Genomic DNA, 43,956 nt, shown 5'->3' on the forward strand with positions numbered 1-43,956 from the left:
CGCCGGCTACCTCAAGTAGCACACCCCTGCTCCGCCCGCGGGTCCTCTCACCGGACCCGCGGGCGGGGCCCTCCTGATCGGACCCTCATGGCCTCCACCACGATCTCTCCCGCCCCGCCCGTCGTCCGTCCGCCCACCGTCTCCCGACGCGAGCGCTGGAATCTGCGCGGACCGCTGCTGCCGGCGCTGATCTTCACTCTCGTCATCACCCAGATCCCCTTCGTGATGACCCTGATCTACAGCTTCCAGGACTGGAACCTGCTCGGCGGCCGCCCTGCCACCTTCAATGCCGGCGCCAACTTCCTCTCCACCTTCAAGGACGAGATCTTCTGGAAGTCGATCGGCAACACCACCCTGATGACCGGCATCTCCACGATCGCCTGCATCGTCTTCGGCCTGCTCCTGGCCCTCCTGCTCAACCACTCCTTCCCCGGCCGCGGCCTGGCCCGCACCCTCGCCATCACGCCCTTCTTCGTCATGCCCGTGGCCGTCACCCTCTTCTGGCGCTCCGCGATGTTCGACCCCGGCTTCGGCCTGTTCGGCTGGATCTCCCGCAGCCTCGGCCTCCCCCCGATTTCCTGGCTCAGCGAGTACCCGCTCGCCGCGCTGATCATCCTGCTCACCTGGCGCTTCACCCCCTTCGCGCTGCTGATCCTCATCGCCGGACTCCAGTCCGCGCCTCAGGAGCAGCTCGAGGCGGCCCGAGTGGACGGCGCAGGACCCCTGCGCCAGTTCTCGGCGATCCTCGTCCCGCACCTGCGGCCCTACATCGAGCTCACCGCGCTCCTGCTGGCCATGAACCTCATCCAGACGTTCGGCGAGATCGCACTGCTGACCGCCGGCGGCCCCGCCTACGCGACCACCAACATCACGTACTACATCTATCTGAAGGGGTTCAACTCCTTCGACTTCGGAGCGGCGTCCGCCTTCGGCGTCGTCACGCTCGTCCTCACCATCGCGCTCATCCTGCCCGCACTGCGCCTGCTGTCCGGCATCTTCCAGAAGGAGGGGCGACGATGACCGCCACCCTGATCACCCCGCCCAGCACCGTCACCGAGACCGAGCGGAAGCCCCGGCCCCGCAGCGCGATCCGCGTGCACCGCACACCGTCCAAGCGCATCGCGAGCGCGCTCATCGGACTCGGCGGCTGGATCGGCAGCCTGATCCTCTTCCTCCCCATCGCCTACATGGTGCTGAAGAGCTTTCAGACGGAGCCCGACGCGGCCGCCGCGGTTCCCAAGCTGATCTTCACCCCGACGATGGAGAACTACGCGGGCGTCTTCGAAGCGGGATTCTGGCCGTACGCGATCAACTCCCTCGTCGTCGTCGGCGTCTCCACACTGCTCGTCATCGTCCTCGCGGTCCCCGCCGCCTACGCGCTCTCCGTGCGCCCCGTGGAGAAGTCGCAGGACGTCCTCTTCTTCTTCATCTCCACCAAGATGATGCCCATCGCGGCAGCGATCATCCCCGTCTACGTCGTCGCGACGGCGCTGGGCGTCCTCAACACACTCGGACTGCTCATCGTGATGCACCTCGGGATGAACCTTCCGCTGGGCATCTGGATGATCCGGTCCTTCATGCAGGAGCTCCCCGGCGAGATCATGGAGGCCGCCGCCGTCGACGGCGCCTCCCGCTGGAGGGCGCTGCGCTCGATCATCCTGCCGCTCTGCCGACCCGGCATCGTCTCCACCGCGCTCCTGTGCGCCGTGTTCTCGTGGAACGAGTACTTCTTCGCCCTGAACCTCACGAACTCGAACTCGACCCTTCCGCTGTTCCTGCAGAAGTTCTTGAGTTTCGGAGAGCTCTACACCGCCCACGTCGCCGCAGTCGCGACCCTCGTCAGCATCCCCGTCGTCATCGCCGGATGGATCGCCCAGAAGTCCCTCGTCCGCGGCCTCCTCTTCGGCGCGGTCAAGTAGATCCGGCGGAGGGGGGCGCTCGACCCCTCCGCCCGCGCATCAGGTCTCGTGATCCGGTGCGTCTGGACAGTACGTACAAGAAGAAGTAGAGTCGCCTCTGGCACTCACCACTCGCCTGATCCGGGCGGCGCGGCGAGTCCTCAGGGCCGAGGATTCTCTTCAGCCACGACCGATGAAAGGTATTCACATGCGCGCAGTGGTTCTCGACGGCAAGGGCTCGATCGACGTCACGGAGCTGCCCGACCCGGTAGCCGGCTCCGGTGAGGTCGTCATCGCCCCCGAGGTCGTCGGTATCTGCGGAACCGACATCCACCTCGCCTCCGGCGACTATCCGACCGGCACCTTCCCGGTCGTTCCGGGACACGAGTTCGCAGGGACCATCGTCCAGGTCGGACCCGACGTCGACGGCTTCTCCGTCGGCGATCGCGTCTGCGTCGACCCCAACGTCGCCTGCGGCCACTGCGACCAGTGCGTCGCCGGTGCCACCAACCTGTGCCGCAACCTCGTTCCCATCGGCGTCACCTCCAACGGCGCCGTCGCCGAACTCGTCAGCGTCCCCGTCGGAGTCGTCTTCGCCCTTCCCGAGGGCATCGACTGGACCACCGGCGCCCTGATCGAGCCCCTCGCCTGCGTCCTGCACGCCCTGGACCGGGTCGACTCCGTCTCCGGACAGCGCGTCCTCATCTACGGCGCCGGCTCGATCGGCCTGCTCGCCGCCGCCCTCGTCCGCGCCCGCGGAGCATCCACCATCGATGTCGTCGAGCCCAGCCCGGTCCGGCGCCAGGCCGCCCTGGAGTTCGGCGTCGATGCCGTCTTCGCGCCGGGCGAGCGGGCGACCGAGCGCGACATCGACCTCGTCATCGAAGCCAGCGGACATCCCACCGCCGTCTCGGACGCTCTCGTGCGCCTCGCCGAGCGGGGCACGCTTCTGCAGATGGGCGTCGTCAGCCCGACCGCCTCCATCGACCTCTTCCCCTACGACCTCTTCGACCGAGAACTGAAGATCATCGGATCGCAGTCCCTCGCGACCTCTTACCCGGCGGCGGTCGAGGACATCACGTCCCTCCCCGAGCTCGCCGAGCGCATGGTGACTCACACCTTCGGCCTCGCCGAGTACGCGGAAGCGCTCGCGGCCGCCAGCTCGGAGTCCGCGCGGAAGGTCCACATCTTCCCCCAGCGCTGACGAAAGCCTGCGTCGTCAGCGCGCGGGACACCCGCGAGAAAGGAACGGCCCGAGTCCTCACGAGGGCCGTTCCACTCACCAATTCACGTCCCTCCGTGAACTGAGCACATCGCGAGCCGCCGTGCTCGGAAACCCTGCAGGTCTCGGGTCCCCGCCGATCGCGGCGACGGCTTCGGTGATGGTGCTGCACGAGCAGTTCGCGAGCTGGGCCTGCCCTCAGCCCAGGGATGGGTCGGCCAAGCACGGCCGGCGCGAAGCGTGCGACCCTAAGGACTGCATGTCAGTAAACTGAAATGTTCTCGATTAGGAGCGGCGATGGAGGCGCCCGGGGGAGCGCGCAAGCCCTACCCCGCCCTCGACGGGCTTGCGTACCGTCGCTGACGACCCGCACCACTCCTCGAGGCACCGGACCGGTGCAGAACAGGTGACAGCACATGACTCGCGAGCAGAACATCGCCGCCCAGCAGGCCTTCGGCGAGGCGGTCAACGCCGGCGACTTCGCCGCGTTCGACGCACTCGTCGCGCCCGACTCGGTCGATCACGACCCGGCGCCCGGCCAGGCACCCGGTCCGGAGGGATACGCCGCGTTCTTCGGCGACCTGCGGACCGCGTTCCCCGACATGGCGCTCGAGGTCGAGAAGCTCGTCGCGGACGACGACAGCGTCGCGTTCGCCTACACGCTGACCGGCACGCAGACCGGTGTGTTCCAGGGCCACGCGCCGACGGGCAAGTCCATGAAGATCCGCGGCATGCAGATCAGCACCTTCGTCGACGGCAAGCTCGCCGAGCGCTGGGGAAGCAGCGACGAGCTCGGCATCCTCACGCAGCTCGGCCTCGCACCCGGCGCCTAGCAGGCGGCACTCCGACGGGTTCCGAGGCTCGTGTGCAACCCACACCTCGGAGCCCGTCGCGCGCAGGCCCTGCGAGCAAACTGACATAATCACGGTTATCGGACATCAGCGAGAGGACCGACACGGTGCATGGAGCGGGTGAGAAGACTCAGCGCTTCTGCTCGGGCGGTGGAACAGGGTTCGGCTTGGCGCTCTCCTGTACCTTCTTGAACACCTTCTCCACATTGGGTCGAGGAGGCGGGGTGGGCGGAGGCTTACTCATCTCCGTCTTTCATGAGGTGCCCGGCATCATTCCTCGACAGCGCCACCGGCTTGAAGACCATCTGCACGTCAGGACGCTCGGGGGGCTTCGGTGGTGGTGGTGCCGGGGTGCTCTCGCTCGTCATCAGTCTGCAGTCCTCCCGTAGGTAGCGCACCCAGCGCGGCAATCACGACAAGGGTTATCACACTCGCCACGAGAAATCGGAAGCCGAGCGTCATCGCTCTTGCACGTGTCTTCGTGACCTCATCACGCTTTTCGATCTCTACTGTCCGAACCTCGAGCAGAGTGTCCTCGAGCTCCTCCACGGTGAGGGCCGCATGTAGATACTCATCAACGAGGTCCCGAGCAGACGGGATCTCGAGCGTCAACGGCTTCGCAGCCTGAGCAGCACAGAAAACCGTCGCCGCTGCGAGCACAAGGGCGAAGATGACGAACGGGTTCGCCGGGAGAAGGCTGATGCTTGCACCAGCAACCAGGGCCGCGGCCGTCACGATGAAGGACGCCTTCGCCTCGACGGTCTTAGTGCGCTCGATCGACCGCGCACCCTGCACATCTAACTCGGCGCGGAGAAGGCGGACCCGTCCCGCTCTGTCGCGGACGATCTTCCGCGCTTCTCGGCGGGCCGCCAGTTGTCCTCGGTTGCTGATCATCCTTCGATGGTGCCCGACCAGATGATGTGAGCCTGGCGGTGACGAGGAGCTCCTGTTCGGGGCGCCGGAGGATGCGCTCGCCCCTCCTCCTCCAGACGACCATCGTCGTTGCCGATGAGATGGGGCACTAGATCGCCGGGCGCCGAGCGAGAACATCGAATACGCCCGTCCGGTCAGCCAACATTCGCGCAGCGCGATCGTCGATGTAGCCGGCGACGAATAGCAGATCTGCCACGTGCTGGTAGTTGGCCTGATGAAAAATTGGCTCGTGGTGCGCAACACGGTTCCGAAGCTCATGAACCCTGGCGAACGCTGTCTCGAGTTCGGCCCGGTTTCGCAAGTGTTTCGGCACGCCTTGGAAGGCGTTCTGGACGCGGGGCCAGACGGTCGTTTGGTAGCGACTGCTGAGCAGGAAGCGCCAGAACCCGAACATGAGTTCGGCGACGACCTTGCCTGGAGCTTCTGCCTGACCTCCGCGAGTTGCGCGCCCCTGAGCGGTGGCGATCTCCTTCTGCGCTCGAGATGGGAAGGAGTAGTAGCCGTCGATGTACCACTTCTGGTCTATGGAGTGAGGTGCCAGCTGCGAGTGGATCGCGTTACGCATGAGCACCTCGACGTGCCCCACGAGCTCAAGCAGCTGCGCAGACAGCTCGGCGTTCCACAGGTAGAGCTCGACCGTGTCCTCTCGAGCGGACCGGTAACGCGTCAGCCGTTCCGTGCTGATCCACTGCTCGAGCTGCGTTTCGGTCGGCGTGTAGGCCACCTGGACACCCCCCTGGGTCTCGGTTATGATCGTCTCGAAAGCCCCGGAACGATCCCTGCTCTGAGAGATTGAGCACATCGCCGGGGCTACAGCTTTTATACCGGGGTGAGTTCCGAAGGTGCGCATCCGCACCCCAACCGCCGGATCATCGGTCACGCCAGGCACCGTCTCGCGTCGCTACATCATGGTCCAGCGAGGCGCATGGTGACTCCACACCGAAGGCGGGGCTGGATCGATTGCTGCGTCGCGCCCGGTGAAGACGTGCATGCCGCTGCAGGACTCTGTGACTGGAGTCGGCTCGGCTTCGCAGCTTCCGCTTCTAGCTGGGTAAACCCTGGGAGAAATTGACTCCGCGGAGCTCGACGAGCGGATTCTGAGCCAGAGGGACAGGGATGGAAGCACTCCTGTCCGTTAGGCTCGGCTGCGCTACCGCGTACAGCCTCGCCTAGCGGCAGGAGTGCTTCCATCCTGTCCCTCTGGCCCAGGTCGAGAAATCCCTGGTCAGAAGGCTATTTGCGAGGTCGACCAAGCGGCCATCGGTGTGCCAAGGTCGTTCTCGCCACCACGAAACGCCAGACCGGCTCAAGTGGTCTCTCGACCTCACTCGAAGGCTCGCTGACATCGCGAGGCCAGAAGCCTTGTCTACTCCGGCGGGGAGCTCCGAGGCAGTGGCGGAGGGCGACACGCCGCCGAAAACCGACGACGACCAAGCCGCGCTCAGTTTCCGCATCGTTCCATCAAGATCTCAAGGGAGCCGAACTACACCGCTGTCATTATTTTCAGAGTCAAACATGGTCAAATTTGGCCTTAACTAGCTCTCTGCCGCGATCTGGGCGCCATTCAGACCGCGCCGGAGCCACGAGTCCTTCAAGCCTCTCGACGCCTCAAATCGGCGCGTGTCGGAGAGGCGGAGTAGGATTCGTCACGAAAAGAAAACCCCGATCCGCCCTGTGCGGTGAGGGCACTGGCAGATCGGGGTCAGGGTGTCTTTGGACGGACCCCTCGACTCTACGGGCTCCTACAGCCCGTCCGCGAGATTGACAGAGGTCAGGCTCGCGTGTATCTGCTCCCCTGCAAGTGAGTGGAGTATCAGGATGGCTAAGTCGTCATCGTCGAAGCCCTCGAAGGCCGCACTGTCCAAGGCTGGACGCGTTCTCGCATCCAACGCCTCGAGCAAGCCGGCCAAGTCGACCGCGGGCTCGACTCTCGGCAAGGGCTAGAACGCCCTGCTGGCCGGCGCCGATCAGGTGCCGGCCAGCCCCGCCGAGAACGACTTCATCCGGCCTCCCACTCACTTGCCCATGCCGCGAACGCGGCAGGCAGGAACAGTCATGGAAACCCTCGACGATCTTCTAAACGACGTGCGTCGTCAGATCGAACCCGAAGTCACGAACCTCAAGGAAGCACGCGACCGGCTTGCCCTTGTGCGCCGCCACGCGGGCACCTTCTACGGGGCGCTGCGTACCTACCGCAGCGGCTCTCTCACGGTGCACTCGATGAACAACCCCGTCACAGATGGTGACGGCGGCCTTGTCCTGAACCGCAACTACTATCCCGGATTGGGCCCGGAGGGCACGCAGGAAGAGCAGCCGAGCGACCTCGTCGACGAACTCTGCCTGCACCTCGGACCGCTCATCCGCGAGACCTACCCCGACGCGAAGGTCCACAAGTCCAAGCGCGGCCCGAAGGTCTACTTCCACAGCCCTCTCCCTGACGGCTCTGACCCCACCGTCGACATGGTCCTCGCTCTCACCCGCAAGGAGGGCGAAGGCATCTGGATCCCCAACCTCGAGAAGGACCGCTGGGACGCTTCCCACCCGGAGAAGCACGCCGATCTCTTCAACGGGGACGCCCCGGCGTTCCGTTCCACCCGCCGCAAGATCACCCGCCTCGCGAAGGCGTGGAACAAGCAGTACACGGTGCAAGGCGCTTCTTCGTTCGAGGTTTCCGTGTGGGCGTGGGAGTTCGTCGATCCCGGCATGGGCATGGCGAAGGGACTGTGGTCCCTCTTTGACCAGGCTGCAAGCCGCCTCGAGGAGGGCGAAGCAACGCCAGACCCCGCTGGCGTATCGGATGACCTGCACCTCCTCGTCACCGCAGCGAACATGGCGATCCGCCTGCGGAAGGCAGCGACGAACCTCCGCGCGGCCTTGGACACGGATGACGAGAAGGAGATCCGCGCGGCTGTCAGCGCCGTGTTCTGGAACTACATCGACGCGCCGGAAACGTCCGCTCTCGCTTCGTCGGTGTCGACCCTCAAGACCGGGCTCCCCGTCGCCGCGACGGCTCTTGGAGTAGGGGTCACCGCGACGACCGCGGCTGCGAGCGTGTCGCGCGCGTACGGTGGCGAAGCACCGCGATGACACCGCCTCCACGTCCACTGCCGTGGTTCGCGAAGCCGGCCCCAAAGATCCGGTTTGTCCGCGATCTCGCGGCGGTGGACGCCGTGCGGGTGGCCAAGAGCACGTACGCCGTTGGATTCCGGGTCGAGTTCGAGCTCGAGCCCGACGGCGTACCTCGCCGTAAGGTCTCCATCGACTTCTCCCGCAACTCCCCCAACACTCCTCGTGTCCACGTCGATGGACCCGAAGAGTCTCCGCACCGGTACTCCGATGGCACCCTCTGCATGTGGTACCCGGGAGACCCTCCTTCTGCGAAGTGGCTACCCCGAGACGGTGCGGCACAACTGATCACCCGCATCGGCGTCCACCTCATCAAGGAGCAGTGGTTCCGGCAGAGCGGGGAGTGGATCGGCCCGGAAATCACCCACGAACGCCACGACTCGGCCAACGACCCCAGGGAAACATGATGCTCAATCTTCACCAAGCGTCTGGCTCACTCGAGATCACAGGGGACGGCTACGCGACAATCCTTGCCGCCCTAATCGGCGCGATCGTCCTCGTTGCGGGTTTCGGAGTGCAGCGACGCGCAGCAGAAAGAGAGCGACGGGCCGCCATCTACGGGGAAGCGATCCGCGCGGTCGAGGACTACCTCGAGGCGCCGTTCCTCATCCTGCGCCGCGAAAACACGCCAGCTGTCCGACGAGAGATCACGACCCACATCAGCGAGATCCAGTCGCGGATCGCCTACTACCGCGCACTTCTCGGGGTCCATGCTTCAGAAGAGGTCGCCGCGGCGTACGTCGCCTTCATCGGCGCAGCGCGCACTGAAGCCGGACGGGCGATGACCACCGCGTGGCAGTCGAAGGCCATCAAGCAAGGAAGCGAGGTGCCAATCCACAATCGGTTCTCCAGGCGGAAGAGCGACCAGGCTCTCGCACTTCTGACGACGACCATGAGGCGACAGCGTTAGCTACCTGCACACCCAACCCTCAGGTGCGAACCTCACTCCCACCTCCGGTGTCATGGGTTCTCGGATGCATCGTTTGCCAGCTTGCGCGACGAGAGCACGCCGGGCGACCGGCTCCAGACAGGGAAGGACCGGAACCACAGACGTGGTTCCGGTCCTTCTCGTGCAAGACCGCCGTGGTCAGGAAACGGCGACCATCGGTTGCTCAGTTGTTCGGTTCGCGATTGAACGTCACGTCACCGTTCTCGGTCACGTCCGCGTGTCCGTGCCCGGGGCCGTCACCCTCGTCACCGCTACCGTAGTAGTTGCTGGAAACCCCCGACTCGGGGTTGAAGACCACCTTCGAGGCGTCTGACGACTGTTCGACCTTGTCACTGCTCTTGCCCATGAGAATGCTCCTTTGCATCGAAGAACTTCAGGCTGTCTCAGCCAGGTGAAAATCGCCCGAAAAAGACCTGACCACCAACCTTGACTCAGCGGCCGCTCAGCGGCTGCGATCGCCGCGCTGACGCTGCCGGCTGACGGCAGGTGCAGTCGGGGACTTCACTCGGGCGGTGCGGTTGGGCGAGTTGAGCACTTCGGCGGGAGGTCGAGCCTGGTCGATGTCGGCGCGCAGGCGAGCCTTGAGGTCCTCCGCACTGATGCCCCTGTCGTTCAAGCTCGCCGCGAAGGCCTCGCGGCGCTCCGAGCTGTCGTAGGCGTTACCGGCGTCGGCACGAGCCACAGTCGCATTACCTGCTTGCGCGGACGCGGGCGCATCGGTCGCAGCATCTCGATGGAGCTGCGCCTGAGCGCGCGCATCGCTGGCGAGGTCGCGCAGCTCGTCTGGGGTCTTGCCGTCGTCACCACCGCGGTTGGCGGCCGCGTCGTACGCGAGCGCCTGGGATTCGAGCTGCGCGACGACATCGGTCGCCGTCTCGCCGGAGACGGGGGTGTCCTGCGCGCGGCCATCGAGCCTGTCAGCTTCCGTGACCAGCTGTGACGCCTCGGTGCGCTCCTTAGCTGCCTTCGCTCGCTCCTGGGCCGCGAGAGCGTTGACGTCGACGCCGTAGCGGTTCTGGACCTCACGGCCGATCGTGTCGGCGGCCGCCGCAGCACGGTCGTCGAACCCTCGCCACGTCTGGGCTGTCTCCGTGACGCGGGTGATGTCCGAGACGGTCGCCTTCTCCCACCACTGGGGGCGGTCGACCACGGCGAGCTCCGCGACCGCTGCGCCGCGCTGAGCGTCGAATCGCGCGGACATCTCGCGTGCCGCGGCGGCATCTCGTCGCTCTGCGTCTCGGAGCATCTGCTCGCGCAGGCGGGAGAACTTCTCCGCGATCTGTATGGCGACAGTCAGTGCAGTCCGGAGGGCGGCGTTGGTCGATTCCTCGACACCGCCGTCTGCGTCGTTCTCGCTCATGGTCGATCCCCTCGTTCGGTGGTGATGGTCTTAGCGGCCGCGGTCATCGTCGCGGCCACGCTGCGGCGCTGGCGAATCGCGCGCCCAGTCGGCAGTGCGCTTCTCCAGCGGCTTCGGCAGCGGCGTGCCCTCGGCCCAGCCTCGCTCGGCGGCCATCCGCGTCTGGACCTGCTGCTGCTCCACGGTGAGCGTCGGCTGCGTCGGCTTCGTCCCGCCGGTGTCGGGGAGGGCGGGCATCTGCTGCGACACCGACTGCAGCCGCTGCTGCATCATCATGCGCACGTCCTGCGCGCGGCGGGCATCGCCCGCGGCTCGGTGCATGTCGTGAACGGCGCGGGAGAGCTTCTCGAGCTCGCGCAGCACGAGCGCCAGCGCGACGGTCGGCTTGCCGGTCTGCGCGACGTGCATCAGAACCATCGCGTTACCGGCGGCAGAGGACCACGACACTGGCCTCGCCTGTGTCTCGTACGCGCGCAGGTGCGCGGATCGGGCGAGCGATCGCGACGCTTCCGCGAGCGGTCCCGGTGTCGGTTCGACCCGCCGCGACCAGGCCGCGAACGCGCCGGCCGTCTCCTTGGCGACGCGCGCCCACGTGTCGCGATCCTCGAAGGAGACGCTGCTCAGCTTCTCCCGCAATGCTCCGAGCTCGCGGGCGTACTGCGTCCACAGCTCCGGCGACGGTTCGCGCATCTCGCGGCCGGGATTCGCGGGCGCGTATCGCCATGGATTCTTCGACGTCGCCCGCCACTCCTGAACCGCAGCGGTGGCCGTCTCCGGACGATCTGGCCATACCTTTCGCAGCTCCGGCAACGTCAGGTCACGCGCCAGCTTGCCGCCGCCGTGCCAGACGACCGGCTGACCTTTCTCGGGTCGAAGAGCTACCGAGTAGCCGGCTACGACGTCATCGCGGCCCGCCGCGAAACGCGGGCGGATGAGCACGCCGGCCTGTCGCATCCGACGCACGAACTCGCCCTCATCCACCGACGCGACAGCCGACGCTCGCACTACCCGCTCGAGACGGTGCATGTCCGGTTCGACCTGGCCCCGGCGCTGCGCGGACTCGCGCGCGCCGGGCTTCACACCACGCTCGCCGTACTCCCGCTCGGGCTGGGTCGACACTTGCAAGCCGTAGTCGCGTTCCAACTCCTGGCTGATCTTCTGCGAGCGGGCGAAGTCATGGTGCACGTCCGCTTTCGTGCCGTCCTCGCGCACAAGCGACACCGCGATGTGAACGTGATCGTTGCCGTTCTTCGACAGCCCGTGACGCACCGCCACCCACCGGCAATTCGCCTTCCCGAGGTCCTCCCCCGCGAACCCCATCCGCTGCACGAAATCGGTGGCGATCTGCCCCCACTTCTCATCCGTCAGCTGACCCTCCTCCGCCGACAGGGACAACGAGCAATGCCAGACATCCGCCTGCACCCGCTCCTTCACAACCGCGCCGGCCGCGTCACGAAGAGCGACACCGTTGTCGTCTTTCTGCACCGCGAGCCGCGTGACTTCCGTGCCAAAGAATCGACGAGGTCGATCCAAGCTCTTCGCGATCTCCACCGCCGCTGCACGATCCAACACCGCGTCCCCGTGCATCGCCATGATCGATGCGTCCCCCGCGACAAGGTGTTGCTCCGTATGCTCGTTGGCCTTGCCCGCACCGGCGAGGTAGGACATCAGCCCGGACATCTGTGCGCCGCGCGTGATGTTCGTCCTCACTGCCCCGCCAGCCGATCGATCGTCGCCTCGAGCTTGGGCACCAAGCGCCGGTACTCCGCGTACACATCCTCCGCCTCAGCCGGAAACCGGCCCTCAGCGTTCGCGAATCGCGCGAGCTGATTCATGTTGTCCGAGACCGACTTCAACAGCCGCGACACCCGAAACAACTCAGCACCCACCAGCTTCCACTCCGTGTCCGTACGCACCTGCGCGTTCATCGCAGACTCGAACAGCAGACGCGGCACCGTCACATCGAGAACCTCCGCCCGCGCGCGCAGATGCGCGTCCTCGGACGGGGACACCGCCACCTCGTACTTCTTCGTACGACGCTGCTCCCCCGGCACATTCGCCCGACGACGCCGACCGAATAACCGGCCCTCACGTGACGACTCCGACACGATCCCACCGTCCTCCCCGGCCCAGCGCAGCGAACCCGCCCCCAGGCGGGGACCATACGACCAGTATGCGTCGCACCGGCCGCGCAGCGAAAGGGGCGCGAGCAGGTTACCAGGGGTAAACTCATAGCTTGCTCCCGAAATGACCCTCCACCCAGAGCGCCGCTCAGGTGCAACTCGCTCCCGAAATGACCCTCCACCCAGAGCGCCGCTCAGGTGCAACTCGCTCCCGAAATGACCCTCCACCCAGAGCGCCGCTCAGGTGCAACTCGGGGTCCGAAGGACACCCGAGCGTCTCGGCTGGCGAAGCCGAGGCGGGGACGTCGGGTCCGCGCCTTCCGGATGACGGTGGTGGCGGCTAGCCTTTCCGCATGAGCGACCACACGAGGAACCCTGACGACGCCGCCGACGCCGCGCGCCGACTGCTCGAACAGAGCGTCGAGAGGCGCGTCGAGGCGGTCCGCACGATCGTCTCCGCAGCCAACGACACCGACACCGCACGCGCCACCCTCAGCGACGCGCAAAACCGGCACAGCAAGGCATGGGCGGACGCCCTCGCCGCCGGATGGTCGGAGAAGGAACTCCGCGCAGCAGGAGTGCCGCGACCCGAGCAGACTCGCGCTCGCGTCACCCGCTCGCGACGCACGACCTCGGCGGAGGGAAGTACCGCCGAGTCGACCGAGAGCGACAGCTCCACGTCAATCGAGAACGCTGCATGACCGACGACGACTCCGCCGCGCTCCACGATCAGATCCGCGCCTGGGCGGAGGGGTCCAACCCGCTCACGGCCGCCGTCGAACTGCTGATCCGATCGGGCCTCGTGTACACGAGCGCACCGTGGGTCAAGACCGACAACGCCTGGAAGACGAGCGCAATCGACTTCGACCGCCTCGGCGACGAAATTGGAGCGCTCAGCGGAGGCGAACAGCGCGTCGCGCGAATCGCCTCATCGCTCGGACAGGGCGTCCCTGTCGACCTCCGAGAGGACGTCGCCGGCCTCGACCTCGAATACACGCGCCTGGTCCTCGCAGCGATCGCGCACGCCGCCGGACTCGGAGAGCCCGGCACGACGATCCAGACCATCGACGGAGTGCCGACGATCGTCCCCCGCGACGCCCTGGCGTCATGGCCGAACGAGTAAGTTGATCGCGCACGACGACCGCCCTCGTCGCGTAGGAAGCCCCCGCTCGAGCAGTCATGCTCGCGGGGGCTTCCCCCTTCCCGCGACGTGCGCGCCGGCGGCGGTCCGGCCGTCCATCCGACGCTTCACTCTTGCCTGCGGCGGCCGACCATCAAGAGCGCTGCGCGTCCCTTCGGGATGCCCCTCCGGGGCACTCCTGACGGCCACCCGCCTCCGGCATCGCGCCGCTTATCGGATGGATGGCCTCAGAGAATGCTCACCTCAAGAAGCATTCCGATCAGCCTGCTCCTGCCGGACGCTCACCGGAGCGGTACATCGCGTAGGCGATGACGACAGATGGGAGGGCTAGTGTCAGCAAGGCCAGCCCGGACCCCGCTGGCGGGGGCAGGCCGTTGGCAGTCCGCTGGCGGCCTGTCGTCAGTCGATCAGGTCGCGGCCAAGGCCGAAGGCAGTCAGGAACCGCCCGACGGGACGCAGCGTGGGCTGTCCGGCTTCTCGGTCTCGGCACGCTCCGAACATCGTTCACCGCGGATGGAAGCGGGCTGCGAAAATCGGTGAATGCAGCAGATGACTCATGCTTCCGCGACGTTCACGACAACCGACGACGTGTGCACGGCCCTCCTCACCTTCGTCGGTTCGATCGCCGCCGGCGGTCACTCGGAATCGGTTGCCATTCCCGCGCTGCGCGCGGACGGACAGGTCATGGAAGTTCGGATGACGGTGAACGCCGACAGCGCCTTCGTCGTCGTCCCAGTCGATACCGACGCGCAGGACGAGCACGCCCTCCTGGCTGCCTCCGCGTCGGTCGTCAGCGAGCTGGGCAGACGGAGCGCGGCCAGCGGTCAGGATGCTGAGCGGCGCTGACGGGAGTTGCTCGACCCGCTCCCCTGACACTCACCCTCTCGGCACTTCGTGTCTAAAGTGGCGGTGCGGTTGAGAAGTGGGGACCTTGACGCCGCGCGCGGCAGACCGACGAGGGGTCGTCGGTGTCGCTCTGCTCTCGGCCGCGTTACCACAGCGCGGCCGAGAGCAGCACCCCCAACAGCCGTAAGGGCCGTCAACCCTCCTCCTGTGAGCACGGTCGACGCCTACGGTTGAGCACGTACGGAGTGCCGTTCGCTCCGGCCCCAGTGCTCCCGGCTCGGACGCGGCTCGGCCCCCGAGCCGGGAGTAGCGGCCCGGCCCCGCGTCGGGGGATGCCGACGTCGGGCCGCTTCCCAGGGAAGAAACCGCACCCGAGCGAAACGACACCAGGCGTAACGCGCGGTGGTTATGCTCCCCGCATGATCGACTTCAGCTCCGCCGAAACGGCGACGGTCGAGTACATCGGAGACCAGTGGCGCCTCACGATCCTCGACGGGACCGGCACCGCGTTGGCCGAGACCGGGCTTCCGCTTTTTGGTCCCGAGAACTTCTTCGTTCGCGCCAGCTCAGACCAGCCGGCGGGCCTGGATTACGTGCGGCCGTTCTTGAACAAGCGCGGCTTGTACTACACCCAGTGGGCCGGGTGCGGTCAAGACGGGTGGAGCACGCAGCTTCACTACTGACGAGTACACGTTGCGCGGGCAGGCGTCCGGGATGATGAGTACATGTCGCGCAACACGGAGCCGTTGGCCGGTCAGATGGTCTGGTTCGTTCGCTGGATCCGATCGCGCGACGGCTGGTCACACGAGACCATCAGCGGCGCTTTCCAGGAGCGCACCGACACGTGCTGGCGGGTCTGGGTGAACGAGGAGCTGCGCGAACTGCCCTCACACGAGTGGTCCCCCTGCAAGCCGTGACGCGGACGCTCGTCCACGCTCAGCCGTGATCAGTGGCGGATCGCGGAAGCACGCCATCCTTCGTCCTTGACCCAGTGGAACCCTATCCAGCAGGTCTGGTGCTCCGGCGCCTCGGCGGCCGCGTCCAGGGCGACCCGGAACGCGCCAGATGTCGCGCCGTCGATGATCATGACCTCCGCATCGCGGTCCGCGAGCGCCCCGCAGGCATCGCGCAAGCCTGCACTGTCCGACTCGGTGTTCGCGGGAAGAAGCTTCGCGATCGCCGGATAATCGTCCAACACCGGCACGAGCTCGTACACCAGCTCCTGGCCACTCCCCGCCGGCGGCACCGCCCCCGGAGCCGAGTCACCTAACGACCCGACCGCAAACAGGAAGACAGCGACGACGCCGGCCAGTACCGACGTCAGCAGAACGAGCAGGACCACGGTGACGCCAATATGGGGCCGCGGCGATGAAGGAAGATCCTCCGCCTCGTCGTACGCCCCCACAGTGCCCCCTCCGCCGACCGATCCTCCCGACCCCAGCTCACCAGAAATACCAGACCCGAACATAGCCACCGCTCGCGCTGCCTTCTCGCTCCTCAGAGGGCCGTCGATCGCTAAGTCGCTTAACGACTGATGTGTATGATTTCGCACGGATCGGCCGTGGACCTGGACCGCCGACCTCTGGCTTGCGACGCGAGAGCGCCAAGCCCGCCGGCGGGGGTGCGCCGCCCCGAACGGCGCGCCCTCAGCCACGCCACAGCGCAAGAACAACCTCGCCGTCGCTCACACTCGCCGGCACGAACGATGGTCGGCCTGTTCGACCTCCACCGGGAAAGCAACAGAGTATGGGCTACCTCCACTACGGCACCGAATCATTCCCGTTCGACGACCGCGTGCTCCTCCACCTCCAGGTCGTCGTCGGCGTGAAACTACGACGCCATGAGGCGTTCTTCGTATCCTGGCGCCCCGGAGCCCAGACCGACGAGGGCCGGCACGCGATCTGGATCGACAACGGCGTCCCCATCCACTTCAACTACTCCGGCGGCCGCCCCCCGGCACTGAACCGCGAGTGGATTGAACATCTCGTCGCCTCCGCGAACAGCTCGGGCGGACTGAACCTCGCAGACGACCGCAACGCGGAGCCTCCCAGCGCCTAACGCGCTTGGCACGCCTGAGCGCGATCGGCGCCGCATCCCTGGCCGGGGCAGCCGATCAGACGGCGCTGCCCGCTCGAGCGAGAAACGCAACACCGGGAAATCAGACCTTGGCCTCTCGTTCCCGTACTAACCCACGTGGCACCGAAAGCTGTCTCACGGCCGCACCACACCGAAGTTGCGCGGAGCACGGGATGCCCCATTTGCGCGATCGCATGCTGTGGGCAAGACCGCGACGCTCTGAAAAGCAGAAGGCCCCTGCGCGCTGCTCACGAGAGCTGGCAGGCAGGGGCACTTCGCGTCGCAGCACCACAGAGGTGCTGCCGGTGGTCACTGATTAGCCGGCGAGGACCGCGATCGCCTGCCCGAAGTCGACCTCGTTGTTGTCGAGCACCCGAATGTAGACGTACGCGTAGGGGTCGGCGCCGCCCACGATCGCGTTGTAGATACCGTCGAAGGCGAAGCGGCCGGTCGAGGGATCGATGGCAGCGCTCCAGCCCGCGTCGCGGCGCAGATCCACCTGGTCGGTCGTACCGGTGTGCTCGAGATGCACCGTCATCGGCATCGCCCCGTTCCGCACCGTCACCGTGCCACGAACAACAGGGAAGTCGACGCGATCCCCGTTACGGACGCCGACGTAACGGTCTTGATCGGTAGCGATCGTGCCGGTCTCGGTCGATGCAGCCGCAAGAGGAGCGGCGACCGCGACCGCGATGGTCGGAGCCACCCACGCAGCACTACGCAAAATAGTGCGGCGTCCAAGACTTGTCGTTGAATGCTGGTCGTCGTGATCCATGGTTCCCCCTTGATGGCGTTCGAGCAGAGACCCCCACGCTAGCTCGCGCCCTGACCCCAGTGACCCGAGGACCCTGACGAGGGGCAAGAAGCGGACCACAACCGCGCCCGCAAACTCTTCAGCCATCCGAGGAACAGCTGCCAGCCCCTACGACGGACCGAGGAGCTCTACATCGTCGAACGGAAAGGACACAGACGGAGCGGAAAGTTCCTGTGACGATGGCGCTCAAGCCACGGCCCGGCCACCCGATGTCGAGAAAGGCGAGCCATCCGACGAGAACAAACGCTTTCAGATGCCCGCCAGCCTCGCCCTACTGCGGTACACCCGATTCACCGCCACCGACATCATCCAACGCAGTACTCACCCATCCTCGCGTCGCCTGACCGCGCGGGCGTGCATGACAAGGAGTGGGGCATCAGTGCGAACGCCGAGCCGTCCCGCAAGCGCCCCGCTCCCACGCTTCACTCACCGGCACAATTACGAGCGCCCATCGCCCGCCACCACTCACCCCCGTAAACCTGAGGATTTATCCGATAATCTACCTTATGTCAGTTCGGTGGCTGGACGCCCCCCCTGATTCAGGCGAGCGCTCGGCTGAAGAGCCGCGGCCACATCCCCGCCGACGTCACCAACGCTGCAACCAAGCACAGTGGCGGTCCGACCCACGACAGGACGGGCCGGTCGACCCCGCTGCCAGCAACGTAACTCTTCATCCATCGCTCTTAGCTCTGTCTGTGAGGTTTATCTAATTCCACTGGGCGAAAGTCTGAAGAAAAATGTTCGACAGGTCAAGGTCAGCTGTGCGCGGGTAGAGCCGCGTGCCCCATAGGGGGGCCTGTGTAGCTGTGCAGAAGATTTGAAACTTGCATCGATGGGCAATGGTGCCTGACTCTAGGGAGTTCTCATGGTCTTTCGGCGTCGTCTTGCCATCGTGACGGCAAGTGCGCTCATCGTCTCCGGGGTCGTCGCCGTCCCCGCGTTCGCAGCAGGATCTACCGATCTCGATGCTGTTTCCCAAGCTCTTCTGGCCGCGAACGGTGTCGAGCTGTCCCCACCGTGGGAGCCGCCAGCCGAAGCTAATACGAAAGTGATCGGCGAGACCCCACCAGCGAGCGCAGTGTGGGTGCCTACAGATGGCTCCCGGCTGCTCTCGGCGGCATCGACGTCGAAGGCAGGACAGGCGCAGCGCGTGTCGGGCACCGTCAATGTGGGAGCACCAGGGCTGGGAAACCTGCCGTACTACTCCTTCGAAGACTTCGCGCTCTGGGATGACACGACAGCCAGCGTGAACGTTGCGAACGGCAACTTGGTCGTCGGGGCGAACGACTCCCTTGTCAACGGGCCCGGCCTGGGCTCCCGTGTGGACCGGTTCTACAACGGCCTCGGCTCCGTCGACGGCTCGTTCGGTGGCGGTTGGATCCTCGGGGTCGGGCAAGACGTTGGCCTGTCGATTACTTCGTCGGCGATCACGCTGAAGGGTTCGAACGGCTTCCAAAGTGTGTTTACGTCGAACGGGTCGGGCGGATGGAACACTCCCTCCGGGCTGAATGCGACGCTGACGAAGAGCAGCACCGAGTACACCCTCATCTACAACCGCACTGGCGAGAAGCTGACCTTCGCTCTCGGCGGTTTCCTCATCAAGGACGCTGACCGCAACGGAACCGGCCTGTCGTTCGCGTACACCTCGAACAAGATCACGACGATCACCGACGCCGCGGCCCGCACGAACACCTTCACCTACACCGGCGCGTTCATCGACAAGCTCACTGACGCTGGCTCTCGCGAGACGACCTATACCCGGGACAGCTCCAACCGTCTCTCGACCGTCACCGCCCCGGACGGCGGTGTCGCGACCTACACCTACGACACGACCGGTCGACTGTCGACAATCACCGGCCCGACCGGTGCCGGCAAGACGACCTTCACGTACGACACCAGCCACCGCGTGAAGACAGTCGCTCAGACCGTCACCTCCGACACATGGGGGGCGAAGGCCAACCGGGTGACGACGTTCACCTACAACGCCGGTTCGACGGTCGTGAATAACGCCAACGGCAAGAACGCCACCTACAGCTACGACGCTGAGGGGAAGGTCACCGGAACGAAGGATCAGCTCAACCGCGAGCGCGCCACTGAATGGTCAACCAACTTTGACGTGAGCAAGACCACTGACTCCCTCGCTAGCGGCACTACACCAGGGAACTCAACCACCTACGCCTACGACTCCCTCAACAACGCCACCCAAATCTCCCTGCCCACCGGGGCCGCCGCCTCTGCGCAGTACGCACTCGGCGCTGGTTGCTCCAGCAGCTCCGGCAACCAGTACCAGCCCAAGTGCGCTACCGACGCCGCCGGGAACAGCAAGACCATGCAGTACGACCCGGCCGGAAACCTGCTCTCCCGCACCGACACCACCGCCGGCGGATCCGGAGCAGTCACGCAGAAGTACACCTACGACAACAGCACCGGCACTGTCTGTGGCGGCAAGGCGGGCCAGGTCTGCACCTCTACCGATGGGAACAACAAGGTCACCAGTTACGCCTACAACAGCAAGGGCGAACTCCTCACCGCCACTCCTCCCGCACCACTTGGGACAACGACCTACACCTACGACTCGCTCAGCCGAGTCAGGACCGTCAAGGACGGCCGCGGGACGACCCTCACCTACCAGTACGGTGTCGATGACCGCATACAGGTGACGCTTAACCGCACAAGCACGACACTTACCCAGAACTCGCAGGAATGGAGCAAAGCCGGCTATCTCACTTACAGCAACGACCGATCTGACGTGCCGAACTTGACCAACCCATCCCAGACGTACACAACAACCCGCCCCACGTTCTACGACACCGACACCATCGGTCGCCAGGTCGAGGTCGACTACTGGAGCCAGGTCACTAACGTGCTTCAAACCACCGACCCCGGCGGAGCATCTGCTGCCGTAGCTGGCGGCACTCCAGCTTCACCGGTAAGTGAATGGCGCGCCACCTTCGACTATGACGCGGTCGGCAACCTCGTCACCTATTCCGACCCCAACGGCAACACCACCTACACCTACGACAGCGCCAACCAACTCACGAAGGTCAAAGAGCCCGGAGGCACATGCCCCACCACAGGTGCCCCCGCAACGAACTCCGGCTGCACCACTTTCACCTACGACGCCAACGGCCGAGAACTGACCCGGGTCTTCCCCGGTAACACCACGCAGTCCACCGCCTACGACACCTCGGGCCGACCCACCCGCATCACGACCAAAACAGCAGCGAACGCTGTTCTCATGGACATCGGCTACTCCTTCCAACAGCCCGGAATCACTGGCACTGCCGGCGACCGCGCAGCAATTCAGAGCCGCACATCCTATAAAGAGGAAGGAATCACCGCCGGCGCGATTAGCACTTACAGCTACGACTCCCTCCTTCACCTCCGTAAGGCCGAAGAGAAAATCGGTGCAAGTACGACCGCGTCTTGGCAGTACGCCTACGACAACGCAGGAAACCGCACAAACCAAATTCGATCGGGAGGCACTGGCGCAACGGCGGGAACCATCAACTACGCTTACAACGATGCCAACCAGTTGACCTCCGCCACGGGTTCCACGACGACATGGACCTACGATGCGGCGGGAAACCAGACCACAAATGGCCTGACGGGACAATCGACTACCTTTTCTATCTTTGGACAGCAACAAAAAGTCGGCGCGACCACGATGAAATACCGGAGCACAGGTAATAGCAACCTCACCTTCATCGGCACGTCACCTGTTCGCACCACCCCGTTGGGCGTGGCCGTTTCGACATCTAGGAACTACACACGCACCCCCGACGGCAGTGTTCTCAGCTTCCGCGACGCCAATGGTTCGACCTATTTTTCGAAAGACGCGCTCGGCTCGGTCGTTGGATTGATAAGCAGCAGCGGGTCATGGGTCGGTGGATACAGCTACTCGCCCTATGGTGAGGCTAGGGCCACAACGAACAACACCGCGACTACTAGCAACCCAGTTCGTTATATCGGCCTGCAGCAAGTAGATAGCAGCGGCATTTACAAAGTCGGCGCTCGATATTACGACCCCTCCCTCGGTCGCTTCACTCAGGTTGACCCGAGCGGGCAAGAGTCAAACCCCTACCTTTACTCAGGCGCGGATCCGATCAACCGATCCGATCCGAGTGGGCTGTTCAGCGCCGCGGTAATCATTCAAATCATCGACATCCTAATGTGGGGCGGCGACATCTATAGCCTCTTCAACGCAGACAGCGATGCGGCCGGAATCTCCGCTGAATTTGCCATTGGATGCGGCTGGTTGGCAGGCGCGATAGCCGCCCCCACGACGGCAGGAATCATCGTTGCTATCGGTGGTTGTTTTGTTGCCGGGCTCCTTCTCGATAGCGCTCTGGAAGAACAGGGAATAGAATGAGGGCCGGGAATCGTAAATTGTCGAATGTATCCAGAAAGTACAAATGGCGATATGGCCCCTTGCGGCTGGCTATGCCGTGGATTGCTCTCGTCGTAGGGGCGGGGATGATTATTCAAGGGATTAATGGTAATCCTTTGTTTGTTACCCTTGGGATCATAGCAATCGCCTCGGGTGTCGTAGCATTTTTTGTTTATCGATGGATGGCAAAAAAGGGAATCTAGGCAACCTGCTCGAACTTGCATAGAGCTCACAGAGAATGATAGGAACGCACGTTATGCCCAACAAGCAAGTGACAGCTACGGGCTATGTAGTTATCGGACTAGTAGTCCTTGCCATTTCCGGAGCAATTATTGGGTATTCATTCATGGCGGGAACTGAGCCAGCGAATGGGAGATCAACAACAATAGCATTTATGGGGCCGCCAATCGGTGTAATTCTTGTTATTATTGGAATCGTGAAGGGCCTACGTAGACGCCGCAGATAATGGTCAAACCCAAATTGGCTCGTCTTTCATCTTGACCCCGGTACAGGATTAAAGATCTGATTGCACTAAGTGATAGTCGTCGTACTATCGAAACGATAGCGAGCTAGCAAGTTGTACTCAGTGGTACCTACTTGCTAGCTCGCTAGCGTGTTTACACGTGCTCGCCGTCGGGTTAGACCGATCACAGACAACCTTCTCGGTTTCAGCAAAGTCCTGCGGAGTCTTGTCGTCCATGACTCCTCCTCGCTGTGACAACGAACTACGCCCTGCTCCCCCGGAACTCATGTCGCATCGCTCGACGATGCCCAGGTGTTGTGAAGGTCAGGCACCCTTGCGTCTTAGTAGCTCGCGGCGAGACCTACTGCGATGATCGCGCCGACGCTTGCTGCCCGCTTGAGGTACACCCCAACGCAACACCAGTGACACCCAGCGACGCGCGTAGCAGTAGGGTCGCTTCTCCCTCTTTCGCTACACATCTGTGTCAAGGTCTAGGAGTGACGCAACGAACGCAGACCGTCGGCTACGTCCGAGTCAGCACAGCCGACCAGAACCTGGGTCGGCAGATTGAGGCGATCGGCGCCGTGGACCGGATCTTCGAAGAGAAGGTCTCCGGTGCTACCCGCACCGACCGGCCTGCCCTCGCGGACTGCATCCGCTACGTCCGAGACGGCGACCTCGTCCGAGTCGCCTCGATGGATCGCCTCGCGCGCTCGCTGCGAGATCTCCGCGACGTCGTCGACGAGATCGTCGCGAAGGGAGCCTCCGTCGAGTTCATCAAGGAACAGCAGACCTACGGACCCGGCGGCGACGTCGCACTCGGACAGCTGATGCTGCACCTGCTCGGCGCATTCGCCGAGTTCGAGCGCTCCCTCATCCGCGAGCGGCAAGCCGAGGGCATCCGCATCGCAAAGGCCGCCGGGAAGTACACCGGCCGGCAACGCCGGCTCGACGCCGAACAGGTCACTGCAGCACGAGCGGACATCGCCGCCGGCATCCCGAAGGCAGCCGTGGCACGCAAGCTCGGCGTCGACCGCACAACCCTTTACCGTGCGCTCGCACTCCCCCAGACAGACGGGCTCGCCACGACCGAGATTTAGAGCAACGTCAGAACGCCTGCTTGTCGAACCCCTCCGGAGCAGTGTTCATCGGATCCGCCCACTGCAGGCCGGCGGCGACCGCGCGAGCCAAGCTCTCCAGGCCGGTACCGAAGTAGCAGTACCCGTGAGTCGTCTCGACCTGCTGGCGCGGCGGCATGACGACGAGACGCCAGTTGAACAGCATCTTCCACACCTCCACCGTGAAGGTCTCCGTCTCCTGCAGCCGGAAGCCGTTCTCCGTCCGCACGATCCGCTCCCCCGCGACGTCGACCTCGGAACGCAGCTGCTGCTCGAGGTCGTCGAGCGCCTCGGCTCGGGTACGCAGCAACGCCTTCTGATCCACCACTCCAGTGTCCCGATAGCCGCCCCGTCACCGGGCATTTCCTCGGGCGGGTCTTACGGGACACTGCCGCCCGCGCCGAAGCGCGGCGCGTCCCCCTCGGCGAACTGATGCGGTGAGCGACCCCCTAACGGAACGAAGCGAATGCGGCTGGCGCGGCCGAGTGCCAGCTCGATCGCCCTGGTTCACTGGCTCAGCGTCTCGCGGTCTTCGGCGTTCATCGGCACGAGAGGTTGCAGCTCGTATCCTCCGGGAACCGTGAGGCGGTCGCGTTCTGCGGCCGACAGCAGCGGATCGATTGTCAGCAGGTTGCTGCCCCCGTCTGCGATTCGGTCTGGGATGACGTAGCCCTCAGCGACATGCCCGGGGCCTTGTACGCGAACAGCGAGCGCGGTCGTTGCGAAGTCCTCTGGCGTCGTGCAGGACGTCCCAGAAATGTCCCCGGGTAGCTCAACGATCATGCAAAGCTCGGTCGAGTTGCTGAGCCCGAGGAGGTAGGTGGTGCCGCCTTCGGTCGCGAGCTGGCGGAACGAGTCGACGTCGAGCCCGCCAGTGCCGACGCTCCCCACGTCGAGGTACTTCGGCATCGTCACCGGTACATCGGCCGGCTGTTCGAGGAGGGCGACGTCGTAGTCACTGATCGATCGGGGACTGGCTTCGGGTGACGCGACTGCGCCAGGGCTTGGAGCGACGATGCCTGCGACGAAGACCGCGCCCACGGCGATGACCAACAGTGCGACACCAAACGACCAGCCAAGCCTGGTTCGCGACGGGCGTGCCGGGGTCTGCGGGTCCGTCAGCAGACTCGGCTCTGGACTACTCATGGCTCACTGTAGGCCGACACTCGAATCAGCGCTTCAGAACGACCGGTGGACGATGGTCGACCGGGCGGCCGATAGGGGTCGTTCTCACATGCTCGTCCGCGGGGTCGACGTGAGGAGCGGGGTGGTTAGTACCGGCGGATAGAGACGTTCTCGCCGAGGCTCGTCCAGTCGAGGCCAGTGGCGTCGTCTGGACCGGCGCCATCGGTGTGTATCTGGACGACCCATGCTCCGTTCAGCGACAGCTCATCCCCGCAGCCGCTTCCGTCTTCGTTGTCGCCTTCTCCGTCCACGATGACGCACCGGCCTCCGGTCGTGATCTGCGACCCGATCCAGACGTCCAGTCCGTCGGCTGAGCCGACGTAACGGATCGAGGCGGGGTCGTAGCCGTTTCCCACAGTGCCGACGTCGGGAAGAGCGTCTCGCTCGTCTTGCGCCCGCTTGAAATCGGAGTAGGCCTCGGTATCGGGACCGGAACACCCGGCCATGAGCGTCATCGTGAGCGCCATGACTGCGGCTCCGGCCACCCACCTCAGGCGCGTCGTCGATTCCACCGCATCCCCCTGTGCCTCGTCAGCAAAACGTACCGCGTTGCGCAGGACAGGAGCGCTCGCGCTGTAACTGCGGGTCTTCTTCCGCGTCCTGTGCCTCTACTGTGTAGCAATGAGGCCCCGTCCTATCCGCGCAGCAGCTGGTCTTGTTCTCGTGGCGGCTCTCGCGGGCTGCACACCGGTACCCGGCGAAGATCCTCGCATCACGGAGTGGCGCGAAGAGCGCCAAGCGGACGCAGCAACGGATCGCGACGTCGTAGCGGTCCTGTCGTTGGACGCTGACACCGCCGATGACGGCGGCCGCGTCGAAGCCACCCTCGAGAGGCCGGCGCTGCCGACCACGATTACCTTCGACTGCCTCGGCGAAGGAGTGATCGACCTCGAAATCGGATCGTTCTCCACAGCAGACGGAGCGACGACGAGGACGACGACCACCCTCGACGCGATCGACTGCGCCGATGGCCCACACGAAATTGATCCCGCGTCGCTTGGCGAGAAGCCGATATCGAGTGTCGACGCCACCGCATCGAACGCGGACAATGACACCGCCTGGTTCCTAACAGTGCGCGGAGACCGCGACCCCTCCTGACATCGGCGGGACTTCTAGACGCGCCCGGTCGGTGTCGTCCTCAAGCGCGTGTCGGCCCTGCTGTCCCGTACGAGGATCCCCATACGGGACGTCGGCCGCGCGGCGGAAGCCAACCATTTAGAACTTGGACGGCGTTCCTGAGACGTTGCGCGCCCGACCGGCCATGTCCATAGTGAAGGGCAAGGTCTGCTCGAGGAGGAACGATGGACGACGACGGATTCGATGAGTTCCTGGCCCGCTCGGGACGCAGTCCGATAGGTGCGCTCGCGTCTCGCACTGTTATCGAGGACCTGGTGTCCGCGACCGCGAAGAGCGCGACACCACGGCGTCCGTGGTGGCGGCGCCCGCTTCTGATCCTCCCCGTGATCGGTGTCCTCGCCGCGACGACAGCCGGAGCAGTCGTCTTCACAGTGGGGTTCGATGCGGACGCGATCGTCCCGATCAACTACACGACCGACTCAGGTCGACAGGTCAGCTGTCACTACGCGGTCGAGGCCGGCATCGGCGGCACGAGCGACCCGGCAGCGGTAAAGGACTTCATCGCCGAGCACGACTGGTCAGGGATCGGCCAGCGCGTCTACGAAGAAGCCCTCTCACATCCCTACATCCCACGGAACAGCGAAGAGGCCGCCAGTCTCACGCAAGCCAACCTCGACAGGTTCTCGTTCGATTCAGCTCTGACCACGGTGATCTGGGCCGAAGTCCCCGAGGAACTGGTACCCGAGGACATGCTGAGCGGCGCAGAGTCCGACTGCGAAGGAGAACTGCGGTGACCTTGGATGACCAGCTGTCATCGAAAGCCTCCTCGACGCGGCAAGGCGACGACGAGCGCGCCCGACGAGTGGAGCTCCTGCTTCTCGCGCAGGCAGAACCGCTGCTGCGCTACTTCTCCCGCCGAGCTCCCCTCGATGACGCCCCCGACCTCCTCAGCGAGACCATGCTCACCGTCTGGCGCCGCGCGAAGGACGTCCCCGCCGGCGACGAAGGGACGCTCTGGATCTACGGGGTCGCACGCCGAGTCCTCGCCACGCACCACCGCTCGACTCGCCGCCGAACGAGCCTCGTCGACCGCCTCCGGGACCAGATCATCGTCCACAATCCAGCCCACGACCCGCTGGACGACATCAGCGCACACCTCCGCCACCTCATTGAGCAGTTGCCCACTGTCGATCGCGACATCATCGGCCTGGTCCACTGGGAGGGCTTCACTCTCGAAGAATCCGCACGCATCCTCGAGAAGAACCCCTCCACGATCCGGACCCGGTACGCGCGACTTCGACAGCAGCTGAAGGCGGAACTCGAAGCCGCGATCTAGCGCCGTCCGATGGACCATCCTCTAGCGGAACACCCATGTTGGCCCTCTTCAATATACCGATGACCGATGTATGCTCGCGGCATGGCTGGTACACAGATGCAGGAACCGACGTTCCTGATCCTCTCCGCCCTCGCGGAGGGCGATAAGCACGGCTACGCGCTCATCGAGGACGTCGCGGCGCTCTCGTGCGGCGCAGTCCGGTTGCGCCCCGGCACCCTCTACACCGCCCTCGATCGTCTCGCCCGGACAGGCTTCGTGACGCCTCTGGCCGATGTCGTCGTCAACGGCCGCACGCGCCGCCACTACTCCCTCACCGACGAGGGCGCAGCACGCCTAGCCGACGAGGCCGCACGCCTTGAAGCCAATGCCGCCGCCGCACGGAGCATGCTCCGCCGACGACGCGGCATCACCCCCGCAGGAGGATTGACGTGAGCACCACCCTTGAGCGGCAGTACCGCCGGCTTCTGCACTGGTACCCGAGAACGTGGCGCGAGGAACACGAGGAAGCGCTGATTGGCACACTCCTCGACACCGCCGATGCCGAGAACCGCACCGCGCCCTCTCCGACCGAGGAGTGGAACCTCGCCTGGAACGGACTCGCTACGCACTTCTCCCGCCTCTCGCCGGGCGCCCGCACAGCCACCTTGACGATCGCGCTCGGCAACGCCGCTTTCATCGGTCTCGCGCTCCTCGCGCTCACCGCCCCGACCGTGACCGGCGGCATGACTATCGCCGGCCCGAAGGCCGACGGGCAACCCGATTTGGTTTACGTCACGAACATCTCGCAGTGCCTCGCCCGTGATGGGTGGCAGAGCACCCCGGGCGGCGGCGGATCGGTCACGATCAACTACCTCGAGACCCAGCGGGTCGCCTTCAACACGAATCTCACCGCCTGCCTCACCGCCTACGGGCACGAGACTCCATAGCGACCCTTCCCACCGACCCGCTCCCGCGAGACAAGGTGCGCGCCGGTCATCGATTCCCTTGCGAGACCGTCAGCGTCGCCCCGAGCGAGCGGGCTAGAACCGGTCGTCAAGATCGTCGGGCCGGTCGACTGAGGTCCAGCGGACGTCTTCACCCGTCGCCTCCTGCACGCTTTGGCCCAGCTCCTCGATGCATGCGAGCCGGGCGGCGCCGAGCACTTCTTCATCGCGGAGTTGAGCTAGTAGATCTGGGACCCGAGGATGATCCGCGACCACTGCCCATCGCTCAGAGGCCACTTCCATCCGCCGCGGGAGCGTCTTGGCGAACTGGCTGACCATCGGGGCAACCTCGCTCTCGTGAGCGGTGAGGTTGAAGCCGAGCTCGTTGTTCACCTCATCGAACTTCCGGTGCGCATCATCGTCTTTCTCGATGACGACAGGTCGGACGTACTGTGTCTTCGTCTCGATCACGTGGAACCCCATCTGCTGCGCCATCCACGCGGTCGTGGCTTGCAGCCGCCGACAGACGAACACCGGAGTGATCGGCACTTCGGGGTGACGCTCGTGCAGCGATGCGGACTTGTCGAGCAGCTGGAAGAGCTCTTGGGTGCGCGGGTAGACCCAGGCCCGGATGTTCTTCGCTTCAATTGGAACGAGCGTGGTTGCGCCGGGGAGCCCGTTCTCCTGCAACGCCGTGTGGAACGCGGCGTTATCGACGGGACCACCCGGCACTCGTTCACCGAAGATGGAGCGAACCTCTCCTCCACCTGGCGCAAGTAGCCGGTAGCCATGGGGCGCGGCCGCCGTGAGAGAGACATGGATCACCCGCTCAAGAGCGGCTGGGATCGGCGCCGGATTCCAGTCACTCGTCTCGCGTGTCCACCCGAGGTATCGGCTGTACAGGAGCCGTTTCCGAGCCGCACGGCGAGCAGCCTCCTTGACTCTGCTGGTGGCCGAGTAAGTCGTGATCCACCCCTTCCCCCTCGTCTGCTCACGCTGCACCGAGATCTCGCCTGATCGCTGCAACGCGAGCCTCGCCGTAGTCAAGTGGTGCGGGTTGATCGCCGGGAACTCACCCCACCGCTGATCAGCGAGCTTCGCTTCGAGCTCGGGGACGACGAACGCACGCTCGGAGTCCAAAAAATCGCGCAGACACTCAACCGCGGTCGCCCGCCACTGCTCGATCGTCCGCTGCACGATTCGACCGTATCCGCGCCCGAGGTGGGGACACTTCTATATATGCGCGTTTTCTCCGGTGAAACGCCCCGCAGTCCGGGGGACGCCGATCAGGAGCGGAAGCTGTCGGAGGTGCCGGTTACCGTACGACTCATGGGACTCGAGCACCTGGAACCGCACGATTTTCGTCGCCTCGATCTTCTGGGGCGTGCGATCGAGCTGACTGACGCGGGCGAGAGCCAGGTATCGAGTCGGACGCTGGCGGCGCCCGACGCGAATTCCGGCGAACGCTCGATGGTTTCAGCTGACGCGTCGACGCTAGAAGACGAGGGGCTGCTGAACCTCGATCGCCGTGCCAGTGGGGCATGGCTCGCGCGGCCGACGCAGGCCGGCCGCGATACATGGGCAGAGCTGAGTCGTCGTCGGGACGATCGAGCGCAGCGCGCCCGCCAGCTGCGCAACGACTACCTCCGCTGGATCTACAACACCCGCCGTGACGGATCAGCAGACAGCAGCAAGTTCCTCCCCTCCGGTGCCTCCTACCTGGGCGCGCCCTATCCGGAGGACGAGTTCCTGGAGGCCGGGGCATGGCTCAGAGCTCGAGACTTCATCGAAGGCGAAGGAGCATGGGGGCGGAAGAGCCCCCTCTTCCCGTCGCTGACAGTCAAGGGTGAGGACTACGTGGAACACGATCGCGACGTGCACATGGAGCCGACGGAGAAGGGCGGTGCGACGTCGTACGCCTTCCACGGCCCCACTCAGTTCGCAACCGGCAGCAGCCACTTCACGCAGAACCAGAACATCGGGGAGGTGAAGGCCGGCGCCGAAGAGCTCGCACGCGCTTTACATCAGCTCTCGCAACTGAGCAGCGGACTGCAGAAGACTGAGCTGACGACCGCGGCCACTGAACTCGAGGAAGAAGCTGCGGGCCAGGCGCGCCCTCAGAAGTTCCGGGCGATCGCGGAGGGGATCCAGCGCATCTTGGTCGGCGGAGCCGGCGGAGCACTGGGAGCTTTCACGTCGAAGCAGGTCACCGAGTTCCTGGAGGCCCTTCCTCTCTCCTGACCGGCAGTTACTCGGTACCCAACCTTCGCCAACTCTGCCGACCAACCGTGGCGCAGAAACGTCCGGTCAGCCATCCCTATACGGGACGACGTTCGCGCTCACCCCGGAGCGAGATCTCCAACAGCGCCGGCATGCACAAGCACTCGGCGCCCTTAGCCTCTCAACATGACCACTCCGTCCGAGACCGCACCGCCGATAACGCCTGGCACCCCGCGGGCTCGTCGCAACGGGGTGCTGCTGCTCCTGCGCGACGTGCTCGTGATCGTCGTCGTAGCGGTGCTGATTTCCGGCCTGGTGAAGACGTTCCTGGTGCGATCGTTCTACATCCCGTCGTCCTCGATGAACAACACGCTCGTGCAGGAGGATCGGATCATCGTCAACGAGCTCGTCCCCGACGTCGTTCCCCTCTCACGCGGCGACGTCATCGTGTTCAAAGACCCCGGTGGCTGGCTCGAACCGGTTCCCGCGGACGAAGGAGGCTCGATCACCGGCCTCCTCGACAACGCACTACAGGCTGTAGGACTCACTGCGGAGGAGACGAACGATCACCTCATCAAGCGCCTGATCGGCCTCCCGGGGGATCACGTCGTCTGCTGCAACCCTCTGGGCCAGATGACCGTCAACGGGCAGCCCCTCGATGAGAGTCCCTACGTCAAGGACGCCGAGAGTTCGACGGCAGCCTCGTCTATCCCGTTCGATGTCACAGTGCCGGCCGACGCGCTCTGGGTGATGGGCGACAACCGCGGCAATTCGGCCGACTCTCGGCTCCAGCAGGGAACACCCTCGAAAGGTTTCGTCCCGACCGGCAACGTCACTGGCCGCGCGGTCGCGATCACCTGGCCCATCGACCGGTGGCACTGGCTCGACAACTTCCCCTCAACCTTCCAGGACCTCGACCCTCGCTGACACAGCCAGCGTGCCCCCCCTGGCGGACAAGCTGCTGCTCAGCTGGATGATCTACTCACAGCAGCGCAGCGCGGGTGTCGTCGGAGGAAATGCACGCGGTAACACGCCCGCTGATCGAAGGATGACCAGATCGCAGAGATCAACCCGCGCAGACCGGGTGAGGATATTCGTGGGAACTTTCTGGCACTGATCGTGCAATACCTATTGTGAGCGTCGAGACGGATGGTGAGGTCGTCGGCCGGTCCCTGGGGGAACCGGCCGCTTTCGCTGTTCTCTACGACCGGCATGCCCGCCTCGTCTACCGGTACGCAGCCCTTCGGGTGGGTGTCGCCGCGGCGGAGGACGTCTCGTCAGAGACGTTCCTCGTCGCGTTCGAGAGTCGGGCTCGGTTCGATGCCGTGCGGGGTGATGTCCGAGCGTGGCTGCTCGGGATCGCGACGGTTCTGCTGCGCAAGCGCGCACGTCTGGAGGCGAGGGCGTGGAAGGGCATGTTCGCGGAGCACGTCGCGCAGGTCCTCGAACTCGATCCTCTCGATGCTGTCGCTTCACGGCTGGACGCGTCCGCTGCCGTGCGTCGGCTCGGGCGGGCGCTGCGTCGTCTCCCGGCTGGGGAGAGGGACGTTCTGCTGCTGCATGCGTGGGGTGACCTGGACTATCAGGGCATCGCCGACGCTCTGGACGTCCCGATCGGGACGGTCCGGTCACGCTTGAATCGCGCGCGCACGAAGCTGCGGCGCGTTCTGGACGCGGGGACGACCCGCCGAGTGGAGGTGGAGCATGGACAGCCTGACGCTGCTGCGCAGTCTCAGTGAGGTCGTGGACGATCCCGACGAGGCCGTCCTCGCTCGTGGACGTGCGGCGCTCTTCGAACGGATCCGCCAGGAGACCGACGCTCCCCCGCTCCCGAAGCGTCGTGCCGTCCTTCCGCGCCGACTGATGCTCGCCGCGGTCGGCGCCGGGGCCGTCGCCACGGTCCTCGTGGGCGTGAACGTCCTCGGGGCGGGCTCCGGAGGTGCCTCGCCGGCGGCCGCGGCCGTTCTCCAGGCGGCGGCCGCTCGCGCGATCCAGACCACGGACCCGGTTCTCGCTCCGGGGCAGTTCCTGATGGTGACGACCTCGGAGGTCAGCCTGGTGAGCAGCGATACGGCCGCAAGCTACCTCGTGCTCCACCGCGACCGGCTCTACATACCGGCCGACACCTCCGACGAGTGGGTGTGGGACCGACCGGTGCCGGAGCTGTACGAGACGTTCTCGCCCGCGAGCGAAGAGGCAGCGGCGGCGGACTTCGCGCGTCGTGCGGCGGAGGGACGTGACGTGGGTGAGCTTCTGCGCGCTGCGGGCGGACGCTTCTATGGCGGCGAGCAGTTCTCGCAGATGACCGAGTTCACCTCGCTCCCCCGCGACCCGAGCAAGCTCCTGGAGCGCATCTACGTGCTGATTGGGAGCACCGGCCCCTCCCGCGAGGGCGAAGCACTCGTGTTCATCGCGGACGCCCTGCGCCGCGGGACCATCCCCGCGGAGCTGCGCGCGGCACTGTTCGAGGCGGCAGCCAGGATCCCCGGAGTGACCATCACCGACCAGCAGGTGACCTTCGAGGGCGCGACCGGTGTTGCGATCGGACGGGTGGAGTCCACCACCGGCACCCGGCAGGAGATCCTCATCGACCCCGACACCGGACAGCTGATCGGGGAACGGAGAGTGCTCCTCGAACCGACAGGCGACCTCCCCGCCGGCCCTCTCTCCACGACATCGGTCGAGACCAGCGTCGTCGACCAGGCGCCAGCCGGCGGAACGCCGAACGGCGCGCTCGAGGGCTGCACCGTCTTCGGGAACGGACAGTTCCAATGCTGATCCCGCACGCCCCTTCCTCCACCACGACAGAACGGCAGCCCATGCGATCCTCACCTTCAACGTCTCCTGCTCGCCGGCTGCTCGCCGGCCTTGCCGCCGGCACGGCGGCTGTTCTCCTACTCTCCGGCTGCGCCGCGAGCGCCGCCGATCCGGCCGCGATCGTCCCCGCGGATCTCGACCGCGGAACCGGTCAGATCAACTTTCCGCTCGAGGCCTACGTCATGAGCCAGGCCGAGGCAGCCTTGGTGCAGCACGCGAACGACATCCTTGTCGGCGCATGCATGGCTGAGCAGGGACTGCCCTACCCGCAGGCAGATTTCGGCTGGGTGACCGAACTCGAGACCTCTCCCTCTCCCGATCGTCCCTACGGTCTGTGGGCCATGGAAGAAGCCCGGATCAATGGATACGAGTCCGCCTACAGTCCCGCCCGGGCTGCTCTGGACGCCGAGCAGGAAGCACTCGGAACCGACTGGTGGAACAAGGCCATGACGTGCCTCCGCACCGCCGACACCCTGCCGACCATGGTCATCAACTCCACACCCGAACCGACCATCGCAGACCAAGGCTCTCTCGAGGCTCGCGCCGAAGTGGTAGCCAGCGGAGAGTTCCAGAAGCAGCGAGCTCTCTGGGCCGAATGCATCGAGAAGGAAGGACTGACCGACTCCGACTCTGATGAGGCACTGCTCCCCGCAATCGACTACTCGGCGCCCGGTCCGGACCAGATCGCGATCGCGGTCATCGACGTCACCTGCAAGGACCAGCTCGGCACCATCGAGACGCTGGCAGGCATGGAGACGAAGATCCAACTCGACTTCATCGACGCTCACCAGAGCGAGCTGCAGCAACTCCGAGACGACGTCGACCAGGTGCTCCGCGAGGCCGACAAGATCACCTGAGCTCGGAGCCGATGCCAACGTGGCCCGGCGACCCTGCTTCGAATCGAGATCAGACAGTGCCCGGAGGTACCGCGCCCTGAGGGTTGGGGATGACTTCGCCTGTTCGGCGGTCGACCAGTGGGATGCCTACCGGCCAGGGTGCGCCCGTGATGCGGTAGCCGGCGGACGTCTCCTCTTCGAGGCGGACGCTCCCGTATCGAGTGAAGAGGAGGGCCACGACGATGCTGACGAAGAAGGCGATCATCAAGCCATAGAGCGGGACGGCGACAAGCGGCTGCTGCCGGACGTCGAGCGGCAGCAGCCACAACAGCAAGAGGAACAGGACGATGCACGCCGTACCGGCGAGAGCCACCCAGCCGGCTCGGGCCGCGTATCCGGTCGAGTCGACCCCGGGGAGCAGTCGAACGGTGGTGGGCCTGACTTCTGCCACATCCTCAGCCATCCCGGCCGCCGATGCGACGAGGCGGAGGCGGTTCGCGAGCACCGAGACAGTGACGTCGGGAAGGTGCTGCACACCGGCGCCGCCAGGTCGCAGCGGGATCTCCGCGGTGAGCGCTCGATCACCGTGCCGCACCCGAATGCGCAGTCCGCCGAGCCGCGACATGGGGCTTGGGCCGTTCATCGCGACGACGCGACTCCACGGCAGCACCGCGCCCGGCTCCGCCTGGTTGCGGTCGTCCCAGAACTCCAGGCCCTCTGCGGTACCGAGGATCAGCGGGTGCTGGCTACGGCTGAGGCGGGGGTAGTCGGGCACGAGCGCTCGAATGGCAACCTCAGCGCGATAGTCGACGGCTGGGTACAGCACGATCGCCTCGGCGCTGCGCTTCGCGAACTCGGCCGATGCCACGAACAGATCCTACGAGCGGATCCGTGCTCTGCTCGATCAGCGCTCACCGCCAGCGCCGGTGAACCGCTGACCGCACCCTTATGGGACGCACGCCGCCGCATGGACGACGACGAAGAAGCAGATCCAGCGGCTCCGTCAGTCGATCGGTGAGGACGACTGACCAGCCGCCCGGTCCCCATACGCGACAGTTGGTGCGGCAGAGTCACGCCTAGAGTGGCGCGCATGGAACGAGCTCGCACAGTCGCGTCCACTGTCGCGGTCGGCGCAATCGCGTTCCTTGCCTCCGGATGCGGGCCGACCGAGTACCGCGGCTACGACAGCGGGATCGACGGGGTGCTCTGGCGCCAGATCGCTGCCTTCGAGGACCCCCTGTCGAGAGAGCTCTTCAGTCCGCGCGTCAACGAACCCGAGCCCTACCTCGCGGCACTCAACGGCACGCGATGGGATGGGGAAGCGTCTACAGCTGCCGAGCTGGACCTCGACGCTGGCGGCGTCGTCCTCTACGACCTCTCATCCACGCCCACTTCAGCGACCGCCTCGGTCTTCATCGCCTCGGGTCCCCGCTCCCCCGCTGATGACAGCACGGGTCCGAGCGAGGTCTACACCTGCTACCGCATCGAGATCGCGTTCAGTGGCGACCCCATGCCCTCAGCCGGACGCGTCCTGCTCGACGGCTGCCCGGAGCCCCTGGTGTCACTACTGGCCGAGGATGCAGCCTTCGCCAGCGGTGAAGTGTTCGACGGATAACGGAAGCTGACCCTCCCTGCCCGCGGAGCAGCCCCTGTTCGGGACCACATCGGCCAGAACTCAAATGAGTGAATGAGGGGATGAGTGTTCGGGAACAAGACATCACCGGACGCTCGGACCATTGACGTCTCGCGGCATCCCAGCGGCTAGACAGCGGCCACGCCTCTGCGTTCTAAGGGCGAACTGCGATGACCTTGTCGACCGGCAGGTCACCCGACGGATCCCCCTTCACGTAGGACGCAATCCAGATCATCTTCGTGAGTGTCTTCCCGTCCTCATCTCGCCCGAGCGATGGGTAGGGCTGGTGACGCCAATGACCGCGCACGCTCCACGGATCCCGGTCCTCGAGGTTGGTCGCGTCTTCGCGGCGGTAGACCTGTGCGTGGTCCGTTCCTGCCTTCACGCGAACGACCACCAGGTCACCCGCCGCTCCTACGTCCGAGCCTCTATGTGCGCCGACTTGTCGATCCGACTCGGTGACGTCGCCCTGCGCCATGAGCGCCCACACGGCGGCGAGCATTTTCTGTTCGGGCCGAGTCTCGTCCCAGACCGGCACGAACGGCAGTCGGCCGGCGAGCCGCTCTCCGACCTCCTTCGCGTCGTGTCCGCGGCCGGCGGCGAACGTGCGCATTCGCCAGACGACGGCGCCCTGTCGGTACCAGACGGCGCGCACGTGGCGCTCCGTGCCGTCTGGTCGATGCATGATCACCGGACGGGCAAACACCCAGAGGGCGTTGATGTGGACCGGGAGCGGGTCAAGGTGCTCGTTCCCATCCAGGCTGTCCACCGCGAGCTGCAACAGCTCCTCGTGAAGCAGGAACGACTCTTCGGGGCTGTCCGCCGGCGCGCTCACGCTGCGCGCCAGGTGAGGGACGTCCGCGGGCGCGAAGACCTGGGCGCGGAGAGGGAGGCGCACGGGCGGACTGTCGAGCGGCTGAGGCGGAGTCTCGATACCCGTTCTCGGGTCGAGGAACGGTCCCGACGTGTGCGCTCGCACCGCCCTCAACGACTGCCCGAACCAGGCGCGCTGAGATCGTACGTTGATGACGATGAACACGTTGGCGGGGTGCAACCCTCGCTCGCGATACGGGCGGTCGATGATCCGAAGCGGTTCGATAAGTCTGGTGCGACTGAGGCGGCTCCCTGCCGGCGGCTGCCAGGCAGCTCCGCGAAGAGTGGATAGTCCGTATTTCGGCTGCTGAGTAAGGTCGTGAAAGAGGACGACCGGCTCATCGATCGGGACGGCGCTACCACGTAGCTGCTCGTAGACGCCCGGGATCATGTCTCGGATCGCCGCGTCGCGTTCGGCCACCATGAGGCTGCGCGGCATCGGTCGCACAGGAAAGCGCGGCGTGGTCCCGGTTCCACCCGGTGAGCGCTCCGGCCGCCGCTCGGGTGCCGTGGGTGGAGGTATGGGCGGGCGGGCGGCGGTCTCCGGCGGCGCAGGTGGCACTCGGAGTGCGTGACGAAGTGCGGCCGCAGTGTCGTCATCGATCCGCTGCTCAGGTCTGCTGATTGCGGAGCCCATGTCGCTCAGAGCGCGCATCGCGGTATTCGTATCCACGCCAGCTTCTTGGGCAATCTCGAATACGCGCACAATCACCATGTCCCGATGATCGCGCAAACCGCCGTAGAGCGGGGCGCGACAGCTGCTGAAGACTGCTAGAAACAAGCGATCACCGCTAATCACTTGGAGATACCCCTGATGGCACAGAAGCTGACTCTCATCGATGACCTGGACGGTTCCGCGATTGAGGGTGACGGTGGAACCGTCTCCTTCTCGATCGACGGCGCGAACTACGAGATCGACCTGTCGGCGGAGAACGCCGCCGCGCTGCGTGACGTGTTCGAGAAGTACGTCACCGCCGGACGCCGCGTCCGCCGGGACGGCAACGTTGGCGCGTCGTCTCCCGCTCGCGGGAAAAGCGACCCGGACCGGTTGAAGGCGATTCGGGAGTGGGCTGCTGAGAACGGCCACGAGGTTTCACCGCGCGGCCGCATCTCGGCGCAGGTGGTCGAGGCGTACGACGCCGCGCACTAGCGCGGCGATACCGTGGACGCTTCGATGAGCGAGCGTCGAGCGGGAGGGGTGCCAGTGAATGTCATGCGGCAGATGACCGCCCTGCATCGCGGCCCGTGGGGCCGGCTCGGCGGGCTGATCGCCGCGGCTGAGGACGGCAGCGATCGCGAGCGTGTGCGCTCGGCGGTCGCACGGTCGGTGTTCTCGCGCGGCGGGAAGATGGTCCGCTACTCCCCCGCCGCGGCCGCCTTCGGGGATGGCGACGAGCGGGTCGACCCGTCGACGGAGCTGCTGGCGTTCGTCGCGCACCAGTACGCGGTGCCCGAGGGGTTTCTGACGGGCGCCGATGACAACGAGCTGCGCGATGCCGCGCTGCACCGGGCTCTGGACGAACGGCACCTGCGCGGCACGCCGGTCCCGGAGTCGTTCACGACGACGACCCGGTGCCCGACGCTCGCGGGCGAGCTGGGTGACGCAGGTCACGCCGGTGTGGCGCTGCGCGCAGCAGAGCGCCGGTCGCAGCTCTCCGCGATCCCTTACGCGGTGGCGAGCCTGGTGCTCCCGGCCTTGCTGACGGTGACGAGCTTCGCGGCCTCCGTCGAGCGCTGGCAGTGGTTCCTCTCGTTCTTCTTCCTCGCCTGCACGCTGGGTAGCGTCTGGCTGTGGACGGTGCGGGCGGTGGCTGTGGTGCGGTTCTTCCGCCTGCCGCTGGCCGAGGCGCAGGCGTGGTCGGATCTGCTGATGAAAGAGGCGGTCGCGACGTACTTCCACGACCTCTACACGGACGGCTACCTGCCGCGGGCGTGGTTTCACGACATCTTCTGCCGGAACCTGCCGATCACCCGTCTGGCATGGGACCGGCTGGGTACTGGAACCGTGACGCCGGCGATGCTGACGGAGAGCGCGATGCGTCGGTTCCCGGCGAAGGGGCGGGCAGATGATGGTTACCCGCTCAGCTCAGTACGCTTTGCTGCTAACTAGCTAGTGAAGCGATAGAAGTAACCACAAACACAAGTCCCATAACTAGGAATACAATTGCAATAAAAACAAGCGTCCCTGGTTTTGACGATTTAGCTACAGGCTCCGCCGCCGTCCCCCACAGGGCGCGAATAGATTTAGCGTTCCAACGAGCGTACGCGTCTCTCTTCCAGATTGCTCCTATCCCAAAGATAATGAAAGCTAATCCACCGATAAGCTTAATGAACTGATCATTCATTTTCTCAGAACCGCCCTATCCCGTAAATGGTCGCGCATCAACCCACTTCGCCCAGCTCCGAACACGCGTGACAGTTCGGAGAGACCGGGGGTATCGAGACCTCGTAGACACGTTCAGGTGTCGGTGCCAGGGTGGCCTCATGGCCAAGCCTCGCACCAAGCTCGCGCGCGCCGCACTGATTTCCAACGGCATGGTCTGGTTCGGGCTGTCGCTGATGCTCTTCGCGATCGCCGGCGAGCAGACGTACGCCGCGTTCACGGGGCAGTGGTTCAACGTCGTCGGCTGGGTCCTCCTCGTCGTCGTCGCGACCGGCCTCGCCGTCGTCGGCGTGATCGAGAACCGGAACATCCGGGCAGGGAAGAAGCGTAAGCCGCGCTCTCGTTCCGGAGCCTGACCCTGCTTCATTGCTTCTTTTACTCATTCACTCATTGACTCATAGGAGTGAATGAGTCGGGGGGTTGAGGGGGGTTCTCCCCCGCGTGGGCCGGCCCGTTTCGGGGCGGCCCACGCGAGCGGTCAGAGCATGTAGAAGTGGTAGCCGATCGCGGTGCCCTCGCTGAGCGGGCCGAAGGTGTCGGCGTAGGCCTGGGGTTCGGGGTGGTTGGTGATGAGGTCGAGCGCGACGCGCTCCTCCTCGGACTCGTCGCTCATCTCGTCGGGTTCGTTCTCCCACTCGCGCAGCACGCGGTGGCCGGCGTCGGTGACGCGGTAGAGCGCCCAGAAGCCGGAGAACGTGCCTTCGGCTTCGCGCTTGAACACGAGGCAGGTGGCGGTGGGCCAGGCGTGCCGGGCGGCCGCGGTGAGCAGCGCCCGGACGGCGGCGTGCCGGTCGCGGATCTCACCGGACGCGGCGGCAGCGTTGACGGCTTCCTCGGCGGCGCGCAGCGCCGGGGTGTGTCCCCACACGTCTACGTCGACCGGGGCTGGGGTGGTGGGTGTGGTGGTCATGGGTTTTCCCCTCTCGTTTTTCTGCCGAAGCGGCGACGTGTCGCCGATCAGGGCGTGAAGTGGTGCGGCAACCCGCAGGGCGCGGGGGGAGAGAATTTCCGCGCGATGGGAGGGAGCGAAGCGACCGCGTGCGGAAAATCTCGGAGGGAGCGGTCGGCGCAGCCGACTTGCGCTCCGCGTAGCGCCCGTACGATGCCGCAGGTGCTTCGGCAGAAGAACGAGCGCGCAGCGATCGGAGCGCAGCGGGGAACGGGGGCGTGCTCTGCACGCCGGCACCCGCCGCGTCGCGGCGGAGTACGCGGCCGCGCAGCGTCCGCTCGAACAGTTCTGACTACGCCATCTCCCTGGTGCCGGCGGATGTTGGTCGACCGGCCGGCGTCGATGGTGGGGGGTCGAGGGGGGAAGCGTCCCCCCTCGTGGACCGGCCCGCACTGGGCCGGTCCACTCGGCGGCGGCTAGCTCAGCCCGGCAGCCTCCGCCGGGGTGGTGTCGCCGGTGACGATCTGCTCGACCGGGGAGAGCGCGTAGCCCCAGGCGGCGAGCTGGCGGAAGTGAGCGGCGGCGCGGGCGTCGCCGCGGCGCCAGGACTCCTTGCTCGTGTTCGCCTCCTGGCCTGCGAGGACGACGGCCAGCGCGACCAGGCGGGCCTTCGCGGGGTTCGCCTCGACCAGCGCAGCCAGCGCGTCCGCGTGGTAGCCGGAGGGCTGGGGGATGCCGAGGAGGGTGTGCGCGAGGGCGTTGCCGTTGCTCATGCCCGAGGACACGGCGAAGCGGTGCGCGGTGAGACCGAGAGCGATGATGCGGTCCGCGTCCTTCGGGAGGGTCTTGCGGCTGAGGAACGTGGCGATCCATTCGCGGCGGACCGTCTCGGCCGCGTTCCACGCCTTGTTGTTGGCGATGAGCACCTTGCGCTCGGCGGACTTCTCGACGCGCTCCTCCTCCGCCTCCTCCGCGGTGAGGGCCACGGCGGGGACGTCGCCGCGGTAGGCGTAGGTGAATCCGGCCTCCGTGGGCTCCTGGACGAAGTAGGTGACGTCGATTTCGCCGTTCCACCTGGTGTCGATGAGCGCGCCGCGCAGCGGGACGGAGGTGATGTGTTCGGCGGTGACCGGCGCATCGTCAGCGTTGCGGAGCTTGCGGAGGGCGACCCATGCGGTGCCCTCGCCGTAGGCGTCGGAGCGGGTGAGCAGCTGGAAGCCGTTCGCGGTCTGCTCCTGCTCGACCTTCGCGAGCAGCGCCCGCTCCTTGGCCTCTTCTCGCAGGCTCTCCGCGGTGTGCTCGAACTGGGCTGGGTCGTGGGTGGCGACCTCGATCAGGTTCGCGCGGGCGTCGGCGTCGTCCTCGAACTCCAACAGCACCGCGGCCTGGTCCAGGGTCAGCTCGTGCTCGTGGAGCACGGAGGTGACGGTCGCGGATTCCGCGACCGCGAGGCCCTTCTTTACCGCGTCGGTCTTGGTGCCGGTGCGCTTGGCGATCGCTGCGGCGGTGACGCCCTCGAACGCGAGCTGCGCCCACGCTGCGGTGCGGTCCGCGACCGAGAGTTCGGCGCGCTGGTCGTTCTCGATGATCTGCTGCACGATGCGGTCCGCGGTCGTCTCGTCGCCCTCCACGACGTAGACGGGGATCGTGGGCATTCCGGCCTCGCGGGCGGCGAGGGTGCGGCGCTGTCCGGCGCGGACGATGACGTTGCCGTGCTCGTCGCGGCGGGCGAGGACCGGGGTGATGACTCCGTTCTCGCGGATCGACGCGATGAAGTCCTTCGTCACGGGAGCGCTGGTGCGCACGTTCGCCTCGATCACGAGGGTGGTCGGGTCGATGTGCTGAACGGTCCCGGTTCCGGTGGTGATAGTCACGATGGTTTCTCCTCAATCGGTGTGCGACCATGAAGATGACGAGTCCCGTGGTTCTAAGCCAACTACGGGGCTTTTGTCGTCTTCCTGATCGTTTTTCTTTGCCTCTCCGGCGGGATGAAATCAATTGAGTGGAGTCGGCGGAGTGACGGCTCTCTCGGGCGAAATAAGCCCGGAGGGCGCGTCCGAGAGAGACGGCACGTAGCCGACGGAGCGAGATAGATTGAAACCGCGGAGAGGTGAAGAAAACGGGTAATCCGGCCGCGTAGCGGCTCCTGCCGGCGGTGCTCCGTCACCGCTGCGCGAGCGCGAGCTCGCGCCCCCGGAACGGGGAAGATCGGGGAGTGTGAGGGGGTCGCCCCTCACGGGCCGGCCCGCAGGCCGACCCGCACCGCTCACCGGCCTGACCGGTTGCTCGAAGCCTCCGGCGCCGAACTCAGATCGACTGCGGTCGGATCTGTACGCGATTGACGGCGAACGCGGCACCACCCGCGATGATCCCGGCGACGAGGAATGCCGGGACCGGAACGAAACCGAACGCGGGGACGTAGGTGGGTTCGGTGAGGCCCGCGGGAAGTAGTGGAACGCCGACCGCGATCGCGCTCCCCAACGCGGCCCCGATCGACTCGCGCGTGACGGTCAGGCGGCGGCAGGCACGGCGGACGACCGCTCGGCTCGCGAGCGCACCGACTGCGCTGTAGGTGCCCACGATTGCACCCAGGATTGCTATCCCGATGAAGGAACCCACGAAACCGACGACGCCGATGGCAATTTTGTTCCCATCGCTGAAATCGTTGTATTCGAACAGTAAGGAGACGAAAGGGGCGCTATAGAGAAGGGCGACGATGGCTCCGAGGAGCGCGCCCATACAGACGGGGTGTCTCTTCATCCACATGGGCACGTGTACTCCCTCGTTCTGAAGCTCACAGTAGTCCCGTCACAACGGGCCCGCGCCTCCCAGTCCGCCACTGCGCATGCGGAGCTCGCGCTGCCAGAACGGGGTGGGCAGCCGGCTCAGATCGACTGCGGTCGGATTTGAATGCGATTGACGACGAACGAGGCGGCACCTGCAATGCCGGCGGCGGCGAGGAAGGCCGGGACCGGGATCGCCATCGACCCGAAGGTGGGAAGAAGAGTCGGTTCGGCGGGTCCTACGAGGAGCATGGGCACGCCGACCGCGAGAGCACTTCCCAGCGCAGCCCCGATCGACTCACGAGTGACTGTCAGCCGGCGGCACGCGCGGCGGACGACCGCTCGGCTTGCCAGCGCACCAACTGCGCTGTACGTGCCTACGATCGCCCCCGGAACGACAGTCGCGAAGAAGAAGAAGAGCAGGCCCATCACGCCGATGGCGATTTCGTTCGCGTCGCCAAAATCGGTGGTGCTGAATACGTAAGAGACCCAAACAGGGCCGATGTAGAGAAGAGCGACGATGGCTCCGAGGAGCGCGCCCACGTAGACGGGGTGTGTCTTCATCCACATGGGCACGTGTACTCCCTTGTTCTGAGGCTCAGAGTAGTCCCGTCATAGCGGGCCTGCGCCTCCCAGTCGGCCACTGCGCGTGCGGAGCTCGCGCCCTGGGAACAGGGAAGACCGGGGAGTGTGAGGGGGTCGCCCCTCACGGGCCGGCCCGGCAGGCCGGCCCGCGCCGCGCGGCTAGTAGTCGGGGGGCTCGTAGCAGTTGGGGCAGTCGCACGGCCCGCCGTTCTCTGCCCACTCGATGGCCTCGATCTGCGCGGCTCGCTCCGCCGGGGAGAGCGCCTGCCACGCCTCGTTCGACCGCCGGTTGATCTCGGTGCTGGCCGCGCGCTCGTCCGGCGTCTGCGGGGTTCCGATGATCCACCCGTGGCGCTTCCCACGCGGGGTGAGGAACGCGATCAGGGCGGCGGCGTAGGCGGTGCCGTCATCGGTGACGGGGAACCCGCCCGAAGCGCCCTTACCGGGGAGGGTGAGCGTGTCGCGGACGTGCGCGAGGATCTCGACGTCCGAGGCGGTGGCGTCGTCATCAGACTCGGCGCGGCGGGTGTCCACGATGAGGGCGAGCTGTTCGCTGGTGGCGCTGCCGAAGTCGACGCGGGTGTTGATGATGAGGAAGAGCTCTTCGGTGCTGGCGCTGCCGATATCGATGCGGGTCATGATGTGGTCCTCTCAGCGGCTCAGGAACGGTGCGACGCGGCGGATCGCGGCGCGGCGGGCGTGGGCGACGCAGTGGCGGAACGAGCCGCTGGTGATCCCGTGCAGCTGGTCGGAGTGCCACGCCTCCCAGACGCCGGACGTGCGGCGGGTGACGTGCACCGAGGGCGTCGTCTTGGGGTCGGTGCCCACGACGCGGATATCGACCGCGCGGGTGCCCCCGAGCGTGAGGTAGGTCTTCGCGGTGGTCTGCAAGTCGGTGGCGGTCTGCATGGTGTGGGTGCTCCCTCTGGCTGATCGTTTTTCTTTGCCTCTCCGGCGGGAAGAACCGTTTGAGTGGAGGCGGCGTAGTGCCGCCCATTCCGGGCGAAATAAGGGAGCGTAGCGACCGCGTCCGGAATGGGTGGCACGGAGCCGGTGGAGCGAAATAGGTTGAGACCGCGGAGAGGTGAAGAAAACGGGTAATCGGG

At 65.7% G+C, this 43,956-nt stretch carries 50 protein-coding genes (1 of these 50 only partly in view); 30 read left to right on the forward strand and 20 right to left on the reverse strand.

The window, feature by feature from the left end; genetic code table 11:
- From EDF45_RS19160 to EDF45_RS19180, 5 genes are all read left to right on the forward strand, one after another.
- Positions 1–19: the 3' end of a sugar ABC transporter substrate-binding protein gene (locus EDF45_RS19160; RefSeq protein ID WP_123734232.1), read on the forward strand. Its footprint begins 1,367 nt before the window's first position; 19 of the gene's 1,386 nt are visible here — the last part of the coding sequence; its start codon lies beyond the left edge, outside the window; the stop codon is at positions 17–19.
- 68 nt (positions 20–87) lie between these two features.
- Complete coding sequence (locus EDF45_RS19165; RefSeq protein WP_123734188.1) at positions 88–1,020, forward strand: carbohydrate ABC transporter permease; 933 nt, start codon at positions 88–90, stop codon at positions 1,018–1,020.
- A complete protein-coding gene (locus EDF45_RS19170; protein ID WP_123737521.1) occupies positions 1,017–1,919 on the forward strand; it encodes a carbohydrate ABC transporter permease in 903 nt (300 codons plus the stop codon). Before EDF45_RS19165 ends, EDF45_RS19170 begins: the two co-directional genes overlap by 4 nt.
- Before the next feature lie 187 nt (positions 1,920–2,106).
- Entirely contained in the window at positions 2,107–3,102 is a 996-nt protein-coding gene (locus tag EDF45_RS19175; RefSeq protein WP_185020282.1) for an alcohol dehydrogenase catalytic domain-containing protein, read from the forward strand.
- A 434-nt stretch (positions 3,103–3,536) separates the two neighbouring features.
- The gene (locus EDF45_RS19180; RefSeq protein WP_123737519.1) at positions 3,537–3,953 is read left to right on the forward strand and encodes an ester cyclase; all 417 of its coding nucleotides are present in this window, start codon (positions 3,537–3,539) and stop codon (positions 3,951–3,953) included.
- A gap of 330 nt (positions 3,954–4,283) precedes the next feature.
- Here EDF45_RS19180 and EDF45_RS19185 read toward each other — a convergent pair whose 3' ends face one another.
- Together EDF45_RS19185 and EDF45_RS19190 are read right to left on the reverse strand one after the other, a co-directional pair.
- On the reverse strand, positions 4,284–4,865 hold the full coding sequence (locus EDF45_RS19185) for a hypothetical protein (protein WP_148060344.1): 582 nt from the start codon (positions 4,863–4,865) through the stop codon (positions 4,284–4,286).
- Between the two features lie 127 nt (positions 4,866–4,992).
- Positions 4,993–5,784 (reverse strand): Abi family protein, encoded by a 792-nt coding sequence (locus EDF45_RS19190; RefSeq protein WP_123737517.1) that lies wholly within the window; start codon positions 5,782–5,784, stop codon positions 4,993–4,995.
- A gap of 1,175 nt (positions 5,785–6,959) precedes the next feature.
- Here EDF45_RS19190 and EDF45_RS19195 point away from each other — a divergent pair.
- Genes EDF45_RS19195 through EDF45_RS19205 form a run of 3 tightly spaced genes read left to right on the forward strand, consistent with a single transcriptional unit; the run spans position 6,960 to position 8,940 of the window.
- Complete coding sequence (locus EDF45_RS19195; RefSeq protein WP_123737516.1) at positions 6,960–7,991, forward strand: hypothetical protein; 1,032 nt, start codon at positions 6,960–6,962, stop codon at positions 7,989–7,991.
- Complete coding sequence (locus EDF45_RS19200; protein ID WP_148060343.1) at positions 7,988–8,437, forward strand: hypothetical protein; 450 nt, start codon at positions 7,988–7,990, stop codon at positions 8,435–8,437. Before EDF45_RS19195 ends, EDF45_RS19200 begins: the two co-directional genes overlap by 4 nt.
- The gene (locus EDF45_RS19205; RefSeq protein WP_148070846.1) at positions 8,437–8,940 is read left to right on the forward strand and encodes a hypothetical protein; all 504 of its coding nucleotides are present in this window, start codon (positions 8,437–8,439) and stop codon (positions 8,938–8,940) included. The genes EDF45_RS19200 and EDF45_RS19205 overlap by 1 nt, the downstream gene beginning before the upstream one ends.
- A gap of 202 nt (positions 8,941–9,142) precedes the next feature.
- On the opposite strand, the gene EDF45_RS19210 is transcribed toward EDF45_RS19205, so the two are convergent.
- From EDF45_RS19210 to EDF45_RS21985, 4 genes are all read right to left on the reverse strand, one after another.
- Entirely contained in the window at positions 9,143–9,325 is a 183-nt protein-coding gene (locus EDF45_RS19210) for a hypothetical protein (protein ID WP_123737513.1), read from the reverse strand.
- Positions 9,326–9,421: 96 nt separating this feature from the next.
- Positions 9,422–10,339 carry a hypothetical protein gene (locus tag EDF45_RS19215; RefSeq protein WP_123737512.1) on the reverse strand — a complete coding sequence of 306 codons (918 nt, stop codon included), beginning with the start codon at positions 10,337–10,339 and terminating at the stop codon, positions 9,422–9,424.
- A gap of 30 nt (positions 10,340–10,369) precedes the next feature.
- Positions 10,370–12,049 (reverse strand): relaxase/mobilization nuclease domain-containing protein, encoded by a 1,680-nt coding sequence (locus tag EDF45_RS19220; RefSeq protein WP_123737511.1) that lies wholly within the window; start codon positions 12,047–12,049, stop codon positions 10,370–10,372.
- Positions 12,046–12,690, reverse strand: coding sequence for a plasmid mobilization protein (locus EDF45_RS21985; protein WP_397460066.1), 645 nt, complete (start codon positions 12,688–12,690; stop codon positions 12,046–12,048). Before EDF45_RS21985 ends, EDF45_RS19220 begins: the two co-directional genes overlap by 4 nt.
- 125 nt (positions 12,691–12,815) lie before the next feature.
- Here EDF45_RS21985 and EDF45_RS19230 point away from each other — a divergent pair, with 125 nt between their 5' ends.
- From EDF45_RS19230 to EDF45_RS19250, 5 genes are all read left to right on the forward strand, one after another.
- Positions 12,816–13,163, forward strand: a complete 348-nt coding sequence (locus EDF45_RS19230) for a hypothetical protein (protein WP_123737509.1) — start codon at positions 12,816–12,818, stop codon at positions 13,161–13,163.
- Complete coding sequence (locus EDF45_RS19235) at positions 13,160–13,585, forward strand: hypothetical protein (protein WP_123737508.1); 426 nt, start codon at positions 13,160–13,162, stop codon at positions 13,583–13,585. The genes EDF45_RS19230 and EDF45_RS19235 overlap by 4 nt, the downstream gene beginning before the upstream one ends.
- 558 nt (positions 13,586–14,143) lie before the next feature.
- Positions 14,144–14,449, forward strand: a complete 306-nt coding sequence (locus EDF45_RS19240; protein ID WP_123737507.1) for a hypothetical protein — start codon at positions 14,144–14,146, stop codon at positions 14,447–14,449.
- Positions 14,450–14,868: 419 nt separating this feature from the next.
- Positions 14,869–15,132, forward strand: coding sequence for a hypothetical protein (locus tag EDF45_RS19245; protein WP_123737506.1), 264 nt, complete (start codon positions 14,869–14,871; stop codon positions 15,130–15,132).
- Positions 15,133–15,174: 42 nt separating this feature from the next.
- Entirely contained in the window at positions 15,175–15,366 is a 192-nt protein-coding gene (locus EDF45_RS19250) for a hypothetical protein (RefSeq protein WP_123737505.1), read from the forward strand.
- Between the two features lie 29 nt (positions 15,367–15,395).
- On the opposite strand, the gene EDF45_RS19255 is transcribed toward EDF45_RS19250, so the two are convergent.
- On the reverse strand, positions 15,396–15,854 hold the full coding sequence (locus tag EDF45_RS19255) for a hypothetical protein (RefSeq protein ID WP_123737504.1): 459 nt from the start codon (positions 15,852–15,854) through the stop codon (positions 15,396–15,398).
- A gap of 341 nt (positions 15,855–16,195) precedes the next feature.
- Here EDF45_RS19255 and EDF45_RS19260 point away from each other — a divergent pair, with 341 nt between their 5' ends.
- Positions 16,196–16,507: an ATP-dependent DNA ligase gene (locus EDF45_RS19260; protein ID WP_123737503.1), complete on the forward strand. Its 312-nt coding sequence runs from the start codon at positions 16,196–16,198 to the stop codon at positions 16,505–16,507.
- A gap of 334 nt (positions 16,508–16,841) precedes the next feature.
- Here EDF45_RS19260 and EDF45_RS21080 read toward each other — a convergent pair whose 3' ends face one another.
- Positions 16,842–17,300, reverse strand: coding sequence for a hypothetical protein (locus EDF45_RS21080; protein WP_148060342.1), 459 nt, complete (start codon positions 17,298–17,300; stop codon positions 16,842–16,844).
- Positions 17,301–18,204: 904 nt separating this feature from the next.
- Here EDF45_RS21080 and EDF45_RS19270 point away from each other — a divergent pair.
- Positions 18,205–21,711 carry an RHS repeat domain-containing protein gene (locus EDF45_RS19270; protein WP_123737501.1) on the forward strand — a complete coding sequence of 1,169 codons (3,507 nt, stop codon included), beginning with the start codon at positions 18,205–18,207 and terminating at the stop codon, positions 21,709–21,711.
- A 978-nt stretch (positions 21,712–22,689) separates the two neighbouring features.
- On the forward strand, positions 22,690–23,292 hold the full coding sequence (locus tag EDF45_RS19275) for a recombinase family protein (protein ID WP_221181163.1): 603 nt from the start codon (positions 22,690–22,692) through the stop codon (positions 23,290–23,292).
- Positions 23,293–23,299: 7 nt separating this feature from the next.
- On the opposite strand, the gene EDF45_RS19280 is transcribed toward EDF45_RS19275, so the two are convergent.
- From EDF45_RS19280 to EDF45_RS19290, 3 genes are all read right to left on the reverse strand, one after another.
- Positions 23,300–23,620 (reverse strand): hypothetical protein, encoded by a 321-nt coding sequence (locus tag EDF45_RS19280; protein ID WP_148060341.1) that lies wholly within the window; start codon positions 23,618–23,620, stop codon positions 23,300–23,302.
- Positions 23,621–23,817: 197 nt separating this feature from the next.
- The gene (locus tag EDF45_RS19285; RefSeq protein WP_148060340.1) at positions 23,818–24,363 is read right to left on the reverse strand and encodes a hypothetical protein; all 546 of its coding nucleotides are present in this window, start codon (positions 24,361–24,363) and stop codon (positions 23,818–23,820) included.
- Between the two features lie 218 nt (positions 24,364–24,581).
- A complete protein-coding gene (locus tag EDF45_RS19290) occupies positions 24,582–25,007 on the reverse strand; it encodes a hypothetical protein (RefSeq protein WP_148060339.1) in 426 nt (141 codons plus the stop codon).
- A gap of 268 nt (positions 25,008–25,275) precedes the next feature.
- Here EDF45_RS19290 and EDF45_RS19295 point away from each other — a divergent pair, with 268 nt between their 5' ends.
- From EDF45_RS19295 to EDF45_RS19310, 5 genes are all read left to right on the forward strand, one after another.
- Positions 25,276–25,593 (forward strand): hypothetical protein, encoded by a 318-nt coding sequence (locus EDF45_RS19295; RefSeq protein ID WP_123737496.1) that lies wholly within the window; start codon positions 25,276–25,278, stop codon positions 25,591–25,593.
- A gap of 203 nt (positions 25,594–25,796) precedes the next feature.
- Positions 25,797–26,366: a hypothetical protein gene (locus EDF45_RS21480; RefSeq protein WP_185020283.1), complete on the forward strand. Its 570-nt coding sequence runs from the start codon at positions 25,797–25,799 to the stop codon at positions 26,364–26,366.
- Between the two features lie 68 nt (positions 26,367–26,434).
- Complete coding sequence (locus tag EDF45_RS21485) at positions 26,435–26,908, forward strand: RNA polymerase sigma factor (protein WP_260312377.1); 474 nt, start codon at positions 26,435–26,437, stop codon at positions 26,906–26,908.
- Between the two features lie 81 nt (positions 26,909–26,989).
- Positions 26,990–27,340 carry a PadR family transcriptional regulator gene (locus EDF45_RS19305; RefSeq protein ID WP_221181162.1) on the forward strand — a complete coding sequence of 117 codons (351 nt, stop codon included), beginning with the start codon at positions 26,990–26,992 and terminating at the stop codon, positions 27,338–27,340.
- Complete coding sequence (locus tag EDF45_RS19310) at positions 27,337–27,834, forward strand: hypothetical protein (protein WP_123737494.1); 498 nt, start codon at positions 27,337–27,339, stop codon at positions 27,832–27,834. Before EDF45_RS19305 ends, EDF45_RS19310 begins: the two co-directional genes overlap by 4 nt.
- 93 nt (positions 27,835–27,927) lie before the next feature.
- On the opposite strand, the gene EDF45_RS19315 is transcribed toward EDF45_RS19310, so the two are convergent.
- Positions 27,928–29,028 carry a hypothetical protein gene (locus EDF45_RS19315; RefSeq protein ID WP_123737493.1) on the reverse strand — a complete coding sequence of 367 codons (1,101 nt, stop codon included), beginning with the start codon at positions 29,026–29,028 and terminating at the stop codon, positions 27,928–27,930.
- Between the two features lie 42 nt (positions 29,029–29,070).
- On the opposite strand from EDF45_RS19315, the gene EDF45_RS19320 reads away from it, so the two are divergent.
- The 5 genes from EDF45_RS19320 (at position 29,071) to EDF45_RS19340 (ending at position 33,725) form a co-directional block, all read left to right on the forward strand.
- The gene (locus EDF45_RS19320) at positions 29,071–30,072 is read left to right on the forward strand and encodes a hypothetical protein (protein WP_123737492.1); all 1,002 of its coding nucleotides are present in this window, start codon (positions 29,071–29,073) and stop codon (positions 30,070–30,072) included.
- A gap of 165 nt (positions 30,073–30,237) precedes the next feature.
- Complete coding sequence (gene lepB, locus EDF45_RS19325; RefSeq protein WP_123737491.1) at positions 30,238–30,978, forward strand: signal peptidase I; 741 nt, start codon at positions 30,238–30,240, stop codon at positions 30,976–30,978.
- A gap of 206 nt (positions 30,979–31,184) precedes the next feature.
- Complete coding sequence (locus EDF45_RS19330) at positions 31,185–31,790, forward strand: RNA polymerase sigma factor (RefSeq protein ID WP_123737490.1); 606 nt, start codon at positions 31,185–31,187, stop codon at positions 31,788–31,790.
- Positions 31,756–32,829, forward strand: coding sequence for a CU044_5270 family protein (locus EDF45_RS19335; RefSeq protein WP_123737489.1), 1,074 nt, complete (start codon positions 31,756–31,758; stop codon positions 32,827–32,829). Before EDF45_RS19330 ends, EDF45_RS19335 begins: the two co-directional genes overlap by 35 nt.
- Positions 32,823–33,725, forward strand: a complete 903-nt coding sequence (locus EDF45_RS19340) for a hypothetical protein (protein WP_123737488.1) — start codon at positions 32,823–32,825, stop codon at positions 33,723–33,725. The genes EDF45_RS19335 and EDF45_RS19340 overlap by 7 nt, the downstream gene beginning before the upstream one ends.
- Positions 33,726–33,774: 49 nt before the next feature.
- On the opposite strand, the gene EDF45_RS19345 is transcribed toward EDF45_RS19340, so the two are convergent.
- Positions 33,775–34,572 carry a hypothetical protein gene (locus EDF45_RS19345; protein WP_123737487.1) on the reverse strand — a complete coding sequence of 266 codons (798 nt, stop codon included), beginning with the start codon at positions 34,570–34,572 and terminating at the stop codon, positions 33,775–33,777.
- Positions 34,573–34,794: 222 nt separating this feature from the next.
- On the opposite strand from EDF45_RS19345, the gene EDF45_RS19350 reads away from it, so the two are divergent.
- On the forward strand, positions 34,795–35,319 hold the full coding sequence (locus EDF45_RS19350; RefSeq protein WP_123737486.1) for a hypothetical protein: 525 nt from the start codon (positions 34,795–34,797) through the stop codon (positions 35,317–35,319).
- Positions 35,320–35,491: 172 nt separating this feature from the next.
- Here the strand turns inward: EDF45_RS19350 and EDF45_RS19355 are convergent, their stop codons facing one another.
- On the reverse strand, positions 35,492–36,631 hold the full coding sequence (locus EDF45_RS19355; protein ID WP_185020285.1) for a hypothetical protein: 1,140 nt from the start codon (positions 36,629–36,631) through the stop codon (positions 35,492–35,494).
- A 393-nt stretch (positions 36,632–37,024) separates the two neighbouring features.
- Between EDF45_RS19355 and EDF45_RS19360 the strand changes: the two genes are divergently transcribed.
- The 3 genes from EDF45_RS19360 (at position 37,025) to EDF45_RS19370 (ending at position 38,949) form a co-directional block, all read left to right on the forward strand.
- Positions 37,025–37,360 (forward strand): Lsr2 family protein, encoded by a 336-nt coding sequence (locus tag EDF45_RS19360; protein WP_123737484.1) that lies wholly within the window; start codon positions 37,025–37,027, stop codon positions 37,358–37,360.
- Positions 37,361–37,414: 54 nt separating this feature from the next.
- Positions 37,415–38,320 carry a hypothetical protein gene (locus EDF45_RS19365; RefSeq protein WP_148070848.1) on the forward strand — a complete coding sequence of 302 codons (906 nt, stop codon included), beginning with the start codon at positions 37,415–37,417 and terminating at the stop codon, positions 38,318–38,320.
- A gap of 374 nt (positions 38,321–38,694) precedes the next feature.
- Entirely contained in the window at positions 38,695–38,949 is a 255-nt protein-coding gene (locus EDF45_RS19370) for a hypothetical protein (RefSeq protein WP_123737482.1), read from the forward strand.
- Positions 38,950–39,071: 122 nt separating this feature from the next.
- Here EDF45_RS19370 and EDF45_RS19375 read toward each other — a convergent pair whose 3' ends face one another.
- The 6 genes from EDF45_RS19375 to EDF45_RS19400 all read right to left on the reverse strand — a co-directional run bounded on the left by EDF45_RS19375 (position 39,072) and on the right by EDF45_RS19400 (position 43,759).
- Positions 39,072–39,503 (reverse strand): hypothetical protein, encoded by a 432-nt coding sequence (locus EDF45_RS19375; RefSeq protein ID WP_148060336.1) that lies wholly within the window; start codon positions 39,501–39,503, stop codon positions 39,072–39,074.
- A gap of 455 nt (positions 39,504–39,958) precedes the next feature.
- The gene (locus EDF45_RS19380; protein ID WP_123737480.1) at positions 39,959–41,356 is read right to left on the reverse strand and encodes a ParB/RepB/Spo0J family partition protein; all 1,398 of its coding nucleotides are present in this window, start codon (positions 41,354–41,356) and stop codon (positions 39,959–39,961) included.
- Positions 41,357–41,789: 433 nt separating this feature from the next.
- Complete coding sequence (locus EDF45_RS19385) at positions 41,790–42,221, reverse strand: hypothetical protein (RefSeq protein ID WP_148060335.1); 432 nt, start codon at positions 42,219–42,221, stop codon at positions 41,790–41,792.
- A gap of 146 nt (positions 42,222–42,367) precedes the next feature.
- Complete coding sequence (locus EDF45_RS19390) at positions 42,368–42,841, reverse strand: hypothetical protein (RefSeq protein WP_148060334.1); 474 nt, start codon at positions 42,839–42,841, stop codon at positions 42,368–42,370.
- A 168-nt stretch (positions 42,842–43,009) separates the two neighbouring features.
- Positions 43,010–43,489, reverse strand: a complete 480-nt coding sequence (locus EDF45_RS19395) for a hypothetical protein (RefSeq protein ID WP_123737477.1) — start codon at positions 43,487–43,489, stop codon at positions 43,010–43,012.
- Positions 43,490–43,501: 12 nt separating this feature from the next.
- Entirely contained in the window at positions 43,502–43,759 is a 258-nt protein-coding gene (locus EDF45_RS19400; RefSeq protein WP_123737476.1) for a hypothetical protein, read from the reverse strand.
- Positions 43,760–43,956 lie beyond the last annotated feature (197 nt).

This window comes from Rathayibacter sp. PhB186, assembly GCF_003751825.1.
In the GTDB taxonomy this organism is placed as follows: domain Bacteria; phylum Actinomycetota; class Actinomycetes; order Actinomycetales; family Microbacteriaceae; genus Rathayibacter; species Rathayibacter festucae.

Bases quoted from the DNA above. Each gene is read 5' to 3' on its own strand.
- EDF45_RS19165 (WP_123734188.1), top strand. From the start codon at position 88: ATGGCCTCCACCACGATCTCTCCCGCCCCGCCCGTCGTCCGTCCGCCC.
- EDF45_RS19170 (WP_123737521.1), top strand. From the start codon at position 1,017: ATGACCGCCACCCTGATCACCCCGCCCAGCACCGTCACCGAGACCGAG.
- EDF45_RS19175 (WP_185020282.1), top strand. From the start codon at position 2,107: ATGCGCGCAGTGGTTCTCGACGGCAAGGGCTCGATCGACGTCACGGAG.
- EDF45_RS19180 (WP_123737519.1), top strand. From the start codon at position 3,537: ATGACTCGCGAGCAGAACATCGCCGCCCAGCAGGCCTTCGGCGAGGCG.
- EDF45_RS19185 (WP_148060344.1), bottom strand. From the start codon at position 4,865: ATGATCAGCAACCGAGGACAACTGGCGGCCCGCCGAGAAGCGCGGAAG.
- EDF45_RS19195 (WP_123737516.1), top strand. From the start codon at position 6,960: ATGGAAACCCTCGACGATCTTCTAAACGACGTGCGTCGTCAGATCGAA.
- EDF45_RS19200 (WP_148060343.1), top strand. From the start codon at position 7,988: ATGACACCGCCTCCACGTCCACTGCCGTGGTTCGCGAAGCCGGCCCCA.
- EDF45_RS19205 (WP_148070846.1), top strand. From the start codon at position 8,437: ATGCTCAATCTTCACCAAGCGTCTGGCTCACTCGAGATCACAGGGGAC.
- EDF45_RS19210 (WP_123737513.1), bottom strand. From the start codon at position 9,325: ATGGGCAAGAGCAGTGACAAGGTCGAACAGTCGTCAGACGCCTCGAAG.
- EDF45_RS19215 (WP_123737512.1), bottom strand. From the start codon at position 10,339: ATGAGCGAGAACGACGCAGACGGCGGTGTCGAGGAATCGACCAACGCC.
- EDF45_RS19230 (WP_123737509.1), top strand. From the start codon at position 12,816: ATGAGCGACCACACGAGGAACCCTGACGACGCCGCCGACGCCGCGCGC.
- EDF45_RS19235 (WP_123737508.1), top strand. From the start codon at position 13,160: ATGACCGACGACGACTCCGCCGCGCTCCACGATCAGATCCGCGCCTGG.
- EDF45_RS19240 (WP_123737507.1), top strand. From the start codon at position 14,144: ATGCAGCAGATGACTCATGCTTCCGCGACGTTCACGACAACCGACGAC.
- EDF45_RS19245 (WP_123737506.1), top strand. From the start codon at position 14,869: ATGATCGACTTCAGCTCCGCCGAAACGGCGACGGTCGAGTACATCGGA.
- EDF45_RS19250 (WP_123737505.1), top strand. From the start codon at position 15,175: ATGTCGCGCAACACGGAGCCGTTGGCCGGTCAGATGGTCTGGTTCGTT.
- EDF45_RS19260 (WP_123737503.1), top strand. From the start codon at position 16,196: ATGGGCTACCTCCACTACGGCACCGAATCATTCCCGTTCGACGACCGC.
- EDF45_RS21080 (WP_148060342.1), bottom strand. From the start codon at position 17,300: ATGGATCACGACGACCAGCATTCAACGACAAGTCTTGGACGCCGCACT.
- EDF45_RS19270 (WP_123737501.1), top strand. From the start codon at position 18,205: ATGGTCTTTCGGCGTCGTCTTGCCATCGTGACGGCAAGTGCGCTCATC.
- EDF45_RS21480 (WP_185020283.1), top strand. From the start codon at position 25,797: ATGGACGACGACGGATTCGATGAGTTCCTGGCCCGCTCGGGACGCAGT.
- EDF45_RS19305 (WP_221181162.1), top strand. From the start codon at position 26,990: ATGGCTGGTACACAGATGCAGGAACCGACGTTCCTGATCCTCTCCGCC.
- EDF45_RS19320 (WP_123737492.1), top strand. From the start codon at position 29,071: ATGCGCGTTTTCTCCGGTGAAACGCCCCGCAGTCCGGGGGACGCCGAT.
- lepB (WP_123737491.1), top strand. From the start codon at position 30,238: ATGACCACTCCGTCCGAGACCGCACCGCCGATAACGCCTGGCACCCCG.
- EDF45_RS19335 (WP_123737489.1), top strand. From the start codon at position 31,756: ATGGACAGCCTGACGCTGCTGCGCAGTCTCAGTGAGGTCGTGGACGAT.
- EDF45_RS19340 (WP_123737488.1), top strand. From the start codon at position 32,823: ATGCTGATCCCGCACGCCCCTTCCTCCACCACGACAGAACGGCAGCCC.
- EDF45_RS19350 (WP_123737486.1), top strand. From the start codon at position 34,795: ATGGAACGAGCTCGCACAGTCGCGTCCACTGTCGCGGTCGGCGCAATC.
- EDF45_RS19360 (WP_123737484.1), top strand. From the start codon at position 37,025: ATGGCACAGAAGCTGACTCTCATCGATGACCTGGACGGTTCCGCGATT.
- EDF45_RS19370 (WP_123737482.1), top strand. From the start codon at position 38,695: ATGGCCAAGCCTCGCACCAAGCTCGCGCGCGCCGCACTGATTTCCAAC.
- EDF45_RS19375 (WP_148060336.1), bottom strand. From the start codon at position 39,503: ATGACCACCACACCCACCACCCCAGCCCCGGTCGACGTAGACGTGTGG.
- EDF45_RS19385 (WP_148060335.1), bottom strand. From the start codon at position 42,221: ATGGGCGCGCTCCTCGGAGCCATCGTCGCCCTTCTCTATAGCGCCCCT.
- EDF45_RS19395 (WP_123737477.1), bottom strand. From the start codon at position 43,489: ATGACCCGCATCGATATCGGCAGCGCCAGCACCGAAGAGCTCTTCCTC.
- EDF45_RS19400 (WP_123737476.1), bottom strand. From the start codon at position 43,759: ATGCAGACCGCCACCGACTTGCAGACCACCGCGAAGACCTACCTCACG.